Here is a 57,671-nt window from a genome sequence, read left to right as displayed (position 1 = left end):
ATCGGTTACAAAAGTATGTTGCTTAACATATCGTCTATCCGAAAGTCCCTCTCCTTCCCCTGCCTCATCCATATTGTAAATATCTCTCACAAAATCGCCTGTTTGAACTAACTGATTATAATTAACCGTTCCATTTATATGTGATTCATAAGAAAGTTCCATATAATCAAACAGTTTTGTCACGTTTAGATGAAACAGGTGTTCTCCTGTAAAAAGTGCGCCGGCGGCATCATCAGCCCAACCTCCATTTATAACTGGCAGCAACTTCTCTACCACTTCTAATGCCTCAGCTTTTTTACCTTGCCATAGAAAAACCCTTGCCTGAAGAGCTAAAACAGCCCTGTGACAAATATGGGTTTGGACAATAATCTCTGCATTCAAATAGTTCAGAGCCTCTTCAATATCCTTCTCGAGCAATTGAAAGGTTTTGCTATAACTCTCTTGTACAGCTATTTCATTTGAGTGAGAGCTAACATATGGTATGGTTTTCCGCTCCCACAATTCAGGTCTGTTTTCAAGGTTCCCATGTCCAAATAACCTCAACAAATCAAAATGACATAATGCCCGCAATGCCAAAGCCTCTCCTTTGGTTGCATTATAAACCGCAGTATCTAAAACGCCACCATATTTATCCATTGACTCAAGTAACAAGTTTATTTCTGAAATAGTATTATATTGGTTTAGCCATATTGAACTAATACTACTTACTGAGTAGCTGTTTTGATAATCATAATTCTGTAGTTCCTCCAAAGTTCCTCCTGAAACATCATATTGATGCGCCCAAAACTCTAACAAATACCAGCTTAGGTTCTGACCATACGTTCTTGAATCTGACAATCCGATATAAATACCATTTAAAGCATCTTCGAACCCCTGCTCTGTTTCAAATAATTCTGAAGCTTCAACTTCTGCCTTAGGACTCACATCCAACCAATCTTCACACGAGAGGCTGATAGTCGAAATAAGTATCGAAATAAAATATATAATATGCTTTTTCATCATCATTGGTTTTAAAAAGTGGCTCTTAAAGAGAGAGAAATAGTACGGGCAAATGGATAGCTGGTACCTCTCTCTATTTGAATACTAGAAAATGTATAGATATCATTCATATACGCTGATAGTTTCAGGTCGTGCATACCAATTTCTCTCACTAATTTTCTCTTAAATTCGTAGTACACAGTAGCAGATGAGATAGTTAATTCATTTCTTGCCTGAACAAATCGGCTTGTAGGATTAGTCTTAGGATTAGTAACCCAAGCATTTATATCTTGATCATAATAACTTCCTAAAATCTTATATGGAGCATTTTGTCCGGGAGTTGTCCATCTCCCATCAAATACTCGCTTATCAACATTATATTCCGTATCAATATTCTCCACCTTATTCACCAAAGTAGAATTATACATTTCAGAACCACCAAGAAAGCGGGCTGTAAAACTAAACCCAAAACCTTTATACTCACCGTTAACTCCAATATTTCCTCGGTATTTTGGAAGACTATTACCTACAACAACCTGATCTAAAGCATCCCAATCATATGTTATAGTACCATCCTGCTTTACATAAATTTCGCGCCCTGTTGCAGGATCGATACCCAAGGAAGGAACTGCCCATATGGATGTCATCGATCCTCCCTCCACGTACTTTACCACCGGTTTTCCATAATTTAACTGACTGGCAAGTTCATCTTGTGTTTTATTAAACTCCTTCATAGCATCAGACAATCCAAGAATAGTATTGGTATTGGTTACTCCTGAAAAAGTCAAATTCAAAAAGCCATTTTTACTTCGCATCACTTGCCAATTCAATGCCAGTTCAAAACCCTCATTCTTTACTTTTCCAATATTCTCTAAAACAGTTGAATAACCAGTTGAATATGGTATAGATAAGCTGGTAATCAAATTTTCAGTGATCGACTGATAATAATCAAAAGCCAATGATAAACGAGCAATTCTCATATCAACACCTACATTGAAATCAAGTTTTGTCTGCCATTTTAGATTTTCATTGGCCAAGCTTTTCACGTATGAGCCTAACTCTCCATCATAGGTACGATCCAGATAGTAACTATAAGTTGACAAGGATTGGTAACTATCAAAATTCTGATTTCCGGTGGTGCCGATTGAAGATCTAATTTTCAGTTGCTTTAGCCATGTTGAATTTTCCAGAAAGGTCTCCCTATGCATGTTCCACCCCAGTCCAAGACTATAAAAAGTACCCCATCTATTATCGGCTCCGAACAATGAAGAACCACTTTGACGAATGGTTACATCAGACAAAAAGCGATTATCATAAGCATAACCAAATACAGCAAGTAAACCAACATCTCTTACATTACTCTCCCTTCCATATGGTGTTTTACCCTCTGCATACTGTAATGCAAAAGTAATATCATTCATCCGATCACTGGGAAATCCTTCTGCATAATTAACAACTTCATTATTCACCTTTGAACTTAGATTAAAACCAATATTCGACATAAAAAAATGCTTCTCATTAAAGACCTTAGAATATTGTAAGTTCATATCTCCAGCTAAATTAAATAAGCTACCATTATTTAATTGATAAGAACCTTTTCTTGCATAATCCACCTCGGAATAATCATCAAATTTAGTATGGTTAGCAGGGTAAAACTGGTGTGCTTCGCTGTTTTTTTTCGTGACTCCTATACGCGTTGTTAGCCTTAAGCCTTCGGCCATCGTCCATTCAACATATAAGTTATTTCTAAATTCGAAATAAGAATCCTTCAAAGTTGTATTAATGGTAGCATTGTATAACGGGTTACTATAATCGTCACCTGTTGCTATAGATCCATCCTCATTATAAGCGGCCCAGTAAGGATTCATTTTAGCATACTCACTAAAACTGCCATAGGGGGAATCCTCACTATTATTAGCATTTACCGACATAATATTTCTGAACATTAAACTTTTATGTCGATAATCAACACTAAGAGAGCCCGCAATATTCTGCCTACCGGATTCTTTCATAACACCTTTCACATCATTATAAGATAGGTTAGCCATGATCTTGGTCTTCTGTTCTCCTACTTCCACAGATATGGCGTGTTTAGTTCCAATACCCACCTGAGTTGGTGCTGCCAACCAATAAGTATCATCTCCTTCGAGCGCACTTTTCATGCGCTCATTGTATAAGGCTTCTTTTGTAAGTAATCCTCCTATTTGAGAGTGCTCATAATCACCTGCCAATTTTTCAACTGTCAATTTTTCAACCGCATTGGTCAAGTTATAAGATGTTAAATCTGGTGCTTGAATATTCACATTACCCGAGTAAGTGGCTCTTATGGTACCTGTTTCTGGTCTTTTCGTTTCAATAACCACAACTCCATTGGCAGCTTTTGATCCGTAAATAGCTTTCGCCGCAGCATCCTTAAATACAGTAATACTACTCACTCGTTCCATATCTAAGTCAAAAATCGTTGTCGTATTCGATTCAAAGCCATCCAAAATAAACAACGGTTGATTGGGAGAATCTTGATAATCTCCACGTAAATCACCAGATTCATCACCAGGAAAAGTAGAGGTTCCTCTTAATTGTATTTCCGGCATTTTGTTAGGGTCAGAACCAAGGTCAAAATCAGATGCTATATTTAAAGAAGGATCTAAGTTCTTTATACTTTCAAAAACATTCGAATTGGCAACCCTTTGTAAATTATCAGACTTAACAGTTACCACCGCTCCAGTGAAACTTTCGGCATGCCGATTAAAAATACCAGTAACAACCACCTCGTCTACTTCACTAACTTCCGTTTCCATCTGCACGTTTATCACAGTACGACCATCAACTTCAATGGTCTGTTTGTGGAAACCGATAAAGGTAAACTCCAGTGCAACATTTAAATGAGGAACGCTTAATTCGTAGGTGCCATCTCCCTGCGATATAGTACCAGTACTATATCTTACACAAACAACATTAACACCGGGTACAGGATCCCCGTTTTCATCACTAACTTTTCCTTTGATAATAAACCTTTTAGCTAGTTGAATCTTTGCATTTGATTCTAATTCTTTTTTAATTAAAATAACATTGTTTTTAATTGAAAAAGAATATCCTTCCGGATACAATATCTCCTCCAAAACTTCCTCCACCAATCTGTTCTTAGCATTCAGATCAATACCTACAACTTGCTCCAAATCCGTCCCATTATATAAAAAACCCAATTGTGTTTGTTCCTCAATGGCTGCAATACAATCCTTAAGCGTTACGTCTACAAGCTGTAAATTAACTGTTTTCTGACTGAGTACAGAAGCAGATACCTGCAAACTTAAAAACATCATTATAACAACCTGGATCTTCATAATCAACATCTTTTGTTTCCTGCTTAAAGCAAAACAGGATGTTTTTTCACACTTTTTTTTCATACTTTTGTAATGATTAGAGATTAATATACAATCTCCCCTTGAGACTGTAGGAAAGTACCAGTTTTCTACAGTCTCTTTAGAAAAGGAGATTTTTTCAATTATATATAAATTTACTTACCTAGGAAAAGGATTGATCATTGCCCTTAAACTCTTTAGTCCAAACAACTAACAATTATTCAATCACTACCAAATTATCTTTTAGGGATATTTTTACATTACTCACTTCTTCTATCATTTCCATAATGGTAGATGCATTCTCAAACCTTGGCAAACGGCCATTAAACACCTCTTTGCGACTACTGGTGCTTTTGTACAGGACATCTATCTTGTACCACCGCTCTAATTTCTTAAATATCTGTTCCAAGGTTTCATTTTCAAATTGAAAATAACCCTTTGTCCATGCTGCATACGCTATAGCATCCACTTCTTCAATACTCGCCTTATGTAAAGATTTGTGATAATTATACTGTAGATTTGGCGTTAATTGTGCAGGACTTAACTCTCCTGGTATATTTTCTATTAACACTTTTCCCTCGACTAAAGTCGTAGTAACACTAGCATCATTCTCGTAACAACTTATATTGAAAGAAGTGCCCAATACTCTCACATCATGAATGGGCGTATGCACAATAAATGGTTTCTCTTTGTTAGGCATTACTTCAAAATAAACCTCTCCCGTTATTTCCACTTCACGTTTGCCTTCACTAAAATGAACAGGAAATTTAATGGATGACATGGAATTAATCCAAACCTGAGTACCGTCGGCCAATCTCATATGATATTCCTGCCCTTGCACAACCCTTATCTCATTATAAATCAACCCCTCTACTTTTTCATCCTCGTTCCTTTTATAGAATACAATGGCTGAGTCGGTTGTAATAATAGTTCCATCCTGTTCTTTTATACTCCCCTTACATGAACCTAATTGAAGCACCTTCCCATTACTTAAAACCAATTGCGCACAATGCTTACCCGGGGTAATTTCGCAGGGAGCACAAGAAGCTGGAGATTTCTTGACTGTGCCCATATGAAAGACCAAATAAACAATCGATAATGGTAATAATAATATCGCAGCATATTGAGCCATCCTTATTACCCGCTTCTGTAAAGTGATTCTTTTGTATTTTACTTTATTTGAAAATCTGAGCCATTCACTCTCCAGGTTAATTCTATCTATTCTATGATCTCGATCTTCCAGACACTCGCTATCTTTTAATTCTTCAACAAGTTTCTTATTATTCGAGCTCAAATTTTCCCAACGCTGCAACTCCTTCAATTCATCGTCCTCTATATTTCCATTCAGAAATTGAGAAATTAGATAACTTATACGATAACTGTTATTGACCTTATCTTCTATCATCACTTCAGTTTAAAAAGGAATTTATGATCGTTGTTATATAAAAGAGACGACGGTAAAATAAAAAGGGTGAACAAAAACGAATATTTTTTAAAAAAACACCAAAAAAAAGAGAATACAAACTGCAACAATCAATCTTTATACACAACACCCCTTAAAAAAACACCCCAAGCAGTATTATTTTAATTACGACAACAATACAAAGAATCAAAACAACGAGGGTATCCACTAATATCTGAATGCATAAAAACACAATGATAATAGCTTCTCCAATTAGCTTAAATAATTTTTATAAAGATCAATAAGCAACCATAAAGCATATTGATCTCCGAATAATTCACGCAACTTCCTGTAAGATTTCAATTTTTGAGTTTTAATGGTATTTATGGAAACACCAAAATGATCAGCAATTTCCTGATTGCTAAACCCTTTCAAGTTGAGTAATAATATTTCCTTGGCTTTAGGTGGTAATTGTTCAATGCATTCTTTGAGCAGTCGGTAAGTTTCTTCACGAATAATTTCGTTAACAATCTCATAATCACTAAACAAAAGCGCTTCAGCTATATTGCTATCTTCAACCGAGACTGATGTCGATTTAATTCTCGCCTGTTTTAGATAATCAAAGCATTTATTTTTAGTAGAAAGATAAAAATAGGTACGCATCGACTTTTTACTTTTAAACTCGATACTTGAATTCCAAATTACAGTAAAGACATCTTGAACCACATCTTTGGCCACCTCCTCATCCTTCACAAACCTATTGGCAAACACACATAAACTGGGAAACATCTGATTAAAAAATAACTTAAAGTCAATTTTTCGAATATGTATCTTTTGGCTATTTTCCATAAATACTCTGCTCAAGTAATAGATGACGACAACAAAAATAGAAAAAAAGAGTTACTAACACCTATAATTATACCCTATCAACAGAAAAACAACCAAAAAACACTAAAGCACCCAATAGCACTATGAAATTACTTACACCACCTACAGGCAAAAATGATACGACAATTAGGCCAAAAGCATGTAAACCTTCTATCTACATCTCGACCTAGGATCTTAGCCCAAGGAAGCTAAAATCTGCACGCAGATAATCAACAAAACCATTGCAACCGGATAAACCGTTGCATAAGCAATAGAAGGTGCATTGGTTTCCGTCATCGGATCCACAGCAGCCAATCCGGGTGTACTGGTCATCGATCCCGTAAGGGCACCCATCATAGAAAGAACATTCACCTTAAAAACCCAACGTGCCACCAAAGCTCCCAGCATCATGGGAATTAAAGTAAGTGCGCCCCCAATTAAAAATAAGGTGAACCCATATTGATTAAAAGTTTCAACAATTTGTGCTCCAGCTTTAGTTCCTACTCCGGCTAAAAAGAACATCAAGCCCAAGGTTCTCAGCAATTGGTTACCACTTCCGGTCATAGACCAGATAATGGAGCCAGTTTTCCCAATTCGGCTTAAAATCATAGCCACCGTTAAGACCCCTCCGGTTAATCCCAATGAAAAAGTAAATGAATTGCCAAAGTTAAGTGAGAATTTTCCCAGGAAGAAACCCAACACAATACCTGCAGCAATGGGGAAAAAATTAGTATCCGACAACTTCTTACTATTACCCCCAAATATCTTAGTAACCAACTGCATATGTGCCTGACTGCACGAAATCTTAATTTTATCACCCATCTGCAAACGTAAATTCGGAGTTGGTGTAATATCAATACCCGAACGACGTACCCTTGTAATGGTTACATGATAGGTAGCCGTCCACTGATAAATTTCGCGTATGGTTTTATTTACCACATTGGCATTAGATACCAATATAGATTGAATTTCATAACCCTTTTTCAAAGGAATCTGTTCTTTGGTTTCACTTCCTATTAAAAGCTCAACTTTTTTAAGTGCCTCTTCAGTGCCAACCACTTTAATAATATCGCCTTGATTTAATATAGTCTGAGAAGATGGAACATGGGGTTCACCATTTTTCTTAACACGCGATATTACACCTTGGGTCATGGTTCTAACCCTCAATTCACCAATGCTTTTTCCCTCCACATTTTCATTTTCCACCTTAAAGTGCTTAAAGAATATCTCAGGAAAGACTTCCTCCGATGACTTTTCGTATTCCTCTTCGGCTTGTTTTATATTAGCTCGCGTAAATTTAGGATAAAGACGGACAAATAATATAACCCCAATCACCCCAAATGGATAAGCAATACCATAACCGATAGAAACCCCTGTTGACGCAGTACTTTCAATGGCCGCTGCCAAACCTGGAGTACTGGTAAGTGCCCCTGTTAACAATCCAATAGCCACTGGAACTTCAATATGAAACAATACAATGGCAAGATAAGTCAGTAAGGATGCCGAAATAATAACAACAGTTGCCATTACTACCAGCGTTCTACCTTGCTTTTTAAAAGAATCAAAAAAACCCGGTCCTGCCTGTATACCAATGGTATACACAAACAATATTAAACCTAGTTTTTCTATAATAGGTGGCATAATCACACCATAATGACCAAAAACGAGTGCCACAAAAATAATAGCCGAAATATCGAGTGATATCCCCTTAAATTTAGCATTACCTATTAGGTAACCTATACAAATAATAACGAAAAGAGCAAAATAATCTTGCTGTAAATATTCCCACATACATATATTAGATTAGGCCACCAAAGATAACTATTTATCAAGCTTTTATAACAGAGAGCACCTTTTTGTTATATTTATTAACATTAGTTAATCATTTAATATGGTAACATTGATATATATCAACATATATCAATAATATGCATATGCAGCTACAACGCTAGCTTTGGAGATACATGACAAAGCTCATGTTTATTGAAAAAAAAATTTATTAAAACCACAAATGCTAATTAGTGTTAACACCATAACATGATGCAACAGATATAAACGAATTAAAAGCGCCTATCATACAGGTCTGTATCGTTTCTGCAACCCATACATAAACTTCCTCAATATCTGATCTTTACAAACCCTATATTGACTTTGCTGCGGCTTACGAAAAAAGGCACTCAACTCATGTTTACTAATTTTAAAATCGGCCAGTGCAAGAATTTCAATCATATCTTCATCCTTTAGCTGAAGCGCAATTTTCAGTTTTCGAAGAATTAAGTTATTATTTAGTCTTTTTTCATTAGTTGGTGCTTCCCCATCTTTAGCGCCTCTTTTAAACACAATAAAACCATTCAAAAAAGCCGAAAAATAAGCATCCACAATAGTTTTAAAAGATTGGTCATCTTCTTTTTTTAACCAATCACTCACCTGTGCACGATTCACCTCTACATGTGCTAAGCCAAACAACTTTACTACCCTATTATCATCCAAGTCAAAGGTATATCGCAAACTTCTAAAAACGTCATTATTATTCATCCCAACTCACTTTATAATTAGGGCAACAAGATAAAACAAAACCACGTAAATTTTCCACCAGCTAACAATATAATAATATCCACTCATACAGCCCCACCACTAAAGAACTCACACACAAGCCACATGCTCCCCCACATACCAGAATATTAAAGGTTGCCAAAACAAAAAATAAAACCTTACTTTGCATTCGTTCTTTTTTTTATCTTTATGGCCAATTTTTATGATGAAAAAGAAAGATAGCCAACATACACAGCGACAGCTTCGAAACTCATATTTTACCACTGTAATAAGTATTGCATTGGTATTGTTTTTATTGGGAGCCGTAGGATATCTAATGCTGAACGCACAACGTCTGTCAGCATATGTAAAGGAAAACATTGGTTTTAACATTGTTTTAAAAGACAACGTCAGGGAAGTAGAAGTACGCAGGCTTCAAAAATACCTGGACGCATCTTCCTACGTAAAATCCACTGAATACATTGACAAAGAAAGAGCTGCAAAGGAACTTCAAGAGCAGTTAGGCGAAGATTTTGTGGACTTTTTAGGCTACAACCCCCTCCTCTCATCCATCGAGGTTAAACTATTTGCCGAATATGCCAATCCAGACAGCATAAAAAATGTAGAAGAAATTTTTAGTTCATTTTCTCAAGTGAAGGAGGTCTTTTATCAGAAAAATCTGATCCAGAAAGTCAACAACAACGTGAACAAGATAAGCTTGGTTCTGCTTATATTTAGCATCCTATTACTACTAATAGCCATCGCACTCATTAACAATACCATTCGACTATCGGTTTATGCCAAAAGGTTTTTGATTAACACCATGCAGTTGGTAGGTGCAACCAAAGGGTTTATTCGAAAGCCATTTGTGAGCACCAGTATTTTTCATGGTTTTATTGGCGGAGTCATTGCCAATGGAATGCTGGCCGGTGCTATTTATATATTACACCGAGAATTGGGCGGCTTTATTGGCTTCGATAACATTGAATTAATCGGCATACTATTTATCCTAGTTATCCTATTAGGAATACTTCTTTCGTTGATTTCAACGTATTTTGCAGTAAATAAATATTTGCGACTAAAAACAGATCAATTATATTTTTAACATACAGTTATGTCAAACAACAAGCAAGAAAAGAAATTTGAGTTTGCTCTATCCAAGGAAAACTATATTTTAATGGCCATTGGTTTTGGCATTGTTATACTAGGTTTTATTTTAATGATTGGCGGCAGAAGTTCAGACCCAAATGTTTTCAACGAAGAAATATATGGGTTTCAACGGATAACCTTAGCACCCATGCTGGTACTCGCTGGTTTCATTTTTGAAATTTATGCCATCATGAAAAAACCCAAAGAAAACAAATAAGAGGATTCTCTAAATAACTATAGAGCATATACTAAATGAGCGCAATAGAAGCATTAATCTTGGGCCTCGTGCAAGGATTAACCGAGTTTTTACCCGTGAGCAGTAGCGGGCATCTTGAAATTGGCAGACAGCTCTTAGGCGTTGAAACCACCGACAACCTAACATTTACAGTAGCTGTACACGGTGCCACTGTACTAAGTACTATTGTTGTTTTTAGAAAAGATATTGCCCAATTAATAATGGGACTTCTGGCCTTTAAATGGAACCAGGAAACACAATATACAGCAAAAATAGCGGTAAGTATGATTCCCATAGCCATTGTGGGCGTATTTTTTAAAGACTACGTAGAGGCTCTCTTTAGTACTGAACGCATATTACTTTTAGTAGGATTTATGCTACTTATTACTGCCTCTTTACTGGCTTTTACTTTCTATGCTAAAACAAAGGACAAAGACATTTCATTTAAAGATGCCTTTATCATTGGAATAGCACAAACCATTGCGGTATTACCCGGCATCTCCAGGTCTGGCTCAACCATTGCCACAGGACTTTTATTAGGAAACAAAAGAGAATCAGTGGCTCGTTTCTCATTTTTAATGGTTTTGATTCCCATTCTAGGAGAAAACGTACTAAGCCTGTTAAAAAATGATTTCACAAGCGCTGACTCCATTGGAATAATTCCTATTTCAATTGGCTTTATAGGGGCTTTTATATCCGGATTATTGGCATGTAGAGCCATGATTCAACTAGTAAAACGTGGCAAACTAATATATTTTGCAATTTACTGTGCATTAGCAGGGTTCATTGCCATTGCCTTTTCATGGTAAAAACAAAATAACAAAATATGACAAATGCCGGAATGAATATATTCCGGCATTTGTTGCGTAAAACAAATCGCTAAAAATGGAAGTGGAAAACATCAAACCAGGTGGGTACGATTTTAAAGAAGGGGAAGTTCTTCTGTTTGATAAGCCATACGAATGGACGTCATTCGATTTGGTAAACAAAGTAAGAAAGCTCGTTAGAACAGCATTGGGTGTCAAAAAGATAAAAGTAGGCCACGCCGGAACCCTGGACCCACTAGCTACGGGACTATTGATTGTATGCACTGGGAAAGCTACTAAAACCATTGACAGCTACCAAGCCAAAGAAAAAGAATACGTAGCCACTCTTAAATTAGGAGCCACAACGCCTTCCTTTGACCTAGAAACAGAGATAGACGCACAATATCCTACAGAACACATCAACCGAGCACTGATTGACAACACCCTAGAAAAATTTATAGGCGAACTAGAACAAATACCACCTGCCTTTTCCGCCGTAAAAGTAAAAGGTAAAAGAGCGTACGAACTAGCACGTCAAGGTAAAGTACCAGATCTAAAACCCAAAAAACTAATTATAAGCCGCATAGAAGTTCTCGAATTCTACGAGAACCAATTGGTATTAAGAATTGTTTGTAGCAAGGGAACATATATACGCGGCTTAGCAAGGGACATAGGACAAGCACTAAACAGTGGAGCCCACTTAACAGCCCTAAAAAGAACACGTATTGGATTGTTTATCAATGAAAATAGCATGAACATCGAAAGCTTTGAAAAAAAATTAAAATAATTTGTAACCTTTGGCATATTGCCACGTATAAGGTTGCTCCTATGCGCACACTTACTTGACGAACCCAATCACAATTACATCAATAAGTTAATAGCATTAAGCCTTATATATGTTTCCACAAAACAAGCGAAGCAGCGTTTGTTTTGTTCATTCAAAAGAAAAGTACTGTTGTTGATTAAAATATAAAGCAAACACAAATGAAGTTATCGAAGTTTAAGTACAATCTTCCAGAAGAATTAATTGCCTTACACCCTACCCACAATCGCGACGAAGCCCGTATGCTTGTCATGGACAGAAAGACGGGAGAAATAGAACATAAAGTATTTAAAGATCTGGTCACTTATTTCACCGATCAGGATGTAATGATCTTTAACAACACCAAGGTTTTTCCGGCTCGCCTATACGGAAACAAAGAAAAAACAGGGGCTGAAATTGAAGTATTTTTACTCCGCGAGCTTAATCGCGACCAGAAACTATGGGATGTATTAGTGGATCCCGCTCGTAAAATACGGATTGGAAACAAACTTTACTTTGGCGAAAATGACGAGATGGTGGCTGAAGTAATTGATAACACCACTTCACGCGGACGTACACTTCGGTTTTTATATGATGGCCCTTACGATGAATTCAAGAAATCGCTTTACGGACTCGGAGAAACACCACTTCCTAAAATCATCAACCGCAAAGTAGAACCCGAAGACAGAGAACGCTATCAGACTATCTATGCAAAACACGAAGGTGCAGTGGCAGCTCCTACAGCAGGTATGCACTTTAGCCGAGAACTGATGAAGCGCTTGGAAATTATTGGTGTTAATTTTGCCGAAATCACCTTACATGTAGGCTTAGGCAACTTCCGCTCGGTGGATGTGGAAGATTTGACTAAACACAAAATGGATTCAGAACAAATATTTATCACCGAAGAGGCATGCGACATCATCAACCAAGGTAAGGAACGTCGCCAGAGAATCTGCGCCGTAGGAACTACCGTAATGAGAACCATCGAAAGCTCTGTTTCAACATTTGGACATGTTAAACCCTTTGAAGGATGGACCAACAAATTTATTTTTCCTCCTTACGAATTTAATGTTGCCAACTGTATGGTTTCCAACTTCCATCTTCCATTATCAACATTAATGATGATGGCCGCCGCTTTTGGAGGCTACGATAATGTAATGAATGCTTACGAAGTGGCTGTCAAAGAAAAGTATAGGTTTGGCTCATATGGAGATGCTATGCTGATCATATAATATTTTCATTATAACATATCACAAGCCGCATTTTTTAATTAAGATGCGGCTTATTTATTTTTTAATCCTTCTCGATACTTTACCAACGCTCTTTCTCTGGCCATGGCATGATCTACCATGGGTTTTGGATACGCATCGCTCCCATACTCACTTATCCATTGCTTAATATAGACAAAATCAGGATCAAACTTCTTTTGTTGAGTGATAGGGTTAAAGACTCTGAAGTAAGGCGCAGCATCGCAGCCCGTTCCAGCCGCCCATTGCCAATTACCCACATTAGACGCCATTTCATAATCCAATAACTTAGACGAAAAATAAGCCTCTCCCCAACGCCAATCAAGCAACAAATGCTTACACAAAAAAGAAGCAACCACCATACGTACGCGGTTGTGCATATAACCACTTTGGTTTAACTGACGCATACCCGCATCCACCAATGGATAACCCGTCTTACCCTGACACCACAATTCAAAATCATGCTCATCGTTTCTCCAGGAAATAAAATCATATTTCGATTTAAACGCTGCTCCTACTGAATGCGGATAATGATATAAAACCTGCATAAAAAACTCACGCCAAATTAATTCGGATAGAAACACGTCGCTTTTATCTTTGGTATTACCCACCACCTCCCTAACGCTTACAGTACCATAACGTAAATGCGGCCCCAGGTGCGTTCCGGAGCTTTTTGATGGATAATCACGATGTAAGGCATAATCAGCCACCCCTTTCAAATCAAAGTCCTTTACTTCAAATGGCCCCCTCTCAAAACCCAAAGAAGTCAAACTAGGAAAGACAAAGTTACCTTGATAATAAACAGGCTCAGTTTCATTTTCTCCCAGGAATCTCATCTCTTCGTATTTACTGAGCCACTGACGCTTATAAGGTGTAAAAACAAGGTATGGCCGCTGGTCTTTCTTCAATACTTCATCCTTAGCAAAAATAACACGATCCTTTAAGCATATAAATTCAACCTCATAGGAGGCACATAAGCAAGCGACTGCCGAATCACGTTTGACACCATCCGGCTCATAATCCTCTGCAGCATAAACAGCATTTACCTGATACTGCATCAGTATTCGCTTCCATATATCTATTACCTCGCCTCTTTTAACAAGCAGAGGTCTGCCATTGCCTTGCAATTTTTCATCAATAGCATGTAAATTATCATAGATAAAAGAAACCCTGCTATCATTCACTTGCAACTTAGAAACCACAACCTCATCAAAAATATACAAAATAAGAATTGGCCGCTTATCCATGGCAGCCTTTTGTATTAACACATTATCATGTAAGCGCAACTCATTCCTTAGCCATACTACATTTATATACATACAGAATCCCTTACCTTATTTAACATTACCTTATCCTCAAATCTACCAAGCTACAATATTTCAAACATAATTGGCATCATTCTGTTTAAATTTTGATAACTTTATGCAAACAACATCCAGATAAAATCGACTAAGAGGAATAGCCATGATTAAATTTTTAATTCCAGTTAACTTTGCAACACATACACTTAATGCCATTGAATATTGCAGCGCCTTAGCAGAACATCTGGGTGGTGAAATAACCTTATTGTATTGTTACACCGATCTACTAAGCGGGAGTGAAAACGAAGAATCAGCACCGGACATATTATCGAAAGATGAAGCTTTAACTGAGTTGGACAAACTCAAAACATCCATCTTTCACAAAATTCAACACAATGGCCAAATACAAATAAACTTAAAAGTTTTAGATGGATATCCCGAAGACACCATCCCTCTGTTTTGCGAGAAATATCAACCCGAATTAATAGTGATGGGCACAAAAAGCAAGGGAGAAACCATTAAAGAACTTTTGGGCAGTGTTACGCTAGATGTTATAAAAAAAAGCACCTTTCCTGTCATGGTGGTACCCAACAACTATATTTTCAACCCACAACAACTTACTAACATACTCTTTATTACAGACTTCGCCAAATGCCAATATGCCTCTCTACATAAGTTGGTTCAGTTAGTGGGCGCTTTCAAAACCCGAATACACAACGTACAATACTGCCCTTCTGGTAAAGAAAAGGTAGACGCAGAACAGCTCAAAGAATACAGCGAATACTGCAAAACTACTTACAGAAACCAAAATATGATCTGCGATTATATTTGCGGTCAGGACATGCTCGCTGCATCCAATGAATATATTCTCAACAACCACATAGATCTCATGGCCATCACACGCAACAAACGAAACTTTATAGCTAAAATGATACATCCCGGACAAACCAGAAAAATACTTTTCAATGCAGAAATCCCTACCCTATTCTTTCAGCAATAAAAATTACCTTCATTTTAATTAGTAGACCTTTTTTTCTAATAACTGTACGCCTTTAGTTCATAAAAAGGGATTTTTAATATAAATTTACCGATCGTTTAAACATGACGTAAATCATGACCATTCGATCTTTTACTGGTATGGTGCTCATTTTCAGACTTTGAACACCTATATATATTAAAACTTTATAGAATGAAGATAGGAATATTATCGGCAGGAGGAGACTGTCCCGGAATAAATGCTGCCATAAGAGGTGTAGGCAAAACAGCCATTGTAAAGTACGGCATGGAAGTAATTGGTATTTCCAACGGCTTTAGTGGACTTATTGATATGAACTACGAAGTTTTAACCGAAAAAAAATTGTCTGGCATCCTGACTGTAGGAGGAACAATTCTTGGTACTTCGCGCATTAAACCCTTTAAACCACAAGAAGGAGATACCGTTGAAGACAAGCCCCAAGTGATCAAAGAAAACTATCACAATATGGGATTAGATGCATTGGTTTGTATCGGCGGAAATGGAACACAACGCACTGCCAACTTACTTTCAAAGGAAGGTTTAAATATCATTGGACTCCCTAAAACCATTGATAATGATGTTTGGGGTACCGACGTTACCTTTGGTTTTGATTCGGCAGTTAACATAGCTACAGATGCTATTGATCGCCTTCATACCACAGCCAACTCTCACAAACGAGTAATGGTTATTGAGGTGATGGGACACAATGCCGGCTGGATAGCACTTTATTCCGGAGTCGCTGGAGGTGGAGACATCATCCTTCTTCCTGAAGTTGAATACGACATGGATGTGGTGGCCAACACACTGCTGAACCGCTCCGAAAAAGGCAAACCATATTCAATTGTAGTCGTTGGCGAAGGCATCAAAGTACCCAAAAAGAAGAGTGCTGCCCGATTTATAGGAAAGCAAATACAGGAACGTACAGGCCTTGAAACACGCGAAACTATTTTAGGTTACACCCAACGAGGAGGTACTCCTTCTCCTGCAGACAGAATTCTGGCAACACGTTATGGAGCCTACGCCGCCGAACTTATCCATACCAAAAATTTCGGTTCTATGGTTTGTATTAAAAACAATCAAATCACCTCTATTCCCTTAGAAGAAGTAGGAGGTAAAACAAAACTAATAGATCTTAACAATCGCTTAGTAACCAAGGCTCGTAACATGGGCGTATGTTTTGGCGATAAATTTTAATACACAGCTCCTGTTTTCAGGATTAGTTAAACTTAAGTTAAAAGACTATCAATTAAACTATTTGCGGTTGTTTGGTGTTATTTTTGACGCATCACAACCGCATTTTAAGCTTAAAAAAAGATGACAAAGGAAGAAATTGCCGGACTAAATGAGCAACTTGCAGATAGCGATCCGGTTGAAGTAATCAAATACTTCGTGAATAAATATAACGATAAAATTGCATTGTCCTCCAGTCTGGGCGCCGAAGATCAAGTATTAACACAAATGCTAACTTCAGTTACAGACAGTGCACATATCTTTACCTTGGATACTGGTAGGTTATTTTCCGAAACTTATGAGCTTATTGATCGTACATCTAAAAAGTATAAGATCAACCTAAAGGTATATTCACCACAAGCAGATGCCGTTCAAAAAATGGTAGAAACCAAAGGAATTAACCTTTTTTACGATAGTATCGAAAATAGAAAAGAATGCTGTTACAACCGTAAGCTGGAACCTTTAAAAAGAGCTTTTGAAGGATTGGAAGCCTGGATATGTGGTCTCCGTGCAGATCAATCAGTAACACGTACCAACATTCAAGTAGTAGAGTGGGATGAAAACAACCAGGTATTAAAAATTAACCCATTGGCAAAATGGAGTGAAAAAGATGTTTGGGATTATATCAAAGAAAAAGGCATTCCCTACAATCCGCTTCACGATAAAGGTTACCCAAGCATAGGCTGTCAACCATGTACAAGAGCTATTATGCCTGGCGAAGATATTAGAGCAGGACGTTGGTACTGGGAAAATCCAGATACTAAAGAATGTGGATTACACAAAAAATAAATTATAAGCAGATGAAGATATTAAATAAGCAAAACCGACTTAGGTGGGTTAGTGGAACACTCGTTGTTCTGGTGGTTTCAGTTGGTTTGGTAGGTTTTAACAACAACGATAATCGCAATTTTTCCATTGTTAAGAACCTGGATATTTTTTATACACTTTTTCGCGAGTTGAATAGCTATTACGTAGACGAGACCAATCCTGAAAAACTGATTAAAACAGGCATTGATGAAATGCTGGAATCGCTTGATCCATACACCACATATATCCCCGAGGATGATATGGAGGATTTTAAGTTTATGACAACAGGCGAATATGGAGGCATGGGGTCTCTGATTTCTAAACAAGGTGATTACATTGTGATTGCTGAGCCTTACGAAGGCTTTCCTGCTCAGTTAGCGGGACTAAAGGCTGGCGACAAACTGGTGGAGATTAACGAGGTAAATGTAGTTGGGAAATCCAGTTCCGATGTGAGTAATATGCTAAAAGGTCCCGCAAACACCCCACTTAAACTAAAAATTGATCGCCCTGGCGAAAACAAACCTGTCACGATTGAACTGATCCGTAAAAAGATATCCATCAATCCCGTTCCTTATTACGGCATGATTTCTGACAAAACAGGCTTAATTATCCTGAACAACTTTACGCAGGATTGCTCCAAAGAAGTGGCCAAAGCTTTAAAAGATCTAAAAGAAAACCATGGTGCTCAAAGCTTCGTGCTTGATTTAAGAGGCAACCCGGGAGGTCTATTGGACGATGCTGTTAAAATTGTAAACCTGTTTGTTAAAAAAGGCAGTGAAGTAGTTTCTACACGTGGTAAAGTAAGCCAATGGGATAAAGTATATCGTGCCTCCTCAGAACCCTTGGACACCATTAGCCCTATTGCCATTTTAATTAGCCGCGGATCCGCCTCTGCATCCGAAATTGTTGCAGGTAGCCTACAAGACATGGACAGAGCTGTTCTAGTTGGACAACGCTCCTTTGGTAAAGGTCTGGTTCAGACCACACGTCCTTTATCATACAATGCCAAGTTAAAAGTAACCACAGCCAAATATTACATACCCAGTGGACGATGTATACAGGCAGTTGATTACAGTCATCGAAACGAAGACGGTAGCGTAGGATTAGTTCCAGACTCACTTATCACAGAATTCAAAACCCTGGGTGGACGTTCGGTATATGATGGTGGAGGCGTTTCGCCTGATATTAAGATAGAGCCCCAAAAATACGGTAACATAGCTTATGCATTGGTAGCCCAGAGTATGTTTTTCAATTATGCCACTCAATTTGCTTTAGAGCATGATGAAATAGTGAGCCCTGAAAACTTTACTATTACAGACGAAATATTTGAAGCTTTCAAACAATTTGTTGCTGCGAAAAAAGATTTCAAATACAAGTCTGCAACGCAAGAGGCACTCAAAAAGCTAATGGAGACAGCAAAAAAAGAAGATTATTACGAAAAGTCAAAAACAGAATTCAAGGCACTGGAGAAATTATTGGATCTTGATGTCCAAAAAGACATGGAAATCTTTAAAGAGGAAATAAGCGAATTATTGGGTAATGAAATCGTAAAAAGATATTACTACCAAAAAGGCGCCATCAAATTCTCTCTACAAAAGGATGAAGAACTAGACAAAGCGCTGAAAGTACTTGAAGACAGTGCTGAATACAATGGCATTTTAAACGGCACTGTTTTAAGCCATGCCGGCGATAAAAGAAGCATGAAATAACAATATGAAACTGGCATCGCAAATAATTGGACACACAGAAATATAATTAAAATTGATACCAGTTATCATTTTCTTGTAAACTTACAGTCACCAAAATATAAAAAGGGCTTTACATACCGTAAAGCCTTTTTTTATTGAAGCAACTAACGTCCTGCCAAATCAGATATAAGTTTGCTGGCCAACAAACAACCAAAAATAGCCGGCATATAAGAAATAGTACCCACCGTTGTTTTTTTATTCCTCTCCCCTTCCGTTTGAACAACACTCTCTTTTGCCACCATCTCTGACGAATATACCACAGGGACTCCCTTTCTAATACCTTCCTTATAAATACGCTTACGGACCATTCGTGCCAACTTACAATATTTAGAGTTAGATATATCTGAAATTTCCACTTTTGAAGGATCCATCTTCCCTCCAGCTCCCATCGACGAGATAATGGGTATGTGATGTTGAACTGCAGCACAAATCAAAGCCACCTTGGGTGACAGTGTATCGATGGCATCTACTATATAATCGTAGCCCCCTTGCAATAGTTCTTCAAATGATTTTTCATCAATAAAACGTGCTATCGAAGTAAGCTCCAACGCAGGATTGATATCTAAGAGTCTAGCTTCCATCACTTGCGCCTTTGACATACCCATGGTACTGCAAAGCGCCGGTAACTGTCTATTTTTATTACTCTCATTCACCGTATCACCATCAATGATTGTCATTTTTCCAATCCCGGCACGCGCAATCATCTCCGCAGCAAAACCACCCACGCCTCCTAGTCCAACTACCAAAACGTTTTTACTCGACAATTCTTTAATTTTCTCCTGACCCAAAAGCAGTTCTGTTCTTTCTAACCAACTCATTACAACCAAATACAGTATTAAAATTCATTTCTATTTTTTTCTCCAGCCAACGCACATCAAGGCATAATAGTCTGGCCGCTTGCTCATAAACATCCACAATAGAAATATGACTATCATCGCTCTCAAATAATACAAAGTCCATATTCACTTGCTGCAAAAGCATCTCAAACTTATGGCCATGGCTCAATAAATTTTCCCCAAAAGAAATAAAAATATTTTGCTTAACGAATTGTTGTGCCATTTCAATGGACCCCTTATAGCCATGTACAATCCATGGTTGCTTTGATTTGCTTCTTTTTCTGATCTCTGATATGATATGGTGCGTTTTTACAGAATGAATAATAAGAGGCAGCTCATACCGCTCCGAAAGCCTTATTTGCCGCTCAAACACGCATTTCTGAAGTTCTAAATCATCCGTATTTTTATCTAGACCACACTCCCCAATGGCCACAATTTTTTGGTGAAGGCAAAGAGATTCTATTTGGGCAAGGTCATTGTCAATTTTATAAGCATGAATATACCAAGGATGAATACCACAAGAACATATTGGAAGCCTGACGGTACGAAATATCGGGTCACCTGGATCATAATTAATAACAGATACATGGTCTCCTACGCTATAGTGATGTGTATGACAATCAAAAAACATTCAAAAAAATCACTTAGTAACACAATTTATCAAACGCAAATTACGCAAAGATTTTCAATGACAACTGTATATCATCTCACTTTAACCCGGATGTAAGGCATTAAACTTTTTCAAAAGCGTTAAAAGTACAATCAATCACTTGTTGAGATCAGACCTAACAGACATTAGATATTCCACACTTTGGGTAAACAATGTGTAGATATTATTCCACACTTTTTTATTATAACTAATTAGTTTGTCAGGACATAAAAAAAAATTATCGATACATATACCAACATATCAATGCTTTAACAAACAAAACCTCACATCCCCACTTTCTTTGGCACTATTATTACATATACAGCTTTCGAATAACAATTAAAAAAACAGATCAATGGATCATTCATTCATAAATAAACTAACAGCACTTATCATTACCTCTCTGATAGTAGTCATTGGGCTAGTACTGCTAAAAACAGCAGAACTTCCAGAGGTTACCTACCCCACATCAGAAGGTCAGGGTGTTACTGTTTATGATCATTTACATTAATACGTTTCTCATATCACGATAGGTATCGGTATCAAACAACACACACACACAACACAACAAATTTTACGATACCATCCAACTCTAGACTATTGTTACCATATATAGTTAAATGTAGTTCTAGGCTAGCGGATCAAAACGTTGATCCGCTTTTTTTTATCTTATTTTTTCTGTTATTCGTTCAAATCAAAAAGATGTTTTATAAATTTGACAACTTTTGTAATTTTCGGTAATGGCAAAGATTTTAATTGTTGATGACGATACTTCCTTTGGATTAATGATTGAAGGCTTTTTAAAAAGAAAAGGCTTCAACACCGTTTTTGTAAGCAGCTACAGTGCAGCACTGGATGCCATCAGAAGCAGCTCCTTTGATTTGGTTTTAACCGACTATCGCTTAGATAGTGGAAATGGGTTAGACATTATCCCCGAGGTAAGAAAAAAAGACCTTAAAACCCCCGTTGTACTAATTACAGCCTATTCAGACATACGCGTAGCGGTGAACGCCATTAAGTTGGGGGCATTCGAGTACATTGCTAAACCAGTTAATCCCGATGAGTTATTACACGTTATTAACCGAGGCATTGACAAAGCTACTGCAGCTCCCAACACCCCTACACAAACACCTGTTTCTAAATACATTAAAGGCACCAGTCGTTTTGCAGAGCAAATTGACCAACAGATTGAATTGATCGCAGGCACCGATCTTTCCGTTTTGGTATTGGGAGAGAGCGGTGTGGGCAAGGAATTTGTAGCTCAGCGTATTCACGAACTTAGTCATCGAAATTCAAAACCTTTTGTGGCGGTTGATTGTGGAGCCCTACACAGTGATATTGCTTCCAGCGAACTCTTTGGACATAAAAAAGGTTCTTTTACCGGTGCGCTGGATGATAAGGAAGGGCATTTTGAAAACGTCAAAGATGGCACCATCTTCCTGGATGAAATAGGCAATTTAAGTTACGACGTACAAGTAAAACTACTACGAGCCATTCAAGAACGTAAAGGCCGCAGACTGGGTAGTAACGAAGAATACACCATCAATTGCAGAATTATTGCGGCCACCAACGAAGACTTAAGAACAACATCCTTTAGCGGAAAATTCAGAGAAGATTTATACCACCGCCTAAATGAGTTCTCCATTAACCTTTTGCCCTTGAGAGATCGAAAAGAAGACATTTCTATTTACAGTGATCGTTTTCTAAAAATGGCTTCCAACGAGTTTAACAAGGAAAATATTCATTTTGGGTCAGAAGTAGAAAAGATATTTTTAAGTTATGAGTGGCCTGGTAACCTGCGTGAACTACGGAACGTGATTCGACGTGCTGTGCTTCTGGCAAAAAGTCAGGAAATAACTTTAGCAGAATTACCTCCTGAAATTCAAGTACCCACAGAACAAGCAGACATACCAGTTCAACTAAGAGAGGTCAAGGAAAAATCAGAAAAAGAAATGATTATAGAAACACTGGAACAAACGCGGTACAATAAAGCCAAGGCTGCTCGCATCCTAGGCATCGACAGAAAAACACTGTACAATAAAATACATAAATACAGAATAGATGCCTAATGCTACTATCACATTTCACGCTAAAAAGAGCGAGTTTACTGTAAGTACTGCTGTAAAGCTTTCTTAACCTCGTTCCAAAAAGTCTCCATTTCCTCCACCTTTAGTTTCACCATTTTTTTAGCAAGCTTCCGGTCTCTCGTTTTTTCCAGCAAGCTAAGTTTATCCACCCCTTGTTGAATTTTAAACTGTCGAAAACCAGTCAATAACTTATGTGCTCTTTCAGACACAGTATGATAAAAATCGGCCTCATTCAACAGTGCATTTTTCATATCCAAAATACCCTGATCCGAATTTTCAATAAAGATTCTTATCACCGAATGTAGAAAATCCTCGTCACTACCAGTAAAAGACTTAACCTCTTCCAAACTAAATAATGCATTGGCCTCATCCCCATGCGAAACCCTCATCTCTGCATCTTCAACGCAACCTATTTCAATATTAAATATCTCAGCCAGCTTTTCCATAATTTGCTTCTGTGTAAATGGCTTAGACATTACCCATATATGTTCATTCTTTATGACTTCCTTCAGTTCTGAATTAACCATATCAGCCGTAAGAAACAATACAGGAGTATCCATCTTTTTTTCATCCCTTATGAGTTTTAAAAGCTGCAATCCGTCCACCTTTGGCATATGTAAATCAATCATAAACAAATCATAGTCGTTTTGTTCAATGGCCTTCATTGCAGGCTCAGAAGAAGAAATAACATCCAAATGCCCAACCCTATCATGCAAAATACGGTCTATCAATTGACAAATCATCTCATCATCATCGACCGCCATTATTTTTTTATCCCTAAACAGATATTCTACAGCCACCATCGTATTTACCGGAACTGCATCACATTTTACATAGGGAATATCAAACTTAAAAGTACTACCTTCATGCTGCTTGCTCTCCACTTGAATGCTACCACCCATGGCTTCAATAATCTGCCTGCTGATGGAAAGTCCCAGTCCGGTTCCTGAATACTTACGCGACAAGCTGATATTTACCTGGTTAAACATTTTAAAGATGGACTTCTGCTTATCCTTGGGAATACCAATACCGGTATCTTTCACGGTAAAAACAAGTTTATCCTTTTTAATATGAATATCATAAAATATAGACCCTTGGGGCGTAAATTTCAGTGCATTCCCTATGAGATTGATTAGCACTTGTTTTAAACGCAGATGATCAGACTCAAAAGCAAGCAAATCAGGATCTATTTGATAAGATAAGGACAGATTTATTTTTCTAGCCTTGAGCTCAAACAACTGAAATATCTCTTCCATCAACACCTTGGCATCAATGGTATCTTTATAAAAGGCAATATTTCCCGATTCCAGCATGGATGAATCCAACACATTATTGATCAGTCCATTCAAATGCTCGGCCGATAAGAGTATTCTTTCAGAAACCTGTAGCTCCTCCTTTTCTTTGACCATGGCCGACAGTTGTTCTGAAAAACCGATGATAGACGTTAATGGTGTTCGTATCTCATGGCTCATATGCGCCACAAACTGCTCCTTCACCTTCAAAAGCCGATCGACCCTCTCCTTGGCACAAATAATATCATTTTTAAGCTTCTGACTTCGGGATATATCTCTACTTATCCAGAAAATAAAAAATAACATCATAAACACTGCAATGGCCACCAACAGCAAAATACGATCTATCATTTTACTTCGCAACAGCTCTAATTCCAACCGTTTATTTTCATTTCGTTTTATGGTGGCATCGTGCAAGTTACTTACTATATTTTTAATCTGATCGGTCAAGCGCCTGTCAAGCTCTATCAACTCATTTTCATGTCGTTGAACCCGCATATTAATATTTGCTTCCTGCTTTTCGGCCTGTTCTATCCTGGATTTTATCTCTCCAATATTCTCGTTGGGCCTAATTTCCTGCACTACTGTTGAATCTACCTTTCTACTCACTACAGCCTCCACTTCAACCACAGAATCCTGTCTCTTTTTACTACCGCCAAACAAATCACCCAAACGATTAAAAAAACCCTTTTTCTCTTCCTCTGCTTGCTGCTGAATCAACAACACAGTATCCTCCACTATCACACCTTGTTGCGCAGAATCTACTTTTAAGCTACTATATGTATACTGCGTAACCTCGTAGTTTAATGAATCAGGTATAGATGCCAGTATATTTTCAGCCGACTCGGCATATAGTTTCTTGAGGTTCATTTGAGTAAGTTGATCCATCAATGCTTTCTTTTGAAAATACAATCGCTCAATCTCCTTAATACCTCCTTGGGAAACAGAATCCGGAAATAATACATTCAGATAATTAATGGCTGCTTGAACCGAATCATGATGTTGCAAATATTGTTTTCTATATTCTCGGATACCCGTTATTCCGTATACACGATTTAAGCCTTCCGTTTCAATTATCTCAAATATCAGTTGATTCAAATAGGTGAACTCATGTTCGTGACTATACTCCTCATTCTGTACCTTTATAATAGAAATAACAGAGAAATAAGTAATGGAAAATATAAGCACAGCAATAGCCACGATAATGATAAAACCGATAGCCACCTTTGTCTGAATCCATTTTTCCGGCAATATTTTATTGGTCATGGTGTTATGTTAATTTTAGCCATACAATTTACCTAAAATTGTCTATAATTCTCGACAAAAAAATAATCTTATATAATTATTTGGAGCAAATGTATACCTAATCGTAGAAAGAGAAAAGACGAAGACAATCACTCACAAACTAAAAGCATACAAAAAATTACGTTTTTTGAGATGACTACCCAATGAGTATTCTGTATCTTTGCTTCATCAACAAAAGATTAACCATCACTAAAAATAATACATTTTAATGGCCAACGTAAAAAAACGCTATCTGATACCAGGAATCATAACCCTCCTTCTATTTATCATTTTATTTTTTCTATCAACAGTTATTAAAAACTACCTCGTTAACAATAGCCAACAATTGATTGGCCGTAAGCTAACACTCGAAGAACTACATATCAACTATTTTAAAGTTCAGCTGAACGCACACAACTTCACCCTTTTTGAGGAAAACAAAAAAGATACCTTTGTATATTTCAAGGAACTCCTGATAAATTACGATCCCTGGAAAATGCTATCCAGTGAATATGCTGTAGCTCAAATACGCTTAATTGAACCCTACATTTATATAGAAAACCAAGGAAAAGCTTTTAACTTTGACAGCCTGATTCCCTCCTCAGATTCCCTTGCTACAACAAAAGATGAACTACCTGATGGAAATGACAGCGTTAAATTTTCAATACATAATATCGAACTGGTAAAGGGCAAATTTTTGTACCACGACCGGGCGGTAAATAACTTACTTGAATTCGACAAGCTCAACTTAAAGCTTCCGCTAATAGCTTGGGATAGTCGTAGTAGCGAAATGGGTGTTGAATTTTCTATCGGGGAACGAGGAATCGTAAAAATTGAAGCCGAAATAGACCAACAACTGGCAGCATACAATATACATTTTGGAACAGAAAATATACAACTAAACTCCTTTACCAACTATTTAAAAGATTACTTATATATATCTACACTAAATGGTTTATTACAGTCAGACATACATGTAAAAGGAAGTATAGAAAGTCTTGATAATATCGTGATAAATGGAGTTGCCCGAATAGACAGTCTTCAAATACGCGATAACAAAGGATCAATATTGGCTTCAGCCCGCACAGCCCAGGCAAAAATGGACACCCTCGACCTAGGTAATATGCGCTATACGATAAATAAAATCTACATCAATCAACCATACATATCTGCTGTTTTAGAAAAGGATATGAGCAACTGGGAGTACTTTCTTACCCCCTATTTTGCCAACTCTGTTCAAGCTACGAAACAAGACAGCCTAATTAATTCTAAGGGAAAAGAAAATCTATATTACCGCATTGATACGTTGGTGGTGAACAATGGTCAGGTGCAATTTGCCGACCATACATTAAACAGGCCCTTTTCATACAAAATTAGTGACATCAACATGGAGATGAACACCCTGACTGAATTAAACGATGCCATTCCTTTAAAATGGGCAATGCGTTTTAATAACAACGGAACATACAAAGGCGAAACACATTTTAGTCTACGCACGCCTTTAAATTTATTTTACCAAGCCCAAATCAACAATTTGGATATGCACAGCTTTTCACCATATACCGAATATTACCTGGGCTACCCAATTATTTCAGGTCTGTTTAACTACGAATGCTCCCTGGAAATGACCCCCAGGCATCTTAAAAACGACAACCACCTATTGGTGAAAGAGCCGGAATTTGGCAGAAAAACCAATGACAGCACAGCCCATAAGCTTCCGCTAAAACTAGCCCTTTACTTGATTAAAGATGCCAAAGATAATGTTGATTTTGACCTACCTGTCACCGGAAATCCATCGGAACCAGGCTTTAAACTAGGTCCGTTAATATGGAAAACCTTTGGGAAATTCATTGCTAAAACTGCCACGCAACCTTTTTCATCACTGGGCAAACTGGTGGGTACCAATCCAGAGCAATTGAAACACATACCCTTTGAGTATACACAAGATTCATTAAGGGACGAACAAATCAATACCTTAGACAAAATAGCTGAGATATTGAGCAAGAAAAAAGACCTGATCTTTACTTTTCGTCAAGAATTGGCTGTTGATGAAGAAATGAGCATTCTAGCATCAAAAACGATAAAGAACAAATACATACAAGACACAAAACCTCAAAAAATAGAGCATTGGAAACAGATAAAAGATCAAGACCCTCTCTTTTTGGCCTATCTAAATCAGTTGTCACCCGAAACAACTGCACAAACAATACCACAACGCTGTCTTAAACTTGTTTCTAAAACAGATCTGGCAGTTACTTTTAAAGCACTGTACAAAAAAAGGAATCAACTATTACGTGATTATTTACTCACACAAAAGTCCTGCGATGCCACTTCCATCATCTTACAGAATGTAGATTTTAACAATATGCCACAAGATTTAAAGAAACCCGGCTATCGCGTAGTGGTATCAATCAAATAAAACAAAAAGAGCCGACAAACGGTGGGAAGTTTGCCGGCTCTGAAAGTTGTGTGAGCTTTTGTTATTATTTTTTATCTCTGAATATACGACCATAAATGATTAAGGCGAGCGCCGAAACCATAGCAATACCTCCAAAATAATACCAGATATAATGCGCATTTGCACTAGCAGCGTGCCATTCAGCGGTTCTTCCACCAAACTTTAAAGGGTCAGGACAATACTTATCCAATAATACACCGGACATCAAAAAACCAACAATACTCGACAAAAAGGAGTGCAGGTGACTAAACCCCAAATAGAGACCCTCTTCACCTTTAGGAGCCTGAAAGGAAAAATACTCCAGAAAACGCGGTGAGATAAACGACTCTGCCAACCCTTGAAAGGCAATACCCACAATCATCATAAAAGCCACCGGGTGCATTCCAATAATCGTTGATCCACCATCAAATAAATTTCCAGCCGCCATACAAAATGCCGAAACAGGCATGATAAACATACCCACGGTCATGGAAAACAAGGCAGTTCTTCGCTTCATCAGCGAAGTTATCAGTGCCACCGTAGAAAACACCACCAAAGGATTAACATTGGCATACCAGCTTGGGGAGGCACTTTCACCAGCCATTCTTAATACATATTTGGGCATGGTGGCATACAATTGATGCTGTACTAACCAAAAACCTGTGATAATAAATATCAAAACGATCAATCGCACATTAAAGAGCACTTTTATAAAAGCAGTCCAAATTTCGCCAAAGGTTTTTCCTTCACGCTTTTGTACAGATGGTTTAAAGAAGAAGAACACCGCCAACAAAGCCAATAAAGTCATTCCAGCGGAGAAGTAACTAATATTAATTAAACCCACATTACCCATGGCATCACGCAATGGTTTTACAATGGTTTTACCAGAAAAGGCACCTATATTAACAATGGTATAAAAAATAGAAAATCCGGTAGCTCTGTTATCCTCACTTGTTTCAAGCGAAACGGTTCCGGTAATCACCGACTTAATAAAACTACCTCCAATAATAATTAAAGCCATCACAGGTAAGATAGCATATCGGAAGCTACTTTCAGCTAGACCATGAAAAGTCGTTTCTGTACCATATTCAGCCAGTCCTGCGTGTTGTATAAAAGTAGGTAACAAACCCAACCCCAGATAGCCCAACGTTAAAAAGCTAAAAGCAAATAACAAGGATTTCTTAAACCCGATTTTATCAGCATAAGCACCGGCAAAGGTGGGTAAAAAATAAAGTAAAGCAGAAAAAGTTCCTGCAATGGCAGCTGCCTCAATATCATTAAATGCCAATATTCTTGACAAGTAAAGTGTAATAACTATAAATACACCATAATACGCCGCTCGTTCCAATAATTCGGCGAAGTTCGCCGTCCAAAACGCTGGCGAAAATTTTCTTTTGCTATTGCCCATATAGTAAAATATTTTCTTTAAAAGCGCATAGATACAAATTGAAGTGGACAAACAAAAAGACAAAAATCATAAAATAACCTTGTCTTTTTTTCTTCTGTGATTTAAAAAAGCTGTAAATTGAAGTATCTCTATCAATCAAAAAAAACGCTATGTCACAATTTTATTTAAAATACCGTTCGCACCACCAACAAGATTTTGGTATACCCGAAATGCTCAACCAACTGGGGATTAAGTCTGAAAATATGGGATTATGCACTGGCACCCAATGGTTTGAAACCCAAGGCACTATCCTCACCTCCAGCTCCCCCATTGACGGACACCCCATCGCTAAGATCCACCAGGCCAGCTCATCAGACTACATTCACATGGTAGACAAGGCCTTACAAGCCTTTCATGATTGGCGCCGCACACCTGCGCCCAAACGGGGTGACATAGTACGCAAAATAGGAAATGCCTTACGCGAAGAAAAAGAAAATTTAGCCAAACTCATTTCACTAGAAATGGGCAAAATATACCAAGAAAGTCTGGGTGAAGTTCAAGAGATGATAGACATATGTGATTTTGCAGTAGGTTTATCTCGTCAGCTCTACGGCTACACTATGCAAAGCGAACGTCCAGGCCATCGTCTACTTGACCAGTATCATCCCTTAGGCGTAGTAGGTATCATATCAGCCTTCAACTTCCCCATGGCGGTTTGGGCCTGGAATACCATGATTGCCTTGGTATGTGGCGACGTATGTGTTTGGAAACCCAGTTCCAAAGTACCCCTTTGTGCCATCGCCGTCCATCATGCAATAGAAAAAGTACTAAAAGATAATAAGGTGACCGAAGGAGTCGTTAATCTAATCGTTGCTCCCTCATCGGAGATTGGCGATTTAATGGCTGAGGACAAAAGAATTTCTCTAATATCTATCACCGGGTCTACGCAAGTAGGCAAAAAAGTAAGTCAAAAAGTAGGAGCTCGCTTAGGAAGAACGATAGCTGAACTAGGAGGCAACAACGCCATTATAGTGACACAAACAGCCGACCTTCAACTAGCTATTCCGGCCATCGTATTTGGAGCTGTGGGAACAACAGGTCAACGCTGCACCTCCACCCGCCGCCTCATCATTCACGATAGTATCTATTCCGAAGTAATAGATATGTTAAAAAAGGCCTACCAGCAAATAAAACTTAAAATAGGACATCCCCTAGACCCCAAGACAATAGTAGGTCCACTGATTGATGATGAAGCTACAGAACTATATAAAGACACCATACGCACAGCACAAGAACAAGGTTGTTCCATATTATTTGGAAACAAGGTCATCACATCCGGCATTCCAGATAAGGGACACTATGTTTTACCCACCATCATTGAAGCACAAAACCACTTACCTATTGTTCAACACGAATCCTTTGTACCTGTTTTGTACCTTATGAAATACCAACAATTTGAAGAAGCCATTAGCATGCACAACGATGTTCCTCAAGGCCTATCTTCATCTATTTTCAGCAGAGACATGCAAGAATGTGAAACATTTATTTCAGGCATAGGTAGCGATTGCGGAATAGCCAATGTTAATATTGGAACATCAGGAGCCGAGATAGGTGGCGCCTTTGGAGGCGAAAAAGAAACAGGTGGCGGACGAGAATCCGGTTCAGATGCTTGGAAAGCTTATATGCGTCAACAAACAAACACCATCAACTGGAGTAAGGACTTGCCGCTGGCCCAAGGGATTCAATTTGAATTATAAACATTTTGTTTTTAGATATTGTCCCTTACCTTTGTAAACAAAAATGCGAATTACAAAAGCTGCGTTTCTTACTTCCAGTTCCAAGCCTAACCAGTGTCCCGATGCTGATAGGCCCGAATATGCTTTTATTGGCAGATCCAACGTAGGCAAGTCATCGTTGATTAACATGCTGTGCAACAATAGCACACTGGCCAAAACCTCATCAACACCAGGTAAAACACAATTAATCAATCACTTTACTATAGACAACCAATGGTATTTGGTAGACTTGCCTGGCTATGGCTATGCCAAGGCCTCCAAAACACAACGTAAAGAATTTAAACTTTTAATTGACAATTACCTTCGTCACCGTTCCAACCTGATGTGTCTATTTATATTGGTAGACAGCAGACACAAGCCCCAGAAAGTTGATTTGGAGTTTATGCACCAAATGGGAGTTTGGGGAATTCCATTTGTTATCGTTTTTACCAAAATGGACAAATTAAAAGCCTCAGAAAAGGAATCCAACATAGAAAACTATAAAAAAGCCTTATTAGAAGACTGGGAAGAATTACCCGAAATATTTGTCACCTCAGCCGAAAAAGCAGAGGGTAGAGATGAAATTTTGAATTTTATTGAGCAAGTAAATGAACAATGGTAAGGACTATACATGCGCAATATAAAAAATAATGATATCGTAACAATAAGGAAACATTTTAAATTATGGCCGTCAAGGATAATTTAAGTCATGATTTTTTATCTTTGCACCGTCTTATAAATAATAAACAGAAAAACAACTATTTCGATGCCACCAAAAGCGCCCATTAAGATTTTTTCGGGATCATCGTCCCGTTACCTAACCGAAAAGATTAGTCATTATTCCGGGAGGGATCTTGGGAACATTAAAAAATTAAATTTTAGCGACGGCGAATTTGCTGTGGCTTTTCAAGAAACAATTCGAGGATCGCACGTATTCCTGATTCAATCAACCTTTCCACCTGCAGACAACTTGCTGGAACTATTGATGATGATTGATGCAGCCAAAAGAGCCTCTGCCTACAAAGTGGTAGCAGTAATTCCTTATTTTGGCTTAGCTCGCCAGGACAGGAAAGATCAACCTCGCGTTTCTATCGGTGCTAAATTAGCTGCTGATATGCTTACTGCAGCGGGTATCGACCGCCTGATCACAATAGATTTACATGCCGACCAGATTCAAGGATTCTTCAACCTTCCGGTAGATCACCTGTATGCCTCATCTATCTTCTTGCCGCATATTAAAAGCATGAACTTAGACAACTTGGTTATAGCCTCTCCTGATGTAGGTGGTAGTAAGAGGGCCAACACCTATGCTAAATTCTTAGGTACACCCATGGTTATTTGCCATAAATCCAGAGCTAAAGCCAATGTGATTAGCGACATGAGAATCATTGGTGATGTAAAAGGTAAAAATGTGGTTATTGTGGATGACATGATAGACACAGCCGGTACCCTAACAAAGGCAGCCTACATGATGAGAGAACAAGGTGCTTTGAGTGTACGCGCTTTTGCAACGCACCCTGTCCTATCCGGAGCAGCCTACGAAAACATTGCCAATTCCGCACTGGAAGAGTTATTTGTAACTGATTCTATTCCTTTGGGTCAGGAATCTGAAAAAATAAAAGTGCTATCTATCGCTGAACTTTTAGCTGATACTATTGAAAAAGTGTACTATTATAAATCAATCAGTAATCAGTTTTTGATATAATAGTCTGAACAACATAGATAGAAACCAATATTATTGATTTTATCGTAATACAAAAAAACTCCCGCATTCATTCATTAAATCTTATGGATTATGAAAGAATGTGGGTTTATTTTTCTACCTTTGCAGCCGCCTATGGCAAAAAGTGTGATGGGGAGTAAACCTGTTCATTACCAGTGATTTATTTTGAGTAGCACAAAAAATTTAGAAAGATGAAACAAATTGAATTAAAAGGTTCAAAAAGGGAAGTAATTGGAAAAAAAGCAACCAAAGAGCTTCGCAAAGCAGGTAAAGTACCAGGCGTACTTTATGGAGGAGAAGAAGTAAAGCACTTCATTATTGAAGAAAAACAACTGAAAGCATTGGTTTACACACCTAATGTTTATACCATTAGTTTAGATATTGATGGCGAAAAAGTGGAAGCTATTCTTCAAGACATCCAATACCACCCTGTGAGTGACAGGATTATGCATATTGACTTATTGCAGATCTTCAAAGACAAACCTGTTATTATTGAAATTCCAGTAAAACTTAACGGTTTTGCAGAGGGTGTGAAAGCAGGGGGTCAACTGTCGCTTGAACAACGCAAACTACGCGTTAAAGCTTTACCCGTAAACTTGCCCGATACCTTAGATATTAATATCGATCACCTTAAATTAGGCGATTCTGTACAGGTTGGTTCTTTGTCATTTGAAAACCTTGAGTTATTAAATGCTAAAAATTCAGTAGTTGCCGCCGTTAAACTTACACGTGCCGCTCGTGCCGCACAAAAATCTGGCGACGGAGACGCAGCTGAGTAAATAATATTACAACGCATATAATTGGCCTCCATATTACATTAATATGGAGGCTTTTTGTATTATTGTCACATAAAATCAAATATAATGTGGCCTCGATTAAAAAAAATATTTTTTAATAACAAACCCTCGAAAATAGATCCCATGAAATATTTAATAGTTGGGTTGGGAAATATTGGTTCCGAATACGAAGACACCCGCCACAATATAGGATTTAAGGTGTTGGATGAATTCGCAAAACAAGAAAAACTACAGTTTGAGAATTTACGTTATGGTGCCGTGTGCGAATATAAATTCAAAGGAAAGACCTTCATACTTCTCAAACCAAGCACCTATATGAACCTAAGTGGCAAAGCGGTTAGATACTGGATGCAACAGGAAAAAATAAAACTGGAAAACCTGCTGGTTGTTGTGGACGATCTTGCCCTACCATTTAATTCCATACGCATGCGACAAAAAGGAAGTGATGCAGGGCATAATGGCCTTAAAAACATCCAGGAAATATTAGGACATAACAACTATAGCAGAATACGTTTTGGAATAGGCGACAATTTTAGCCGTGGAAAACAAATTGACTACGTGTTGGGGAAATGGAGCAGTGAAGAACTGGCCGGCCTGCACGAAGGTATAGATATATCCATCCATATGATTAAAGGATTTGCTACCATTGGCCCGGCCAGAACCATGAACCAATATAATAAAAAATAAAAGCATGGACGAAAGTGTTAGACTGGATAAATACTTATGGGCAGTAAGGGTATTTAAAACCCGAAGCATAGCATCTGAAGCCATAAAAAAAGGACGAGTACTCATTGGTGGACAGCCTGTAAAAAACGCACGTTTGGTGAAAGTTGGTGCTACTATCGATGTCAAATTCCCCCCGATCACACGCTCATTTAAAGTATTGGCTATTAGTGGCAAAAGAATGGGCGCAAAACTTGTTCCTGAGTTTATGGAAGAGGTAACCACAGATGACCAAATTGAACTACTGGAACTCACTCGTTTAGCAAATTCCATGGGCCGAAGAAAAGGACTGGGAAGACCCACAAAAAAAGACCGACGCGACTTGGAAAAAATGGACGAAGTGGACGACTGGGACTTTTAATGAACACTCATCTAAGCATAGCAGCGCGGATGCAATAAAACGAAGCAACCATAACAAACAAAGAATCTACATGATGAAATAATAAAAAAAGCATCACATACATCCGTTTTTTTAAATTTCAAATACATACAACACCAGTAAATCAAAATTCTTTTACTGTATATAAACAATTACATTTACGTCAACAGATAAATAAAAATGATTGTAGCTAAAGAAAAACGCCAAACCAATATCGTTGAGTACATATTGTACATGTGGCAGATTGAAGATTTGATTCGTGCATATCAGTTTAATATGGAAGACATTAAAAAAGGAATTATACCGCAATACAATTTGAGCGGCGACATCCTTCAAGAATGTATTGACTGGTATGATAATCTAGCTGAAATGATGACATTGGAACATATCAAAGAAAAAGGGCATTTACAGGTGATAAATAATTTAGTGAACGACTTAGACAGATTGCATCGCCAGCTACTCAACGACCCCCAAGAAATCGCCTATGGGCATATTTACAATGCAACTTTACCATTCATTAACGAATTCGACCAAAAAACAGGCAAAAAACTAAGCAATGAGATAGAACTATGCCTTACTGGCATTTACAGTAAATTCTTGCTTAAATTACAAGGAAAAGAGGTTTCCAAAGGTACAGAAGAAGCAATAAAGGCCTTTAGTAGATTTTTAGCCTTTTTAGGAGGCAAATATCACGAAGAACAAGAAAAAGAAAGAACGCAAAGCCCGGAATAAAAGTTCCGATAATTTGATTGTTCATAACCCCACTTAACACTACGACTACAATCGCATAGCGACTGACAAAGCACGTATATTTGAATCGCAATTACTTTGCTACTAGCAATACATAAATAAATAGATGGGCAGAAGATTTCTGCCCATCTATTCAATTTGCTATAGGATTTTACTTTTTAATAATCTTAACAACCCTATTTACCTGTCCAGTCTGAACATGAAGTAAATAAAGTCCCGCAGAACCATCAAATCCAACCTCTATCTTATGTTCTTCATAATTAACACTTAAAGGCTCCTTACGCCCAACGGCATTATAGAGTGTTACCTTTGCCGGCTCTTCAGTGTCAAATTCCATTTCGATCGTAAGATGGCCATCCGTAATTGTAGGATAAACATTCAGGGCTCCATTGTTTAAACTATATGTTTGAGACAGATCACTACCCATAGCGTTTTTTAAACCAAACTCGGTCGTATTCACCTCAAAACTATAAGTATAATCATACCTAATAGTAGTATCCTGGTGATACGCATCGGGAATGGAAGTGACAACCCAATAGAGTTCCTCACCTGCCTGCGTACTCACCTGAAATTCGTCAACGGATTCTCCAAATGCTGCAGAATTGCTGATAGGCATTTCAATGTACTCATAAGCAATATCATTCCCCTTAACAATCATAGCCTGAAATTTTGTATCAGTAGGATTATCGCTTATTCCTTGAAATTTGATTGTATATGATCCGGCAGCTGTAGAATCAATTTTGTACGCATTCCAGGAATAAGCACATGGACGTAAATCCTCAGGAATCTCTGTCATCACCCCATTTGTTCCGTCAGAAGACATAATATGAGTAAATTTGTGATTAAAATCGGTATACCCTTTATTTTCATAATTTTGAATACCAACCTGTTCTGACCTTTCCCAATCCGGGCCACTTCCATCCTGATAATCCCACACCGTAGTACGTGCAGCAAAATCATTAAACACTTTCACAAAATCATGCCCCTCTGCATTGAGAACTTTCTTGAAAACATTAATTATATATGCCCCATTTAATAAGTCCTTATCGTTATATACTTTGCCTATGAATGATGGATCTGAAACAAAGCGAGTGATATAACTAAGGAATATATAAGCATGATAATCACGATTGCCCCCAGGAATATTGTAAGTCTTATTATAGAAACCAATTGGCCAATGTGGATATAAAGTAATACCTGTCGCACCTTTATTGGGATAATTATCGACTACATAGGAAGCTCCCCAGTTGGCTGAAGCCTCATTAAGCCACTTTCCTCCATTGTAGGGAGCTGAAGGGTTTTTCGACTGATAACTATGAAAATTCTCATGCCAAACATAGGCAACATTGTGGTCGTCTTTAGTAATTGGATTAGAAAATGACCATTCTATCCAACTGTCATTATCATCCACAATGAAATCTCTCCCGCGTAGTAATGTTTTCTCAAGCCCTTCTTCATGGTTGTACATACCTGCTTCCATTACAAAGTGTTGATAAACATACTCCGATATAAATAGATGGTATAAATACTTACTTTGACTTAGATCCACATCCTCTTTTGCCCAAAGGCAATAATAAGCTCCACCGATAAATTGAGGTCTCAAAGGGTTAGGTGCTTCTAAGGAAATTCCTGTTCCACAACGCTCGCTTATTTTTGCTACTTCTTCTTCGGTTAGTACTCTGTTATGCATCCTGACATCCCACAACTGTCCATTGTACGATTCCAACGTAAACTCATTAATTTCAAACTGCTGACTATTCTCAAAGGATGTCCACTCTCCATTTACATAGAGGTCTATCATTTGATCAGAAAGTTGAATAACTACGTGATTACATGTGATGGTATCTAAAACCGAATTACTTACCCATTCGGTCCCTTGGATAGTCAACGCTATCTGATCGCCGACTTGACTGACAGAGAGGTTTTCTGAATGAAATAGCTCAGTCGTCTGATTAAGCGCATATGGTGTTACTTTGAAGGAAATACTTCCTCCACCCGATGATAGGGACTGCTCTAGATTGACATCGATCACCTTACCTTTCATATTGGTATACATATACTCTTCGGTAGAAAAATATGAGCTTGTACTCACAGAAATTTCATTTTGAAGGATTGCCTTATCGTAGTCTCCGGCTAACCTAGGCATATAAAGTATGGTATTTTTAAATTCCAGCACTTCGGCATATGCCCGATTGCTATACCATGAGCCTCCTTGGTCTTTTACAGCTTTTACCCGATAATAATAATTGCCCGCACTCAATCCCTGATCCTGATAATAGGTAGTATTGGCAGCTAGGGTAGCGATGGCTTCAAATACACCTTCAGCACTGCTTGCTCTCTCTATGACAAACCCGGCCTCATTGTCCGAATTGTCAACCCAGCGTAATTCTAGTCCATTGGCAAGGTTGGCTTCGACCAGAAGATCCGAAGGAGGCATTAACACCGAAGGCAAAACAGAAACTTCTACGGAACTCCATACAGCAGTAGTACTTTTACCATCTCGAGGAACAAAAGCTACCATGCCTAGATAAATTTCCTGATCCATGGTGATGGACGTCTGATAGGTTTCTTGCCAGCTCACACCATCTGTGGACATATATGCGGTAAAGGAAGATCCTATTCTTGTCAATTTTAACCACAAGGCAGTAGTGGCAGTATCATTATTAATACGCTCATACTCGCCCAATTCGTTACGGTATTGATAAAAAATAGTGGTGTTATTATTAAGGAGGGTCATTGCATATTTGGAATCGGGTTCTAATGTTTCTCGCATCATCAAACCTACATTGTCCCACCATGCCTTTTGCATTGAATTTAAACGAGCAACAATTTCACCATCCCCTGATATTTTCTGATAAGCAAAATGAAAACTATCAAAATTTTCCAACATATCTCCATTGCCTTCAACTTTAAACGTACCATCAGCATAAGTTGTAATTCCTGATGAGTAAGGTGTTCCTATATCCGTATTGCTCCATGGTGCTGGCAATGATTCCGAATCTAAACTATCTGTAGTGGTTGAGGCTACATTGCTGTATTCAGAGTAACCATTGTCATTATATGCCTGCACTTGATAAAGAAAAGTAGTAGCCGCAGATAAACTGTGTACTTCTAAATGGGTAGTATTGGCTTCAACACTGGCATATTCTTCAAAAACACCTACACTGTCAATAGCCATTTCTATTCTAAAACCACGCTCAATGTCAGAATTATCTGCCCATTCAAGTACAACTGTATTGGAGAGAGTAGCTTGTGCTGTTAAATTTGATGGAGCCTGAGGTATTACCTGATCCAATGATGAAACAGTAACATCACTCCAAACACCAGTGGTACTTTTACCATCCCGAGGAACAAAAGATACCATGCCTACATATATTTCCTGATTCATGAGGATAGATGTCTGATAGGTTTCTTGCCAACTCACACTATCTGTAGACATATATGCACTAAAAGAAGTTCCTGTTCTTGTCAATTTTAACCACAAAGCAGTAGTCGCAGAACCATTATTAATACGTGCGTACTCGCCCCATTCATTACGGTACTGATAAAAAATAGAGTCATTATTATTAAGGAGAGTCATTGCATATTTAGAATTGGGCTCTAATGTTTCCCGCATCATCAAACCTACATTGTCCCACCATGCCTTTTGCATTGAATTTAAACGAGCAACAATTTCACCATCCCCTGATATTTTCTGGTAAGCAAAATGAAAATTATCAGAATTTTCCAACATATCTCCATTGCCTTCAACTTTAAACTTACCATTAGTATAGGTTGTAATTCCTGGTGAGTAGGGCGTCCCTACATCAACTGTTTCCCATGGTGATGGCAAGCTGGCATCTTCATCCGTAGTCACACTGACTACTTCAGAATAATCAGAGGAACCACTGCTATTAAAAGCCGCAACTCTATAGTAGTAAGTAGTGTTCGCTAAAAGACCTTCATCCAGAAAAAGTACCGTGCTGTCTGAAACAGTCGCGATTTCTTCATAGTTTTCACTATCCACAGATCTTTCAATCGTAAAACCAGTTTCATTATTGGAGTTATCTGTCCAACTCAAACTTACAGTGGTTGAAGAAGCTGCTGTAGCAGTTAATCCAGAGGGCTCTTGAGGTTCTAAGGATACTACAGCAACATCACTCCAAACGGCTGTGGTACTTTTACCATCTCTAGGAACAAAAGATACCATGCCAAGATAAATTTCCTGATCCATAGTAATAGACGTCTGATAGGTTTCTTGCCAGCTCACACCATCTGTGGACATATATGCGGTAAAGGAAGATCCTATTCTTGTCAATTTTAACCACAAGGCAGTAGTGGCAGTATCATTATTAATACGCTCATACTCGCCCAATTCGTTACGGTATTGATAAAAAATAGTGGTGTTATTATTAAGGAGGGTCATTGCATATTTGGAATCGGGTTCTAATGTTTCTCGCATCATCAAACCTACATTGTCCCACCATGCCTTTTGCATTGAATTTAAACGAGCAACAATTTCACCATCCCCTGATATTTTCTGATAAGCAAAATGAAAATTATCAGAATTTTCCAACATATCTCCATTGCCTTCAACTTTAAACGTACCATCAGCATAGGTTGTAATTCCTGGTGAGTAGGGCGTCCCTATATCCATACTTGACCATCCTTGTGGAAAACCATCGTTCAATGTATCAGTTGTAGCAGAGACAATCTCACTATAGGATGTATATCCAGCTTTATTTGAAGCACGTACCCTATAATAATAAGTAGTAGCATGTAACAAATCACGATCTATAAAAGCAGCCGAGTCAGGTGAAATTTTTGCAATGCTTCCAAAACCTGATTCTTGGTTCGTTGAACGTTCGATCCAAAATGCATCTTCATTATTAGAATTATCTGACCAGCTAAGCTGAACCTGAAGTACAGGTGAAGAAACAGCTGAAAGACTTGAAGGTGCATTGGGAATAGTTTCCTGTACTTCATGAAGATTCAGAAGGTCTTTCATGCCTTCCGCCAAGCGATTGCCGATTACAAGATAAGCACCCGCATCAAAATGATAGTAATTGGAAAGGTCATTGGTTACCACCCAATCGGCATTTCCGATGTTCTCTGCTACAGCTTTCTGTGCAGCTTGCACAACCAAACCATTGTCTCCTCCACGATGAGATTGTCCTATCATTACCGGTAAATCAGGTAGCTTAAGATCACTTCTTAAATCGGTAATCAAGTCGGTAAGGTTTTGCTCATACCCATTAGCATAGGTACTATTTCCTGCGTCATTGAACCCCTGAAACCAGACAAAACCGGCAACTTCGGCCTCTACATCTACACCCTCATATTTAGGTAAGAAGCTCCCTATGTCCGCTAATACTTCATTGAGGTGTTGAGTAAGTAAGGGGTAATTACTGGGCTCATCATCTGTCCCAAGGCGGGCTTCCATACTCGGACTCCTCCACATTACGTGCAAATCAGAACCTCCTTCTGCCACTTTAATAAGTACAATATCGTCCTCTGTGTATTGTGACATGTAATGACCAAAAGTCAACTCAGGGCCATAACTAGTACCGTTATTACTATAACCATACCCTACATTTAAAGAACCGGACCAAATACCAGGATTGCTTCTAACACCATCACTACGGCTATAATTAAAATTAATTTCCTGAACAGGATTATAGGGAAATAGAAGTCGTGCATCAATCAATTCATTTTGATCAATGTGTTGGGCAACTGTTCTTGCGTTTACTGAATCATAAGTAGCAGATGTTCCATAAAAATCGCTAACAACCTCAAATAATCTGTCTTCCTGACTCTCTAAAGAATAGTAACATCCTTCAGAATCATCTGCTAATGTGATTTCTTTTTTGGCACAAAGTATACGTTCCAAATTCTCACTATCTCCATGGCCTTGCATATTAGATTGGCCCGCCATAAGGAAAATTTTGACTTTGGTCTGGGCATAAACATTTGGAACATAACTTATTCCAACCAAAAACATTAAAAATATAAGTTTCCACCATTTTGCATAATTGTGCAAATGATGGCCCAAGAAAACGGTTCTCTTCATAATAGAAAAATATGTAATTAAACAATGTTAAATTTGTGACTTTTAAATTTTCACCTTATACAATAAGGACGTATCTCATAATTTAATTACCTAAGTCATGACATAAAATACGGATAGGTTCCGTGTAAATGGCTAAGATTTGCAGTCCAAATAAATTGATTTAATACATATTATATGTTTTACTTTTTAGGGAAGGGCAAGTTTATTGTCTCGACTTTAAAAGAAAGACACATAAAACCCTAAAGAACTGCGCATTAGGATTTAAACCAGCATAGCCAGCGTCAATAATAGAACACCCAGTTAGCTGGACCATCTTGGAGCTTCCCATACGACCATTGAAAATTTAGTTATATGGAAACACTAACTACTTTTGCTTGCCCATCAAATTTTTTCTATACTCTGAAGGAGTTTTTCCTGTGTATTTTTTAAAAAAGGAATTAAATGAAGACTTCGAATTAAAGCCCGCCTCAAACGCAATGGAGATTAAATCCCATTTCTCATATTTCTCTTCTTGAAATAATCTAATTACCTCATTAGTTCTATATTCATTAATCAGAGTATAAAAATTCTTTTTTAATCCTTTGTTCAAAACTTGTGTAATATGATGTTGTGGTACTTTCAACTCGGACGAGATATCACTAACGGCCACCTCTGGATTAAGCCAAATTTTTTGCCTATCCATTAAAAAAAGAATAGACTTTTCAAGCTGCCTAGCATCTTTTTCTTTGAGACCGGACTTTTTATAGGGAACACTAGATCCTTTCTCCAATTTTGGCATTTCCAACAAGTACCTTTGTTTATATCCATGAAAAGACAATATGTAGATAAATATTGTATTGCAGAAGGTGAAAATGATACTCAAGTCAATGAACAACGAAACAAATTGGATGGTAACCCCTACCAGAATTAAAACGCCGAAATAAATATAAAAAGCGTACACTAATTTTCGTATCCATTCTAGATTGACATTACTACTATGAAAAGAGAAATACTCATCACGTTTACTAATATATAAGTTCATTAATTTTATGGTTCGATATCCATAAAAAATAAATGTCAAAATAAAAACGCATCCAAAAATTATGGGGAAAACTTTAAAGGATCGAATAAAATCAGTCGTATCAATATAAATAGGCTGCTTAACAACCAAAAAAAGCATTGCTATAAATAATGCTCCAAAAATAGAAAAATGCCAAAGGTCCTGTGTTTGAAACTTATTCTTTCCGGATGTTAAATACCTAATATATAAGAATAATAATGTTGGAAATAATTGCAAAACAAGTGCTCTAAACATCCAATTGTTGATTAAATCATTAGTCAACTGGAGCCTGACTAGATTCCATAAGAATAACAGAAACAATAATATTAACCACCCAGCCAGAATCTTATCTATTATATTGAGAGGACGCTTGGTAAGTATTAATATCATTGCAAATAGAGATTGTGCTAAATTAATATGTGTGAACGCTTCTATCATAATTCTATTTTCCTTACATAATTAGTCAGGTAAATATAATTATTAGAATACTATTATGTATATTATTTTTAAACATAATAAGATTTTCTAGGCAATTGAATTTTATGAGCACGCAAAAACAATACTAAACTAAACCATGAGACTAAACAATAGCCCTTCTGATACAATAAAGCGAGCAATAATGCGGTAGCCCTTTTTCCAATATTTTTACGATACTGTATTTAACCGGAAAAATACATTAAGAAATCTATTGCGAAGTTCTAATCCACCATGTGAGTTTAACAGCAAAAACACATTTCACAGGATCCAACTATTGAATAAGATCCCATAAAACAGCCATTGGTCATCAATCCTATATCAACGACCAATGGCAAATCCACCCTAAAAAAATATGATTCGTACATTTTAATGAAAGAGGCAAGTATTTCAAAGCTCATCTTACCTCTATACTCAGTTGCCTACCTACTATTTATTCAAGTCTAATTTCGGCTTTATTAGCACAATATCCACCCTTCGGTCCACATGAATGAGCCCTGTTTTATTTTCCTCATCAGTACCCAACTGCTCACTATTACCTTTGGCAATCACTTTTATTAGTGCATCGTCTACACCATAATGATCCATCAGATAACGCTTAACAGTCTCTGCTCTTTTCTGACTAAGAAACATAGGGTTATCTTCAGCGGAATCAGCATATCCATTCACCTCTAATTTCCAGTCACTATGTTTGCGCAACAATACGGCTATTTGAGCCATGGTTATTTGATTTTCATAATCCTTAAATGTAGCACCGCCAGGCATAAAATAAATAGGAAAAATATTATCAGCCGCATAAATTTTGGTATCTCTTTCTTCCGTAATGACGGAATCAATTTGTAGACGTAATATGCCGGCTTGTTGTTGAACCATTCGCTCAAACCTATTAACCTCATCCTCAAGAGGGTCTTTTCTTTTCTTTCCGAAAATATTAAAACCATAGGTTCGATAAGTCCATTTGCTATGACGCTTATTTTTTTTACCTATTTTATAACTCAAATTAAAGGTTGTATTCCAATAATTATCATTGGTAGCACCAGACAAAATACCATCCAGGTTATCCTCCAGTCCAAAATGTACAGTGCTTTCGACTCCAATATCAAAGCTACGGTTTAAACGATAAAGCACACCTACACCGGCTGGCAGCACAAGCTCTGTTGCTCGGCTCCGCTTCCTATTGGGATTATTCACATCATACCCCAACACAAAATAACCATCATAGGTATTCCCTTCCACATCATCAGCATGCAAGACCTGGTCATCCTCATTTTTGTAGACCCGGTTCCTGAATGCCTGAACACCCAGACCTACATTAAAATAAAAATTCCATTTGTCATTAACAGGACCTGGATTAGTTAACATTTGATTTACATAAAAACGCGCAGTAGCCACATACTCCCTAAAATCACCTTTAAAATAATGGCTTACTCCCTTACCTTCGAGGTCGCCTTGCATATATCTCAAATCGAATGCCATAGCTGGCACCAACTGATAACTCAAAGCAACCATAGGACTAAACTGCCAATTATTATCTGGAAAGAGCGCATACTCCGTAAAGTCAGTAAATAAAATATTAGGCCCATATCCAACCATCACATCCCATTTATTAAAGGATTTTTCGCTGGAATATCGCATATGTTCCTCGATCATTCGACCATCGGTAGTAAACTGAGCAGTGGCAATGGACAAACAAAGCCACCCTAGGATACTTAACACTATGCCTTTCGGTAATCTTATCATTGGGTTCACTTTATTCTTCGTTAACAATCATCAATAAATCCACCCTTCTATTGGCCATGTGGAGTCCTTGAATATTCATATTCTGGGTATCAGAAAGCAATTCAGATTCACCTTTGGGATCCAGGCTAAAACGTGAGGCATCAATACCAAAATCTGTAACCATCGCATTTAAAACAGCATTACACCTACGCTGACTTAACTTCAAATTATATTCATAACTTCCTCTATCGTCACAATAACCGGCTATCACCATCGTTATAGACGCATCTCTTTTCAGGGCTCTCGCGACTCTAGCCAGTTGCCTGTGCTCGCTTTTTTTAATATCCGCTTTATCAAAATCAAAGAATACAGAAGCAGAAACGCCTTCTTCATAGATGACTTTTTCAAATTTCTGATACGACTTAGTCGTAATAATTGAATCAAGACCTGCTAACCTGTCCAGTTCACTTTTTAAGGAATCTAATCGAATAGCCAGAGGATCAGAAGCACGTTGTGCCTCATAAGCCAGATTAAAATCTTTGTAGGTCCATCTTGCATGACGCTTATTTTTCTTACCTATTTTATAGGTAAGCGAAAATGAGGTATGCATATAAGTATCATTATCGGCTCCTGTTAAATTGACATCGAAGTTGTCGGCTGTTAAATTCCGCATGCTCATTTCCATGCCCAAATCAAAATTCTTATTAATTCTATAACGAGCTCCAATACCTATAGGCACCACTAATTCTGTTTCTCTACCTTTTTTGTTGGTTGGATCCTGTCGGTCATAGCCTACCACCAAATAATCATCATCTGCCCAACCCGGGGGATTTGGATACCCTCCCAAATTTTTATGTACATCGTTCACCAGCATAAAGCTGTCATCATCTAAGCGTTGCAACCTACTTCTAAAGGCATTAATACCCAATCCCACCTTACCGTACAAGTCCCACTTATCAGCTAAGGGACCAAAAGCGACCAATTGATTTATACTAAAACGAAGATTTAGAGAATAATCACGAAAACTACCTTTAAAGTAACGGTTATTCTTTTCTCCGTACATATCTCCTCCAATAAACTGTGCATCTATTCCCCAGGCTCTCCCCCATTGTTTTGACACAATAACAGATGGAGCAAAGCGATAATCACTTTTCGGGAAAACGGTGTAATCAATCACATCTGTGTAATAAAATACGGGTCCGTAACCTATAGTAACAGACCAAGTATTATACTTGTTTTGTTTTCGGTAAATCTGCTCGTCGGTAAGATTACTAAAATCAATTTGAGCATAGGAAATACCCATGCTTACAATATACAATACAGCAAAAGCAATGGTACATTTAAATAATTGCATAAATCAAATTATATGGTTGGCAAAAACATACACAAATCTATAACTAATAACACAGAATAATTTTTCCCTTTTATGAAAGGTTACATTTTTTACATTAGAAAGTAAAATGCAATGACGGAAACAAAGATCTTTTGGCCTAAGATCATGTTAATCACTTTTCTTCCGGGCTTAAAAACTTATAAGCTATACCGGCCAATATAGCACCAATGATGGGCGCCAGCCAAAACAACCACAGTTGATCCATAGCAGCTCCTCCGGCAAAAATAGCTTGACTTGTGCTTCTCGCCGGGTTCACAGAAGTATTGGTAACGGGAATACTAATCAGGTGGATCAAAGTTAAACCCAAGCCAATAGCAATCCCGGCAAATCCGGTTGGTGCCTTTGAATGTGTAGCGCCTAAAATAATGATCAAAAATAAAAAAGTCATCACCACCTCGCACACAAAAGCTGCGAACATGCTATAACCACCCGGCGAATGAGCTCCATAGCCATTAGACGCAAACCCGCCCAGTTCAAAACCAGGCTTTCCAGAAGCTATAAGATAAATAATGGTAGCACCTGCCAAACCTCCCAACACCTGCGCTCCGATATAGGGCAGTAGTTCTTTAGCACTAAAGCGCCCTCCTACCCATAATCCAATGGAAACCGCTGGATTTAAATGACAGCCAGATATATGTCCAATGGCATATGCCATGGTAACAACTGTCAGTCCAAACGCAATGGCCACACCGACAAAACCAATGCCCAGTTCTGGATAGCCAGCTGCAATAACAGCACTACCACATCCACCCAAAACAAGCCAAAGCGTACCTATAAATTCTGCTATTACTTTTTTCATATGTTTAAATTTATCTTTCAGTTGTCATATGGAACTCGTCAGGATAATCATCCACCTGTGTGAGAGATCACTCTCATGGCTCGTTTCATATGATTATAATTAAATTTTTAACACTTTATCTCGGCGGATTTCCTCACAATAAATCATGAACTCCGTACAATTTAATACATTTCTGAATACCATACTAAATTTAATTACCTATAAATTAATAATATACTCACACTATTGATCTATTCGCGATAGTTTATTATATTAACCATGAACTTTTAAACAAAAACAGTATGTGTCAGCTGAACTATCGCCCCTTGCATTGTATCATACCACCATATGTACTGGAAAATATTTTACAAAAAGGCTCTTCAAGGCAAAAAGAAAAAGCCCAGTATGCCATTGGGTTGGCTGGTCAAATGAGGGGACAACGCCAGGCGTTTACAGATATTATACTAAAACCACAAGCCACCCAAAACCATAAAAACCGACTGGTTTACACTGCCCAAAACACCAATACCCTACCCGGTGTACTAGCCCGCAAAGAAGGAGATTCAGCTACGGGCGATCCTCAAGTGGACGAAGCTTACGAAGGAGCTGGTGCAACCTACGATTTATACGATCAGATATTTGGACGCAACTCTATAGATAACAATGGAATGGATCTAATATCAACCATAAGATACATGAAGGGATATGACAACGCCTTTTGGAATGGGGAACAGATGGTATATGGCGAAGGTGATGAAGATCTACCCGAAGAAGAACGTTTATTCAACCGATTCACCATTGCTATTGATATCATTGGACACGAGTTAACACACGGAATAACCCAATACGAAGCCAATTTAGTTTATCAAGGCCAGTCAGGAGCTCTAAATGAATCTTTTTCTGATGTTTTTGGCTCACTCGTTAAACAACGGGTAAAAAAACAAACCGCAGTCAATGCCGATTGGATCATCGGAGAAGGACTATTCACTTCCAACGTAAACGGAGTAGGTATACGGTCAATGAAACAACCCGGAAGTGCGTACAACGACCCCACTCTTGGCACAGATCCTCAACCGGGACATATGAATGAATATGTGGAGACTACCCGCGACAATGGTGGCGTCCATATTAATTCAGGAATCCCCAATAAAGCCTTCTATTTAACAGCCTTAGAAATAGGTGGCTATGCTTGGGAAAAAGCCGGAAAAATATGGTACATGACTTTAAAAGAAAAGCTTTCTCAAACTGCCAATTTTGAACAAGCTGCCAACATAACCTATCAGGTAGCGGGTGATTTATACGGCCAAAATAGTCTGGAACAAGTAGCCGTAGCAAAAGCCTGGAAAGCCGTAGGACTGCCCATCCAACTAGACAAAAAACAAGAATAAACTCACGTAAGATAATAATACTTTAATGATTTTTAAACCCAGCTAATGACAAACAAATTCAATATTTCTTATGAACGTTCAGGTGGCTTTATGGGACAAACCATTAGTTGCGAAGTCAATAGCGATGAACTTCCTCATGATCTGCGCAATCATCTTTCGGAGTGGTTACAACATACACCCTCAACTAATTTGGAGCAAACACCAGCATCAGATCCCTATCCCGATCACTTTAAATATGTATTAAAAATCAATGGTCACAATATGCAGGAGTTCACTTTCTCAGAATCCGATCTACCCAAAAAACTAATCCCCTTATTTAATTTTCTAAATCTACATACCAGACAAAAACAAAAAAAGCGTAGAAGGTAAATTTAATTTTCTATTCTCTAATAATTTCTTTTATCAGCACCCCACATTAGTTTATTACGGAGGGTTGAATTAAAATTAATTCCTGGCAGGTCTATCACATTGATATTGAAATCTGCTTTTCTAATATTTAACTCCAATCCCTCTTCAAAGATATGACTTCTTGAATCTAATGTAGCCCAATATTTATCGGCTCTTCCTTCAACTTTTAAAGTAATATTCATATCATTAGGAACAACAATGGGACGTACTGTAAGATTATGCGGAGCAATAGGTGTAATCACAAAGCTCTGTGATTTAGGATGAATGATAGGTCCACCCACACTCAACGAATAAGCCGTTGAACCAATAGAAGTAGAGACAATTAGACCATCAGCCCAATATGAATTCAAAAATTCTCCATTCAAATAAGTATGGATCGTAATCATGGAGGCACTATCGCGTCGGTGAACCGCCAGCTCATTCAAGGCAAAATTCATATCGCCAAACAAATTATTCTCGGTTTTTAACTCCAACAAGTTAAGTGAGTTAGATTTATAATCCCCCTCAAATATATGTTCAATAGCACTCTCTATCTCTTCTTGTCCAATATCGGCTAAAAAACCAAGTCGACCACTATTAATACCTACGATAGGAATACCTGAATCGCGTACGAAGGTAACCGCTTCCAACATCGTTCCATCACCACCAATACACACAAAAAGATCAACATCAATCAGTTCACTCCTACCTTCAAAATATCCGTTCACCACAGGTTTAACATCAATATTACCTAACAGAAATTCATAAAATGGCTTATATATAATAATTTCGGTATCATGCTGATGCAGCTTACGGAATAAGTTACTACAACTCTCCCTAAAAAGATCCGAAAACTGCTTTCCAAAAATAGCTATTCTCATTTATTTATATATTTATTGCAGAGCAAATGTAACCACAGTAGAGGAGCAAAACAATAATAGCCTCTTTTAAACACGGTATTATTTTTATATTTGTCCCAGCATATCAGCATATAAAATCAAAAATGGCTCCGTTATGACAATCGAAGAGGCACAGAACAAAGTAGACCAATGGATTAAAACCATTGGAGTCCGCTATTTTAACGAACTCACCAATATGACCATTTTAACCGAGGAAGTAGGAGAATTGGCGCGCATAATGGCCCGGAAATATGGCGAACAATCGTTTAAAGAAGGTGAAAAAGATAACTTAGCTGACGAAATGGCTGATGTATTATGGATACTAATATGTTTGGCCAATCAAACGGGCGTAAATCTAACCCAAGCGCTTGAAAAAAACATAGAAAAAAAAACCCTCAGAGATAGCCAAAGACACGCCAATAATAAAAAAATACAATCATGATGCAATCAGAAAACATACTGGATGACTATAAACTCAATTTCAACATTGAAAATATAAATACTGAAATAGAGCGCATTACCCCTCTTTCTAAGGAATTAAAAGAGAATACTGGAATTCTAAAAAACATATTTAATTGTATTGACTTAACAACATTAAAAGAAACAGATTCTGCCGATTCAGTAACTGCCTTTGTTGAAAAAGTTAATCAATTCAAAGAGAAGTATCCAAGTTTTCCTTCTGTTGGTGCCGTTTGTGTATTTCCTGTATTTGCGCCCATCACCAAACAATATTTAAAAGTAGAGGGTGTTCAACGTGCCGTTGTCGCTGCTGGATTTCCTTCTTCACAGACATTTCTAGATTTAAAAGTACTAGAAACCAAAAAAGCAGTTGATTTTGGTGCGAATGAAATTGATGTAGTTATATCGATTGGTGAATTTTTAGAAGGCAATTACGAATTTGTTTATGAAGAAATCAGGCAACTAAAAGAAGCTTGCGGTGAAGCCCACCTTAAAGTAATTTTAGAAACAGGTGCTATCAAAGAACCACAGCTCATTTGGAATGCATCTATTATTGCCATGGATGCCGGTGCCAATTTTATAAAAACTAGCACTGGGAAGATTCCCACAGCCGCCACTCTGGAAGCAGCGTATGTCATGTGCCATGCCATTAAAGCCTACCATGCTAAAACAGGTAAGAAAATAGGTTTTAAACCAGCTGGGGGTATATCTACCTCATCAGAAGCCATTGACTTTTATGCCGTGGTAAAAGATATTTTGGGCCAAGAATGGTTGAACAACAAGCTTTTTAGAATCGGTGCCAGTAGGTTGGCCAATAACCTTTTATCGGATATTCTAAAAATAGAAAACAAAAGTACAGAAGATGTGGTATTCTTTTAACTTGAAATGCATTAAAAATTCTATTACGAATTAAATTACAACAATACAGTACTTAATGAAGATTCCTTTGAATAATTCTTACTGCTTGTTGGGTTTTAAACCAATTTATAACACTTCGATACAAAGAAGTGTTATAAAATTTTTTAAACCTATCTGTGATACTTGATTCAAATTTATGGTCAGGAACAAACAAAAAGTCAACGTGCTTAGATACATTCAACACAGAATCGTACTTGCTACTTTTTTTCATATTTGTACCACTACCATCAACCCCTAAGTTCTTAATATACGACTGCGTAGGATACACACTTGGCAAATTATTTTTGTAGGCGGCATAGTTAAAACGTATGGACCAAGATTGAATAATCCTCTTTTGTTGTTTTAATAACATCATTGAAAGGTCGTTCCCTCCCCTTTCAAAATTGGTTCTTTGGTTCTGGTCTTTAAAAAAATCATTAAAATCACTGACTTCCCAATCTGTTTTTTCCCAATTTTGTTTCCAGGTAGCCCACCCCCAACTACAATTTCTATAGGCCAGATAGGTATCATATTTATAATCTTGGGGTATTTGAATCCTGGGCGAATATCCTCCAATACTCCAAACCTGCTCAGGCGAATAAAATTCTAATGCCTGATTCATATAACGCAGAAAAGTAGGCGAAGTTTCCAGATCATCCTCTAAAACAATCACCTTTTCATAATTCTGCAATACTTCAGAAACCCCATCAATAATAGACTTAGCTAAACCCTTATTATACGCATGATATACGTAGGTAATACGATTAAATCCACGTATCGTTTTTACATACTTCCTGACCGCTTCCACAGCCGTAACATCCTTACTGTCAATTGCTTGATCAGAATAAATATACAAGTCGCTTTGTATAGCCAAATCATTTTTTTGCAAAGCCTCCACTGTACGCTTGGTATGGGCAGGTCTGTTATAAGCAAAAAGAATTATTGGAGCAATATTTATCATTATCGTTGTTTGTGGTTTTTAATATTATAAAAGTCTATATAACCAAACGCTAAATTTACTTTCTTTGCTTTAATTTTGTGCATGACCATTAAAACTTTTTCTCTTGGGCGTAGTCGTTAAACAAACTATAAAAGGATCTCTTTACGCTTATATAGGTGTAATTTTGGGTGGAATTAACGTTGGTATCCTGTTTCCAAAGATATTCTCTGAATCAGAAATTGGTCTTATCAACATTCTTATTACTGTGTCAGCTGTTTCTGCGCAATTTGGTTCTTTAGGGTCGGCCGGTATCATTAATTACTTCTTCCCTAAATTCCGCAACAAAGAAAATGCACACAATTCCTTCTTCCTTTTCATAACACTATTCGCCAGTATTGGTTTTCTATTATACACCATTGTCTTTTACTTCTTTGGAGATATATTTCTTTCAACCAGAGATGTTAATACACTATTACAACAACAATATTACCCACTACTTTACCCATTAACATTTTTCACAGTTGCCTTTATAATTGTGGATATGTTTAGCTCTTCAACATTTAATTCTACAATAGGCAATTTATATAAAGATATTGTAGTAAGAATTGTTGTACTAGTATTAACCATTCTATATTTCTTTAAATATCTCTCTTTTAGTACATTTATGCTACTTTACACAATAAACTTGGGAACACCAGTAGTAGCTCTATTAATATATATGGTAAAAAAAGGAGATATCAACTTTACATTACCTCGTCTCTCAAACTATAAACCACATTTAAAAAAAATAATCAGCGTCGGTTTTTTCTATATACTCTCAGGATTGAGTGATATTCTAGCGAGTTATATAGACAAATATATGATTAGCTACTATCTGGGATTAAGAGCCACCGGGATATATTCCATCACCAATTATTTTGGTACATTAACCCGTATTCCTCGCAGTGCGATGGGAAAAATCGGTACACCTGTTATTGCCAAATTATTAAGTGAAGAAAATCACAAAGAATTAGCTGCTCTATTGAAAAAAAGCAGTGTTTCTCAAATTCTAATGGGTATCTTCATCTTTATTAATATATGGGTAAACATCGATTTGATATTAGGATTTTTAAGTCAGTCATATGCTGAAGGTAAATGGGTGGTGTTTTTTATCTCCCTGTCGCATATATTTTATTGTTTTATGGGTCTTGGAGGTGCTACATTAAAAGTATCCAAATACTATAAAATAGCTACTTTTTTTACTATTATATTAGGAATTATGGTTGTGATTCTTAACCTCATGCTCATTCCTAAATGGGGGATAAACGGAGCAGCTATATCAACTGCAATAGCCAAATTTATTTATGTAGTTATTATATTATTTTTTATTGCAAAGAAATTTAAAATCAGCGTTATCTATTTCGATTCCTTAAAAATTATTATCAGTGGTACTATTGCCCTCATCCTGACTCAACAGGTTCCAATAGTTTATTTTAATTTTCACGAATATGGTAATCTCTTAATAAACCTAGGAATAAAATCAAGTAGTGTAACTATACTTTTTGTAATGTTCTTGAGAATTACAAGGTTCATCAAAAACACAAAACAACTTAAAGAATTGATTTAAAACACATTAAACATAAGTGTAAAAATATAAAATTGTCATTATATGAATTCAAAAATAGTAGGGTTTATCTTGTCAAAAACCACGATAAATTATACCCCAAAGATCAATCATAACATTAAAAACATAGATATTGCCATACCCAAAGGACGACTGACCATATTTTATTATGGTGATTTAGCTCAATGTATGATTGGAAAAAATTCATATTCAATGGGCTTCCCAGCCTCTGCTGATCTATTAGACCATAATCTTTTAATAACAATAAACAAAGATAGAGTTATCATTGAGAATGACTGGCTTGGAAGTATTCCATTATTTTATAACACCAAAGATTCTATTGTTTCAAATTTTCCGAAAGTATGTTTACAAGAAGATAAAAGTATTGACGAAGAAGGCCTTTATTATTACTTAAAGTATGGATTTAGCGTATTCGAAAAAACAATATTTAAAAGAGTAAAATTTCTTCCATTTTATTCTAAGATAATTTTTAATACCGAAGGCATCAACACACAAAGCAAAGAAGATCCTCTTCTGCAAGTAAATAATTTTAAAGGAAGCTCAGAAGCAGATATTTGGGATAGTATTTCACAATACTGTAGTAAGAAAGAAAAATACGTAAATGGAGATATTGTAATCCCAACATCTGCTGGTTTTGACTCAAGAATTGCCAATTATTTTATAAACGATAGAGATAGGGTAAAAAACTACACCTACGGGATCTCTTCTAATCAGGAAAAAAGTTTTGAGGTACAACAAGCCAAAATTTATTCGAGAAAACTAGGTCATCACTGGGAGCAAATCTATCTACAAAAGGCATTTGAATATTATGAAGAATGGCATGACCTATACGCATTCAGTACACATTTACACGGAATGTACCATATCGAATTCTATCATAAAATAAAACACATTCTAGGTGATACACCAGTATCAATGGTGAGTGGAATTTGCGGAGGGGTATTTAGCGGAAGTAACCAATATAAAAAATGCACGGATCCTCATGAACTATATAAATTAGCTTTTACCCATGGACTAAATTATCAAATAAACACGCAAACCGAGCATTTAAAACTCGAAAAAGAGTTTATGGATAGATACTGCTATATGTTTAATGATATACGCTTATATCCCATAATAACCATGCGATTAAAACTATCACTCTTGAGCTATTCCATTAATATTCCTTCCATCATGGGCTTTCCCGGATGGACACCTTTCTTGAATTTCGAAATTGTAATGAAGATGTTAAACCTACCTGCTGAAAGAAGACGAGATCGTACTTGGGTGAAGGATTTTTTTGCATCAAAAAATATGCTGCCTCACAAAAATATGTTCTTTCAAGACACTAAAAACAGACTTAATTTTCACTTACATAACAATTACTCTTTTCAACCTTTATCCGATGACTTCAATATACCCTACCTTACAAATGACCGCAAAAATGAAATCAATAACTATCTGGGAAATATTAACTTTACATCCAAACTAAACTATCAGCTTACTACCACCAGAGTAATAAAAGAATTATTAAAAAAAGTTGGAATAAAAAATAAATTCTCCGACTTTCTAACCGATTACCAAACCTTAAAAGCTATTGAAATGAGCATGTAACACTACTCATTACCATACACTTACACAACATACAAAAATATTTTACACTTCAATGCATCATTTATTTTACATGTCCTTGCTATTCACTTAGCACTCCTCTTTAACCCAAACAAAGGCCTTATGTATTTCCATCTTCGAATAAGGAATTCATAAAACAGCCACGACAAGCCCATGGTTCCAATAATCATAACAATTGCTTTTAATCCTGCAGAACAATTTATATCAATCAAAAAATATGCAATCACTAGCATAAACGTTTGATGCAAAATATAAAATGGATAAACAGCCTCATTGCAATAACGGAGTACTTTATTTTCCTTATTTAAATATCTGGCAGCAAATCCAAACAATGCTAAAATCCAGAACCACAAGTTGAAGGCCTTCAGAAAAGACAATATAAAAAGCCGGATACTGGATGCTTCCAATGAAATAGCAAGCAATAAAGCTACAAAAGTAAAGATAGCCATCAAGAAGAAAACCCTTCGGTAATGTGCAACACCCGACCAAAAAGATTCTTTAACTGTCATCAGTAAAAAACCATACAAGAAGAGAGTGATACCTTTGATAATCGTAAACCAATCACCCACCAAAGCGTGTGTCACAGGAAATAATGGCTCCATAAAGAATTCGATAAAAAATAGTGGTATTACAAAAATAACCAAGCCTCCAAAACTACTCACACATCGATTCATCCATTGATAAAACACAAGCCCTATATGGTTTTTTAGATATAAAAAAACAGGAACCAGCATCAATGAAAATAACAATAAATAGGGTAAAAACCACAGATGATGCCAACTCATATTTCCATTAGGATAAATGCCTTTAAAAGCTTGAGCGGGCCAAAACTCAAAATAAGTTCCTACAAATTGATTTTTAACCAGCCTTTCAATATACACTTGGGGTGGAACAATAAAAAACAAGCCTACATTTAATGGGATATAAAGCCTTTTAATACGTTCCCATACAAATTGTTTACCCGTTCTTTTTTGCAAAGCATAATAGGTACCCATACCCGAAATAACAAATAAGATGGGTAATCTCCATTGATTTAAAAACCACATCGGATATTTGAGCCAAGGATATACCTGCTGGTTTTTAATATGAAATTCCCAAGGAACAAAAAACATTCCCACATGATAAAAAATCAGCAACACAAATACCAATACTCTCAACCAATCTAAATCATATCGACGCATACTTTTTTGCTATCAAAAGTAAAAAGAGAATTGGCTTAACCGTCTATTTTGGTTCCAATGGCAAGCTTTTGTGATGAATGACAAAGCACTTCAACATCCTTTATTCTTTGGTTAAATTCTTGCATCATTTTTCTGGATACAGGTATTTTTTTTGGGTAATGATGCAACTTTATTTTATAGCCTTGGGCATTCCCTTCCCTACTTTTTAAATAACACAGATTAACAAGATAGGAACGATGGGTGCGCATTATATTGGGATATTGCACCAATGTGGTGGACAGCTCTGTTAAGGAAATACGCTTTACTATTTTTTTACCCTCTTGTTCATTCAAATACAACTCAACATAATTGCCATCCGCTTTAGCAAAAAGAAAACGATCCAAATCAAGCTTAAAAGCCTCACTCTTAACACGTGTCTTAATAAAAACATGCTTATTATTAGTAATATCAATTGCATTACCAGATATATCTAAAACTTCATGATTAAAGCATGATTTGTGATGGAATATATTGTAGTTGATAGCAGCTAATAATAAGGTCAACAATACACCTGTTAAAAAAGTATTTCGTATTTCCTCATATAAATATCTCCAGGACCAATTATTCGCATTGTCATAAATCATATCTCGAATTAAAAACTGAAACACACCCACTAACAACAAAAACAGAGTGATCAGCAATAATTCTTTTCGAACATTCCAGTTATTTTGAGCTTTAAATCTTAAAATACAAAAAGGCAAGAAGCTTATCACACAAAAAGGGACACAAGCATGGATCAAAGAAATCCAAAGATAGTTGATTTTGTGCTCTGGCAGATATACGGTAAAAGGTTGAAAAAGATAATTAAAAAGACTAGCCAGTATAAACAACAAAGCAGCCATTCTCCATAGGTTCCTTCCATGGTAGTTGTAGGTATATGGCCGAGATAAAAAACGTAATATTTTACCGTAAAAAGTAGAATATACTTTATTCATCACAATTCAATCATATATATTGCTTTATTTCAATAAATTACCCTCTACACCTATTTCTTAATAGAAACTTTAATTTTCGAATATACACTTTTAAAAGAAATTTTAACAACGATGGTAACTTAAATTCAGGAGAACCTAGCTCGATAAACAAGACTTAAAAGAAGGGGCGAATTGACAATATTGTTTGCAAACAACTTAGCGGAAAATTATTCAGTCAACAAATTAATCATACATATCAATTTTTCCTGCTCAATAGGTTTAG

At 37.2% G+C, this 57,671-nt stretch carries 46 protein-coding genes (2 of these 46 cut by a window edge); 25 read left to right on the top strand and 21 right to left on the bottom strand.

Annotation, left to right across the window (positions count from 1 at the left end):
* The 6 genes from CYTFE_RS0118560 to CYTFE_RS0118535 form a co-directional block, all read right to left on the bottom strand.
* Positions 1-1,005, bottom strand: the 5' portion of a protein-coding gene (locus CYTFE_RS0118560) for a RagB/SusD family nutrient uptake outer membrane protein (protein WP_081736031.1). Its footprint begins 426 nt before the window's first position; 1,005 of the gene's 1,431 nt are visible here — the first part of the coding sequence; its start codon is at positions 1,003-1,005; its stop codon lies beyond the left edge, outside the window.
* 5 nt (positions 1,006-1,010) lie between these two features.
* Positions 1,011-4,319, bottom strand: coding sequence for a SusC/RagA family TonB-linked outer membrane protein (locus tag CYTFE_RS0118555; RefSeq protein ID WP_044213095.1), 3,309 nt, complete (start codon positions 4,317-4,319; stop codon positions 1,011-1,013).
* Positions 4,320-4,554: 235 nt separating this feature from the next.
* Positions 4,555-5,742: a FecR family protein gene (locus CYTFE_RS0118550; protein ID WP_027473045.1), complete on the bottom strand. Its 1,188-nt coding sequence runs from the start codon at positions 5,740-5,742 to the stop codon at positions 4,555-4,557.
* Positions 5,743-6,012: 270 nt separating this feature from the next.
* Positions 6,013-6,588, bottom strand: a complete 576-nt coding sequence (locus CYTFE_RS0118545; protein WP_027473044.1) for an RNA polymerase sigma-70 factor — start codon at positions 6,586-6,588, stop codon at positions 6,013-6,015.
* Between the two features lie 213 nt (positions 6,589-6,801).
* On the bottom strand, positions 6,802-8,397 hold the full coding sequence (locus tag CYTFE_RS0118540; RefSeq protein WP_027473043.1) for an aspartate:alanine exchanger family transporter: 1,596 nt from the start codon (positions 8,395-8,397) through the stop codon (positions 6,802-6,804).
* 282 nt (positions 8,398-8,679) lie between these two features.
* Positions 8,680-9,141, bottom strand: a complete 462-nt coding sequence (locus CYTFE_RS0118535; protein WP_027473042.1) for a YehS family protein — start codon at positions 9,139-9,141, stop codon at positions 8,680-8,682.
* A 220-nt stretch (positions 9,142-9,361) separates the two neighbouring features.
* Here CYTFE_RS0118535 and CYTFE_RS0118530 point away from each other — a divergent pair, with 220 nt between their 5' ends.
* The 5 genes from CYTFE_RS0118530 to queA all read left to right on the top strand — a co-directional run bounded on the left by CYTFE_RS0118530 (position 9,362) and on the right by queA (position 13,362).
* Positions 9,362-10,243 carry a cell division protein FtsX gene (locus CYTFE_RS0118530; protein ID WP_235208168.1) on the top strand — a complete coding sequence of 294 codons (882 nt, stop codon included), beginning with the start codon at positions 9,362-9,364 and terminating at the stop codon, positions 10,241-10,243.
* Positions 10,244-10,252: 9 nt separating this feature from the next.
* Entirely contained in the window at positions 10,253-10,504 is a 252-nt protein-coding gene (locus CYTFE_RS0118525; protein WP_027473040.1) for a DUF3098 domain-containing protein, read from the top strand.
* Positions 10,505-10,539: 35 nt separating this feature from the next.
* Entirely contained in the window at positions 10,540-11,331 is a 792-nt protein-coding gene (locus tag CYTFE_RS0118520; protein WP_027473039.1) for an undecaprenyl-diphosphate phosphatase, read from the top strand.
* A 76-nt stretch (positions 11,332-11,407) separates the two neighbouring features.
* On the top strand, positions 11,408-12,115 hold the full coding sequence (gene truB / locus CYTFE_RS0118515) for a tRNA pseudouridine(55) synthase TruB (protein ID WP_027473038.1): 708 nt from the start codon (positions 11,408-11,410) through the stop codon (positions 12,113-12,115).
* 197 nt (positions 12,116-12,312) lie between these two features.
* Complete coding sequence (gene queA / locus CYTFE_RS0118510; protein WP_027473037.1) at positions 12,313-13,362, top strand: tRNA preQ1(34) S-adenosylmethionine ribosyltransferase-isomerase QueA; 1,050 nt, start codon at positions 12,313-12,315, stop codon at positions 13,360-13,362.
* 50 nt (positions 13,363-13,412) lie between these two features.
* Here queA and CYTFE_RS0118505 read toward each other — a convergent pair whose 3' ends face one another.
* A complete protein-coding gene (locus CYTFE_RS0118505; RefSeq protein ID WP_027473036.1) occupies positions 13,413-14,696 on the bottom strand; it encodes a cryptochrome/photolyase family protein in 1,284 nt (427 codons plus the stop codon).
* Between the two features lie 145 nt (positions 14,697-14,841).
* Here CYTFE_RS0118505 and CYTFE_RS0118500 point away from each other — a divergent pair, with 145 nt between their 5' ends.
* The 4 genes from CYTFE_RS0118500 to CYTFE_RS0118485 all read left to right on the top strand — a co-directional run bounded on the left by CYTFE_RS0118500 (position 14,842) and on the right by CYTFE_RS0118485 (position 19,439).
* Positions 14,842-15,678 carry a universal stress protein gene (locus CYTFE_RS0118500; protein ID WP_027473035.1) on the top strand — a complete coding sequence of 279 codons (837 nt, stop codon included), beginning with the start codon at positions 14,842-14,844 and terminating at the stop codon, positions 15,676-15,678.
* A gap of 189 nt (positions 15,679-15,867) precedes the next feature.
* Positions 15,868-16,887: a 6-phosphofructokinase gene (locus CYTFE_RS0118495; protein ID WP_027473034.1), complete on the top strand. Its 1,020-nt coding sequence runs from the start codon at positions 15,868-15,870 to the stop codon at positions 16,885-16,887.
* Positions 16,888-17,007: 120 nt separating this feature from the next.
* On the top strand, positions 17,008-17,712 hold the full coding sequence (locus tag CYTFE_RS0118490; protein WP_027473033.1) for a phosphoadenylyl-sulfate reductase: 705 nt from the start codon (positions 17,008-17,010) through the stop codon (positions 17,710-17,712).
* Between the two features lie 11 nt (positions 17,713-17,723).
* Positions 17,724-19,439, top strand: a complete 1,716-nt coding sequence (locus CYTFE_RS0118485) for a S41 family peptidase (RefSeq protein WP_027473032.1) — start codon at positions 17,724-17,726, stop codon at positions 19,437-19,439.
* A 143-nt stretch (positions 19,440-19,582) separates the two neighbouring features.
* Here CYTFE_RS0118485 and CYTFE_RS0118480 read toward each other — a convergent pair whose 3' ends face one another.
* The gene (locus tag CYTFE_RS0118480; protein WP_027473031.1) at positions 19,583-20,296 is read right to left on the bottom strand and encodes a tRNA threonylcarbamoyladenosine dehydratase; all 714 of its coding nucleotides are present in this window, start codon (positions 20,294-20,296) and stop codon (positions 19,583-19,585) included.
* Positions 20,247-20,945 carry a TatD family hydrolase gene (locus CYTFE_RS0118475; RefSeq protein ID WP_027473030.1) on the bottom strand — a complete coding sequence of 233 codons (699 nt, stop codon included), beginning with the start codon at positions 20,943-20,945 and terminating at the stop codon, positions 20,247-20,249. The genes CYTFE_RS0118480 and CYTFE_RS0118475 overlap by 50 nt, the downstream gene beginning before the upstream one ends.
* A gap of 373 nt (positions 20,946-21,318) precedes the next feature.
* On the opposite strand from CYTFE_RS0118475, the gene CYTFE_RS30120 reads away from it, so the two are divergent.
* Together CYTFE_RS30120 and CYTFE_RS0118470 are read left to right on the top strand one after the other, a co-directional pair.
* A complete protein-coding gene (locus CYTFE_RS30120; protein ID WP_154665695.1) occupies positions 21,319-21,474 on the top strand; it encodes a hypothetical protein in 156 nt (51 codons plus the stop codon).
* Positions 21,475-21,703: 229 nt separating this feature from the next.
* Entirely contained in the window at positions 21,704-23,032 is a 1,329-nt protein-coding gene (locus CYTFE_RS0118470; RefSeq protein ID WP_027473029.1) for a sigma-54-dependent transcriptional regulator, read from the top strand.
* A gap of 35 nt (positions 23,033-23,067) precedes the next feature.
* On the opposite strand, the gene CYTFE_RS0118465 is transcribed toward CYTFE_RS0118470, so the two are convergent.
* Complete coding sequence (locus CYTFE_RS0118465; protein WP_027473028.1) at positions 23,068-25,608, bottom strand: ATP-binding protein; 2,541 nt, start codon at positions 25,606-25,608, stop codon at positions 23,068-23,070.
* 247 nt (positions 25,609-25,855) lie between these two features.
* Between CYTFE_RS0118465 and CYTFE_RS0118460 the strand changes: the two genes are divergently transcribed.
* A complete protein-coding gene (locus CYTFE_RS0118460; protein ID WP_027473027.1) occupies positions 25,856-28,045 on the top strand; it encodes a DUF748 domain-containing protein in 2,190 nt (729 codons plus the stop codon).
* Positions 28,046-28,109: 64 nt separating this feature from the next.
* Here CYTFE_RS0118460 and CYTFE_RS0118455 read toward each other — a convergent pair whose 3' ends face one another.
* Complete coding sequence (locus CYTFE_RS0118455; protein WP_027473026.1) at positions 28,110-29,471, bottom strand: MFS transporter; 1,362 nt, start codon at positions 29,469-29,471, stop codon at positions 28,110-28,112.
* A gap of 149 nt (positions 29,472-29,620) precedes the next feature.
* Between CYTFE_RS0118455 and amaB the strand changes: the two genes are divergently transcribed.
* The 7 genes from amaB (at position 29,621) to CYTFE_RS0118420 (ending at position 35,579) form a co-directional block, all read left to right on the top strand.
* Positions 29,621-31,207: an L-piperidine-6-carboxylate dehydrogenase gene (gene amaB, locus CYTFE_RS0118450; RefSeq protein WP_044213076.1), complete on the top strand. Its 1,587-nt coding sequence runs from the start codon at positions 29,621-29,623 to the stop codon at positions 31,205-31,207.
* A 43-nt stretch (positions 31,208-31,250) separates the two neighbouring features.
* Complete coding sequence (gene yihA, locus CYTFE_RS0118445; RefSeq protein WP_027473024.1) at positions 31,251-31,847, top strand: ribosome biogenesis GTP-binding protein YihA/YsxC; 597 nt, start codon at positions 31,251-31,253, stop codon at positions 31,845-31,847.
* 144 nt (positions 31,848-31,991) lie between these two features.
* Complete coding sequence (locus CYTFE_RS0118440; protein ID WP_027473023.1) at positions 31,992-32,930, top strand: ribose-phosphate pyrophosphokinase; 939 nt, start codon at positions 31,992-31,994, stop codon at positions 32,928-32,930.
* Between the two features lie 209 nt (positions 32,931-33,139).
* A complete protein-coding gene (locus CYTFE_RS0118435; RefSeq protein WP_027473022.1) occupies positions 33,140-33,727 on the top strand; it encodes a 50S ribosomal protein L25/general stress protein Ctc in 588 nt (195 codons plus the stop codon).
* Positions 33,728-33,868: 141 nt separating this feature from the next.
* The gene (gene pth / locus CYTFE_RS0118430; RefSeq protein WP_027473021.1) at positions 33,869-34,432 is read left to right on the top strand and encodes an aminoacyl-tRNA hydrolase; all 564 of its coding nucleotides are present in this window, start codon (positions 33,869-33,871) and stop codon (positions 34,430-34,432) included.
* 4 nt (positions 34,433-34,436) lie between these two features.
* The gene (locus CYTFE_RS0118425) at positions 34,437-34,829 is read left to right on the top strand and encodes an RNA-binding S4 domain-containing protein (protein ID WP_027473020.1); all 393 of its coding nucleotides are present in this window, start codon (positions 34,437-34,439) and stop codon (positions 34,827-34,829) included.
* Positions 34,830-35,027: 198 nt separating this feature from the next.
* Positions 35,028-35,579 carry a DUF4924 family protein gene (locus tag CYTFE_RS0118420; RefSeq protein ID WP_027473019.1) on the top strand — a complete coding sequence of 184 codons (552 nt, stop codon included), beginning with the start codon at positions 35,028-35,030 and terminating at the stop codon, positions 35,577-35,579.
* A 169-nt stretch (positions 35,580-35,748) separates the two neighbouring features.
* On the opposite strand, the gene CYTFE_RS0118415 is transcribed toward CYTFE_RS0118420, so the two are convergent.
* The 5 genes from CYTFE_RS0118415 to aqpZ form a co-directional block, all read right to left on the bottom strand.
* Entirely contained in the window at positions 35,749-41,511 is a 5,763-nt protein-coding gene (locus CYTFE_RS0118415; protein ID WP_162150096.1) for a fibronectin type III domain-containing protein, read from the bottom strand.
* A 499-nt stretch (positions 41,512-42,010) separates the two neighbouring features.
* Entirely contained in the window at positions 42,011-42,667 is a 657-nt protein-coding gene (locus tag CYTFE_RS30395; protein WP_161636206.1) for a helix-turn-helix domain-containing protein, read from the bottom strand.
* A 921-nt stretch (positions 42,668-43,588) separates the two neighbouring features.
* Positions 43,589-44,899 (bottom strand): OmpA family protein, encoded by a 1,311-nt coding sequence (locus CYTFE_RS0118405; RefSeq protein WP_027473016.1) that lies wholly within the window; start codon positions 44,897-44,899, stop codon positions 43,589-43,591.
* 10 nt (positions 44,900-44,909) lie between these two features.
* A complete protein-coding gene (locus CYTFE_RS0118400; protein WP_044211997.1) occupies positions 44,910-46,232 on the bottom strand; it encodes an OmpA family protein in 1,323 nt (440 codons plus the stop codon).
* Between the two features lie 151 nt (positions 46,233-46,383).
* Positions 46,384-47,070: an aquaporin Z gene (gene aqpZ, locus CYTFE_RS0118395; RefSeq protein ID WP_027473014.1), complete on the bottom strand. Its 687-nt coding sequence runs from the start codon at positions 47,068-47,070 to the stop codon at positions 46,384-46,386.
* Positions 47,071-47,351: 281 nt separating this feature from the next.
* Here aqpZ and CYTFE_RS0118390 point away from each other — a divergent pair, with 281 nt between their 5' ends.
* Positions 47,352-48,437, top strand: coding sequence for a M4 family metallopeptidase (locus CYTFE_RS0118390; protein WP_027473013.1), 1,086 nt, complete (start codon positions 47,352-47,354; stop codon positions 48,435-48,437).
* A 45-nt stretch (positions 48,438-48,482) separates the two neighbouring features.
* Positions 48,483-48,806, top strand: a complete 324-nt coding sequence (locus CYTFE_RS0118385; protein ID WP_027473012.1) for a protealysin inhibitor emfourin — start codon at positions 48,483-48,485, stop codon at positions 48,804-48,806.
* 17 nt (positions 48,807-48,823) lie between these two features.
* On the opposite strand, the gene CYTFE_RS0118380 is transcribed toward CYTFE_RS0118385, so the two are convergent.
* On the bottom strand, positions 48,824-49,705 hold the full coding sequence (locus tag CYTFE_RS0118380; protein ID WP_027473011.1) for an NAD kinase: 882 nt from the start codon (positions 49,703-49,705) through the stop codon (positions 48,824-48,826).
* Between the two features lie 133 nt (positions 49,706-49,838).
* On the opposite strand from CYTFE_RS0118380, the gene CYTFE_RS0118375 reads away from it, so the two are divergent.
* Together CYTFE_RS0118375 and deoC are read left to right on the top strand one after the other, a co-directional pair.
* Positions 49,839-50,165: a nucleotide pyrophosphohydrolase gene (locus CYTFE_RS0118375; RefSeq protein ID WP_027473010.1), complete on the top strand. Its 327-nt coding sequence runs from the start codon at positions 49,839-49,841 to the stop codon at positions 50,163-50,165.
* Positions 50,162-51,061, top strand: coding sequence for a deoxyribose-phosphate aldolase (gene deoC / locus CYTFE_RS0118370; RefSeq protein ID WP_027473009.1), 900 nt, complete (start codon positions 50,162-50,164; stop codon positions 51,059-51,061). The genes CYTFE_RS0118375 and deoC overlap by 4 nt, the downstream gene beginning before the upstream one ends.
* A 52-nt stretch (positions 51,062-51,113) precedes the next feature.
* On the opposite strand, the gene CYTFE_RS27180 is transcribed toward deoC, so the two are convergent.
* Positions 51,114-52,040 carry a glycosyltransferase gene (locus CYTFE_RS27180; RefSeq protein WP_052343289.1) on the bottom strand — a complete coding sequence of 309 codons (927 nt, stop codon included), beginning with the start codon at positions 52,038-52,040 and terminating at the stop codon, positions 51,114-51,116.
* A gap of 103 nt (positions 52,041-52,143) precedes the next feature.
* Between CYTFE_RS27180 and CYTFE_RS0118355 the strand changes: the two genes are divergently transcribed.
* Both CYTFE_RS0118355 and CYTFE_RS0118350 read left to right on the top strand, forming a co-directional pair.
* Entirely contained in the window at positions 52,144-53,625 is a 1,482-nt protein-coding gene (locus CYTFE_RS0118355) for a lipopolysaccharide biosynthesis protein (RefSeq protein WP_027473008.1), read from the top strand.
* A gap of 42 nt (positions 53,626-53,667) precedes the next feature.
* Entirely contained in the window at positions 53,668-55,236 is a 1,569-nt protein-coding gene (locus tag CYTFE_RS0118350; RefSeq protein ID WP_027473007.1) for a hypothetical protein, read from the top strand.
* An 83-nt stretch (positions 55,237-55,319) separates the two neighbouring features.
* Here the strand turns inward: CYTFE_RS0118350 and CYTFE_RS0118345 are convergent, their stop codons facing one another.
* From CYTFE_RS0118345 to CYTFE_RS28970, 3 genes are all read right to left on the bottom strand, one after another.
* Positions 55,320-56,435 carry an acyltransferase family protein gene (locus tag CYTFE_RS0118345; protein ID WP_027473006.1) on the bottom strand — a complete coding sequence of 372 codons (1,116 nt, stop codon included), beginning with the start codon at positions 56,433-56,435 and terminating at the stop codon, positions 55,320-55,322.
* Between the two features lie 35 nt (positions 56,436-56,470).
* Positions 56,471-57,409, bottom strand: a complete 939-nt coding sequence (locus CYTFE_RS27175; RefSeq protein ID WP_052343288.1) for a LytR/AlgR family response regulator transcription factor — start codon at positions 57,407-57,409, stop codon at positions 56,471-56,473.
* A 206-nt stretch (positions 57,410-57,615) separates the two neighbouring features.
* On the bottom strand, positions 57,616-57,671 hold the 3' portion of the coding sequence (locus CYTFE_RS28970; RefSeq protein WP_052343287.1) for a CheR family methyltransferase. The gene runs 4,765 nt beyond the window's last position; the window shows 56 of its 4,821 coding nt (coding positions 4,766-4,821); its start codon lies beyond the right edge, outside the window; the stop codon is at positions 57,616-57,618.

This window comes from Saccharicrinis fermentans DSM 9555 = JCM 21142, from assembly GCF_000517085.1.
Lineage (GTDB): Bacteria > Bacteroidota > Bacteroidia > Bacteroidales > Marinilabiliaceae > Saccharicrinis > Saccharicrinis fermentans.
The sequence above is the reverse complement of the archived record's forward strand: the minus strand, read 5'-3'. Positions and strand labels throughout refer to the sequence as shown.

What these genes read in the sequence shown, in the direction of transcription:
- CYTFE_RS0118555 (WP_044213095.1), bottom strand. Translation starts at nt 4,319, where the DNA reads ATGAAGATCCAGGTTGTTATAATGATGTTTTTAAGTTTGCAGGTATCT.
- CYTFE_RS0118550 (WP_027473045.1), bottom strand. Translation starts at nt 5,742, where the DNA reads ATGATAGAAGATAAGGTCAATAACAGTTATCGTATAAGTTATCTAATT.
- CYTFE_RS0118545 (WP_027473044.1), bottom strand. Translation starts at nt 6,588, where the DNA reads ATGGAAAATAGCCAAAAGATACATATTCGAAAAATTGACTTTAAGTTA.
- CYTFE_RS0118540 (WP_027473043.1), bottom strand. Translation starts at nt 8,397, where the DNA reads ATGTGGGAATATTTACAGCAAGATTATTTTGCTCTTTTCGTTATTATT.
- CYTFE_RS0118535 (WP_027473042.1), bottom strand. Translation starts at nt 9,141, where the DNA reads ATGAATAATAATGACGTTTTTAGAAGTTTGCGATATACCTTTGACTTG.
- CYTFE_RS0118530 (WP_235208168.1), top strand. Translation starts at nt 9,362, where the DNA reads ATGATGAAAAAGAAAGATAGCCAACATACACAGCGACAGCTTCGAAAC.
- CYTFE_RS0118525 (WP_027473040.1), top strand. Translation starts at nt 10,253, where the DNA reads ATGTCAAACAACAAGCAAGAAAAGAAATTTGAGTTTGCTCTATCCAAG.
- CYTFE_RS0118520 (WP_027473039.1), top strand. Translation starts at nt 10,540, where the DNA reads ATGAGCGCAATAGAAGCATTAATCTTGGGCCTCGTGCAAGGATTAACC.
- truB (WP_027473038.1), top strand. Translation starts at nt 11,408, where the DNA reads ATGGAAGTGGAAAACATCAAACCAGGTGGGTACGATTTTAAAGAAGGG.
- queA (WP_027473037.1), top strand. Translation starts at nt 12,313, where the DNA reads ATGAAGTTATCGAAGTTTAAGTACAATCTTCCAGAAGAATTAATTGCC.
- CYTFE_RS0118505 (WP_027473036.1), bottom strand. Translation starts at nt 14,696, where the DNA reads ATGTATATAAATGTAGTATGGCTAAGGAATGAGTTGCGCTTACATGAT.
- CYTFE_RS0118500 (WP_027473035.1), top strand. Translation starts at nt 14,842, where the DNA reads ATGATTAAATTTTTAATTCCAGTTAACTTTGCAACACATACACTTAAT.
- CYTFE_RS0118495 (WP_027473034.1), top strand. Translation starts at nt 15,868, where the DNA reads ATGAAGATAGGAATATTATCGGCAGGAGGAGACTGTCCCGGAATAAAT.
- CYTFE_RS0118490 (WP_027473033.1), top strand. Translation starts at nt 17,008, where the DNA reads ATGACAAAGGAAGAAATTGCCGGACTAAATGAGCAACTTGCAGATAGC.
- CYTFE_RS0118485 (WP_027473032.1), top strand. Translation starts at nt 17,724, where the DNA reads ATGAAGATATTAAATAAGCAAAACCGACTTAGGTGGGTTAGTGGAACA.
- CYTFE_RS0118480 (WP_027473031.1), bottom strand. Translation starts at nt 20,296, where the DNA reads ATGAGTTGGTTAGAAAGAACAGAACTGCTTTTGGGTCAGGAGAAAATT.
- CYTFE_RS0118475 (WP_027473030.1), bottom strand. Translation starts at nt 20,945, where the DNA reads ATGTTTTTTGATTGTCATACACATCACTATAGCGTAGGAGACCATGTA.
- CYTFE_RS30120 (WP_154665695.1), top strand. Translation starts at nt 21,319, where the DNA reads ATGGATCATTCATTCATAAATAAACTAACAGCACTTATCATTACCTCT.
- CYTFE_RS0118470 (WP_027473029.1), top strand. Translation starts at nt 21,704, where the DNA reads ATGGCAAAGATTTTAATTGTTGATGACGATACTTCCTTTGGATTAATG.
- CYTFE_RS0118465 (WP_027473028.1), bottom strand. Translation starts at nt 25,608, where the DNA reads ATGACCAATAAAATATTGCCGGAAAAATGGATTCAGACAAAGGTGGCT.
- CYTFE_RS0118460 (WP_027473027.1), top strand. Translation starts at nt 25,856, where the DNA reads ATGGCCAACGTAAAAAAACGCTATCTGATACCAGGAATCATAACCCTC.
- CYTFE_RS0118455 (WP_027473026.1), bottom strand. Translation starts at nt 29,471, where the DNA reads ATGGGCAATAGCAAAAGAAAATTTTCGCCAGCGTTTTGGACGGCGAAC.
- amaB (WP_044213076.1), top strand. Translation starts at nt 29,621, where the DNA reads ATGTCACAATTTTATTTAAAATACCGTTCGCACCACCAACAAGATTTT.
- yihA (WP_027473024.1), top strand. Translation starts at nt 31,251, where the DNA reads ATGCGAATTACAAAAGCTGCGTTTCTTACTTCCAGTTCCAAGCCTAAC.
- CYTFE_RS0118440 (WP_027473023.1), top strand. Translation starts at nt 31,992, where the DNA reads ATGCCACCAAAAGCGCCCATTAAGATTTTTTCGGGATCATCGTCCCGT.
- CYTFE_RS0118435 (WP_027473022.1), top strand. Translation starts at nt 33,140, where the DNA reads ATGAAACAAATTGAATTAAAAGGTTCAAAAAGGGAAGTAATTGGAAAA.
- pth (WP_027473021.1), top strand. Translation starts at nt 33,869, where the DNA reads ATGAAATATTTAATAGTTGGGTTGGGAAATATTGGTTCCGAATACGAA.
- CYTFE_RS0118425 (WP_027473020.1), top strand. Translation starts at nt 34,437, where the DNA reads ATGGACGAAAGTGTTAGACTGGATAAATACTTATGGGCAGTAAGGGTA.
- CYTFE_RS0118420 (WP_027473019.1), top strand. Translation starts at nt 35,028, where the DNA reads ATGATTGTAGCTAAAGAAAAACGCCAAACCAATATCGTTGAGTACATA.
- CYTFE_RS0118415 (WP_162150096.1), bottom strand. Translation starts at nt 41,511, where the DNA reads ATGGCGGGCCAATCTAATATGCAAGGCCATGGAGATAGTGAGAATTTG.
- CYTFE_RS30395 (WP_161636206.1), bottom strand. Translation starts at nt 42,667, where the DNA reads ATGAACTTATATATTAGTAAACGTGATGAGTATTTCTCTTTTCATAGT.
- CYTFE_RS0118405 (WP_027473016.1), bottom strand. Translation starts at nt 44,899, where the DNA reads ATGATAAGATTACCGAAAGGCATAGTGTTAAGTATCCTAGGGTGGCTT.
- CYTFE_RS0118400 (WP_044211997.1), bottom strand. Translation starts at nt 46,232, where the DNA reads ATGCAATTATTTAAATGTACCATTGCTTTTGCTGTATTGTATATTGTA.
- aqpZ (WP_027473014.1), bottom strand. Translation starts at nt 47,070, where the DNA reads ATGAAAAAAGTAATAGCAGAATTTATAGGTACGCTTTGGCTTGTTTTG.
- CYTFE_RS0118390 (WP_027473013.1), top strand. Translation starts at nt 47,352, where the DNA reads ATGTGTCAGCTGAACTATCGCCCCTTGCATTGTATCATACCACCATAT.
- CYTFE_RS0118385 (WP_027473012.1), top strand. Translation starts at nt 48,483, where the DNA reads ATGACAAACAAATTCAATATTTCTTATGAACGTTCAGGTGGCTTTATG.
- CYTFE_RS0118380 (WP_027473011.1), bottom strand. Translation starts at nt 49,705, where the DNA reads ATGAGAATAGCTATTTTTGGAAAGCAGTTTTCGGATCTTTTTAGGGAG.
- CYTFE_RS0118375 (WP_027473010.1), top strand. Translation starts at nt 49,839, where the DNA reads ATGACAATCGAAGAGGCACAGAACAAAGTAGACCAATGGATTAAAACC.
- deoC (WP_027473009.1), top strand. Translation starts at nt 50,162, where the DNA reads ATGATGCAATCAGAAAACATACTGGATGACTATAAACTCAATTTCAAC.
- CYTFE_RS27180 (WP_052343289.1), bottom strand. Translation starts at nt 52,040, where the DNA reads ATGATAAATATTGCTCCAATAATTCTTTTTGCTTATAACAGACCTGCC.
- CYTFE_RS0118350 (WP_027473007.1), top strand. Translation starts at nt 53,668, where the DNA reads ATGAATTCAAAAATAGTAGGGTTTATCTTGTCAAAAACCACGATAAAT.
- CYTFE_RS0118345 (WP_027473006.1), bottom strand. Translation starts at nt 56,435, where the DNA reads ATGCGTCGATATGATTTAGATTGGTTGAGAGTATTGGTATTTGTGTTG.
- CYTFE_RS27175 (WP_052343288.1), bottom strand. Translation starts at nt 57,409, where the DNA reads ATGAATAAAGTATATTCTACTTTTTACGGTAAAATATTACGTTTTTTA.